The 57,671-nt window shown below is 45.0% G+C and carries 57 protein-coding genes (2 of these 57 running past the window's edge); 48 read left to right on the top strand and 9 right to left on the bottom strand.

All coding sequences use genetic code 11. The annotated features are described in order from the left end of the window. From ACSYSH_RS01955 to ACSYSH_RS01925, 7 genes are all read left to right on the top strand, one after another. Positions 1-248, top strand: partial view of a cation:proton antiporter gene (locus tag ACSYSH_RS01955; protein WP_491702502.1) — the end only. The gene continues 889 nt to the left of window position 1, outside the view; only the last 248 of its 1,137 coding nucleotides appear in the window; its start codon lies off the left edge, out of view; its stop codon occupies positions 246-248. A gap of 228 nt (positions 249-476) precedes the next feature. Next, positions 477-2,018: a UDP-N-acetylmuramyl-tripeptide synthetase gene (murE, locus tag ACSYSH_RS01950; protein WP_491702503.1), complete on the top strand. Its 1,542-nt coding sequence runs from the start codon at positions 477-479 to the stop codon at positions 2,016-2,018. 2 nt (positions 2,019-2,020) lie between these two features. Further along, complete coding sequence (gene coaBC, locus ACSYSH_RS01945; protein ID WP_489815744.1) at positions 2,021-3,250, top strand: bifunctional phosphopantothenoylcysteine decarboxylase/phosphopantothenate--cysteine ligase CoaBC; 1,230 nt, start codon at positions 2,021-2,023, stop codon at positions 3,248-3,250. Positions 3,251-3,299: 49 nt separating this feature from the next. Beyond that, a complete protein-coding gene (locus ACSYSH_RS01940) occupies positions 3,300-3,554 on the top strand; it encodes a hypothetical protein (protein ID WP_252773868.1) in 255 nt (84 codons plus the stop codon). A 241-nt stretch (positions 3,555-3,795) separates the two neighbouring features. Continuing rightward, on the top strand, positions 3,796-5,487 hold the full coding sequence (argS, locus tag ACSYSH_RS01935) for an arginine--tRNA ligase (protein WP_252773869.1): 1,692 nt from the start codon (positions 3,796-3,798) through the stop codon (positions 5,485-5,487). A 72-nt stretch (positions 5,488-5,559) separates the two neighbouring features. After that, a complete protein-coding gene (locus tag ACSYSH_RS01930; RefSeq protein WP_491702504.1) occupies positions 5,560-7,638 on the top strand; it encodes a PBP1A family penicillin-binding protein in 2,079 nt (692 codons plus the stop codon). A gap of 49 nt (positions 7,639-7,687) precedes the next feature. Beyond that, positions 7,688-8,044: a YlbF family regulator gene (locus tag ACSYSH_RS01925; protein ID WP_252773871.1), complete on the top strand. Its 357-nt coding sequence runs from the start codon at positions 7,688-7,690 to the stop codon at positions 8,042-8,044. A 183-nt stretch (positions 8,045-8,227) separates the two neighbouring features. Here ACSYSH_RS01925 and ACSYSH_RS01920 read toward each other — a convergent pair whose 3' ends face one another. From ACSYSH_RS01920 to ACSYSH_RS01910, 3 genes are read right to left on the bottom strand one after another with little or no spacing between them, the layout of a single operon-like run. Then, positions 8,228-9,577, bottom strand: a complete 1,350-nt coding sequence (locus ACSYSH_RS01920) for an aspartate kinase (protein ID WP_489815742.1) — start codon at positions 9,575-9,577, stop codon at positions 8,228-8,230. Positions 9,578-9,635: 58 nt separating this feature from the next. Then, the gene (gene thrB, locus ACSYSH_RS01915; RefSeq protein ID WP_491702505.1) at positions 9,636-10,517 is read right to left on the bottom strand and encodes a homoserine kinase; all 882 of its coding nucleotides are present in this window, start codon (positions 10,515-10,517) and stop codon (positions 9,636-9,638) included. Next, a complete protein-coding gene (locus tag ACSYSH_RS01910) occupies positions 10,511-11,761 on the bottom strand; it encodes a homoserine dehydrogenase (protein ID WP_491702506.1) in 1,251 nt (416 codons plus the stop codon). Before ACSYSH_RS01910 ends, thrB begins: the two co-directional genes overlap by 7 nt. 129 nt (positions 11,762-11,890) lie before the next feature. Between ACSYSH_RS01910 and thrC the strand changes: the two genes are divergently transcribed. Both thrC and ACSYSH_RS01900 read left to right on the top strand, forming a co-directional pair. Beyond that, positions 11,891-13,354, top strand: a complete 1,464-nt coding sequence (thrC, locus tag ACSYSH_RS01905) for a threonine synthase (RefSeq protein WP_491702507.1) — start codon at positions 11,891-11,893, stop codon at positions 13,352-13,354. Between the two features lie 51 nt (positions 13,355-13,405). Continuing rightward, complete coding sequence (locus tag ACSYSH_RS01900) at positions 13,406-14,497, top strand: aspartate-semialdehyde dehydrogenase (protein WP_489815738.1); 1,092 nt, start codon at positions 13,406-13,408, stop codon at positions 14,495-14,497. A gap of 111 nt (positions 14,498-14,608) precedes the next feature. Here the strand turns inward: ACSYSH_RS01900 and lexA are convergent, their stop codons facing one another. Then, the gene (gene lexA, locus ACSYSH_RS01895) at positions 14,609-15,244 is read right to left on the bottom strand and encodes a transcriptional repressor LexA (RefSeq protein ID WP_252773877.1); all 636 of its coding nucleotides are present in this window, start codon (positions 15,242-15,244) and stop codon (positions 14,609-14,611) included. Positions 15,245-15,498: 254 nt separating this feature from the next. Here lexA and ACSYSH_RS01890 point away from each other — a divergent pair, with 254 nt between their 5' ends. Beyond that, the gene (locus ACSYSH_RS01890; protein WP_252773878.1) at positions 15,499-15,720 is read left to right on the top strand and encodes a YneF family protein; all 222 of its coding nucleotides are present in this window, start codon (positions 15,499-15,501) and stop codon (positions 15,718-15,720) included. Positions 15,721-15,730: 10 nt separating this feature from the next. Here the strand turns inward: ACSYSH_RS01890 and ACSYSH_RS01885 are convergent, their stop codons facing one another. Then, positions 15,731-16,366, bottom strand: coding sequence for a lysophospholipid acyltransferase family protein (locus tag ACSYSH_RS01885; protein ID WP_252773879.1), 636 nt, complete (start codon positions 16,364-16,366; stop codon positions 15,731-15,733). Positions 16,367-16,435: 69 nt separating this feature from the next. On the opposite strand from ACSYSH_RS01885, the gene ACSYSH_RS01880 reads away from it, so the two are divergent. From ACSYSH_RS01880 to ACSYSH_RS01780, 21 genes are all read left to right on the top strand, one after another. After that, positions 16,436-17,200 carry a tRNA1(Val) (adenine(37)-N6)-methyltransferase gene (locus tag ACSYSH_RS01880; RefSeq protein ID WP_489815737.1) on the top strand — a complete coding sequence of 255 codons (765 nt, stop codon included), beginning with the start codon at positions 16,436-16,438 and terminating at the stop codon, positions 17,198-17,200. Positions 17,201-17,265: 65 nt separating this feature from the next. Then, on the top strand, positions 17,266-17,562 hold the full coding sequence (locus ACSYSH_RS01875) for a GIY-YIG nuclease family protein (protein ID WP_489815736.1): 297 nt from the start codon (positions 17,266-17,268) through the stop codon (positions 17,560-17,562). A 72-nt stretch (positions 17,563-17,634) separates the two neighbouring features. Continuing rightward, complete coding sequence (locus ACSYSH_RS01870) at positions 17,635-17,832, top strand: hypothetical protein (protein ID WP_252773882.1); 198 nt, start codon at positions 17,635-17,637, stop codon at positions 17,830-17,832. A gap of 56 nt (positions 17,833-17,888) precedes the next feature. Then, on the top strand, positions 17,889-18,716 hold the full coding sequence (locus ACSYSH_RS01865; protein WP_489816522.1) for an SPFH domain-containing protein: 828 nt from the start codon (positions 17,889-17,891) through the stop codon (positions 18,714-18,716). Positions 18,717-18,937: 221 nt separating this feature from the next. Further along, positions 18,938-19,711 (top strand): 30S ribosomal protein S2, encoded by a 774-nt coding sequence (rpsB, locus tag ACSYSH_RS01860; protein ID WP_047974475.1) that lies wholly within the window; start codon positions 18,938-18,940, stop codon positions 19,709-19,711. A 118-nt stretch (positions 19,712-19,829) separates the two neighbouring features. Next, positions 19,830-20,714 carry a translation elongation factor Ts gene (tsf, locus tag ACSYSH_RS01855; protein WP_489815734.1) on the top strand — a complete coding sequence of 295 codons (885 nt, stop codon included), beginning with the start codon at positions 19,830-19,832 and terminating at the stop codon, positions 20,712-20,714. A 97-nt stretch (positions 20,715-20,811) separates the two neighbouring features. Continuing rightward, positions 20,812-21,537, top strand: a complete 726-nt coding sequence (pyrH, locus tag ACSYSH_RS01850; RefSeq protein WP_489815733.1) for a UMP kinase — start codon at positions 20,812-20,814, stop codon at positions 21,535-21,537. After that, complete coding sequence (gene frr / locus ACSYSH_RS01845; RefSeq protein WP_338348985.1) at positions 21,537-22,082, top strand: ribosome recycling factor; 546 nt, start codon at positions 21,537-21,539, stop codon at positions 22,080-22,082. Before pyrH ends, frr begins: the two co-directional genes overlap by 1 nt. Before the next feature lie 296 nt (positions 22,083-22,378). Then, positions 22,379-23,740 carry a DUF2130 domain-containing protein gene (locus tag ACSYSH_RS01840; RefSeq protein ID WP_491702508.1) on the top strand — a complete coding sequence of 454 codons (1,362 nt, stop codon included), beginning with the start codon at positions 22,379-22,381 and terminating at the stop codon, positions 23,738-23,740. A 51-nt stretch (positions 23,741-23,791) separates the two neighbouring features. Next, complete coding sequence (glyQ, locus tag ACSYSH_RS01835; RefSeq protein WP_252773887.1) at positions 23,792-24,739, top strand: glycine--tRNA ligase subunit alpha; 948 nt, start codon at positions 23,792-23,794, stop codon at positions 24,737-24,739. After that, complete coding sequence (gene glyS / locus ACSYSH_RS01830) at positions 24,739-26,796, top strand: glycine--tRNA ligase subunit beta (RefSeq protein ID WP_491702509.1); 2,058 nt, start codon at positions 24,739-24,741, stop codon at positions 26,794-26,796. The genes glyQ and glyS overlap by 1 nt, the downstream gene beginning before the upstream one ends. A 249-nt stretch (positions 26,797-27,045) precedes the next feature. Further along, entirely contained in the window at positions 27,046-28,899 is a 1,854-nt protein-coding gene (lepA, locus tag ACSYSH_RS01825) for a translation elongation factor 4 (RefSeq protein WP_491702510.1), read from the top strand. Positions 28,900-28,989: 90 nt separating this feature from the next. Beyond that, entirely contained in the window at positions 28,990-30,138 is a 1,149-nt protein-coding gene (locus ACSYSH_RS01820; protein WP_491706152.1) for a zinc-binding alcohol dehydrogenase family protein, read from the top strand. A 74-nt stretch (positions 30,139-30,212) separates the two neighbouring features. Continuing rightward, positions 30,213-31,103 (top strand): 50S ribosomal protein L11 methyltransferase, encoded by an 891-nt coding sequence (gene prmA / locus ACSYSH_RS01815; RefSeq protein WP_491702512.1) that lies wholly within the window; start codon positions 30,213-30,215, stop codon positions 31,101-31,103. Between the two features lie 20 nt (positions 31,104-31,123). After that, positions 31,124-31,867, top strand: a complete 744-nt coding sequence (locus tag ACSYSH_RS01810) for an RsmE family RNA methyltransferase (protein ID WP_489815726.1) — start codon at positions 31,124-31,126, stop codon at positions 31,865-31,867. Positions 31,868-31,962: 95 nt separating this feature from the next. Next, on the top strand, positions 31,963-32,358 hold the full coding sequence (locus tag ACSYSH_RS01805) for a hypothetical protein (RefSeq protein WP_252773893.1): 396 nt from the start codon (positions 31,963-31,965) through the stop codon (positions 32,356-32,358). A gap of 95 nt (positions 32,359-32,453) precedes the next feature. After that, entirely contained in the window at positions 32,454-34,079 is a 1,626-nt protein-coding gene (locus tag ACSYSH_RS01800) for an ABC-F family ATP-binding cassette domain-containing protein (protein WP_047974465.1), read from the top strand. A gap of 74 nt (positions 34,080-34,153) precedes the next feature. After that, positions 34,154-35,317: a hydroxymethylglutaryl-CoA synthase gene (locus ACSYSH_RS01795; RefSeq protein WP_491702513.1), complete on the top strand. Its 1,164-nt coding sequence runs from the start codon at positions 34,154-34,156 to the stop codon at positions 35,315-35,317. Between the two features lie 134 nt (positions 35,318-35,451). Continuing rightward, on the top strand, positions 35,452-35,898 hold the full coding sequence (locus ACSYSH_RS01790) for a nucleoside 2-deoxyribosyltransferase (protein WP_252773896.1): 447 nt from the start codon (positions 35,452-35,454) through the stop codon (positions 35,896-35,898). A 63-nt stretch (positions 35,899-35,961) separates the two neighbouring features. Further along, positions 35,962-36,231 carry an ACT domain-containing protein gene (locus tag ACSYSH_RS01785; protein WP_252773897.1) on the top strand — a complete coding sequence of 90 codons (270 nt, stop codon included), beginning with the start codon at positions 35,962-35,964 and terminating at the stop codon, positions 36,229-36,231. Positions 36,232-36,275: 44 nt separating this feature from the next. Beyond that, positions 36,276-37,619 carry a PFL family protein gene (locus tag ACSYSH_RS01780; RefSeq protein WP_252773898.1) on the top strand — a complete coding sequence of 448 codons (1,344 nt, stop codon included), beginning with the start codon at positions 36,276-36,278 and terminating at the stop codon, positions 37,617-37,619. Positions 37,620-37,736: 117 nt separating this feature from the next. Here ACSYSH_RS01780 and ACSYSH_RS01775 read toward each other — a convergent pair whose 3' ends face one another. After that, on the bottom strand, positions 37,737-37,997 hold the full coding sequence (locus tag ACSYSH_RS01775; RefSeq protein WP_491702514.1) for a hypothetical protein: 261 nt from the start codon (positions 37,995-37,997) through the stop codon (positions 37,737-37,739). Positions 37,998-38,137: 140 nt separating this feature from the next. Between ACSYSH_RS01775 and xerC the strand changes: the two genes are divergently transcribed. The 3 genes from xerC (at position 38,138) to ACSYSH_RS01760 (ending at position 41,001) form a co-directional block, all read left to right on the top strand. Further along, positions 38,138-39,085 carry a tyrosine recombinase XerC gene (gene xerC, locus ACSYSH_RS01770; protein ID WP_489815723.1) on the top strand — a complete coding sequence of 316 codons (948 nt, stop codon included), beginning with the start codon at positions 38,138-38,140 and terminating at the stop codon, positions 39,083-39,085. Between the two features lie 73 nt (positions 39,086-39,158). Then, a complete protein-coding gene (locus tag ACSYSH_RS01765; protein ID WP_489815722.1) occupies positions 39,159-40,034 on the top strand; it encodes an aldose 1-epimerase family protein in 876 nt (291 codons plus the stop codon). A gap of 73 nt (positions 40,035-40,107) precedes the next feature. Further along, on the top strand, positions 40,108-41,001 hold the full coding sequence (locus tag ACSYSH_RS01760) for a type I 3-dehydroquinate dehydratase (RefSeq protein ID WP_491702515.1): 894 nt from the start codon (positions 40,108-40,110) through the stop codon (positions 40,999-41,001). Positions 41,002-41,254: 253 nt separating this feature from the next. Here ACSYSH_RS01760 and ACSYSH_RS01755 read toward each other — a convergent pair whose 3' ends face one another. After that, positions 41,255-42,133, bottom strand: coding sequence for an N-acetylmuramoyl-L-alanine amidase (locus ACSYSH_RS01755; protein ID WP_252773903.1), 879 nt, complete (start codon positions 42,131-42,133; stop codon positions 41,255-41,257). Positions 42,134-42,220: 87 nt separating this feature from the next. On the opposite strand from ACSYSH_RS01755, the gene ACSYSH_RS01750 reads away from it, so the two are divergent. The 4 genes from ACSYSH_RS01750 (at position 42,221) to ACSYSH_RS01735 (ending at position 48,325) form a co-directional block, all read left to right on the top strand. Continuing rightward, a complete protein-coding gene (locus ACSYSH_RS01750; protein WP_491702516.1) occupies positions 42,221-44,137 on the top strand; it encodes an ABC-F family ATP-binding cassette domain-containing protein in 1,917 nt (638 codons plus the stop codon). Between the two features lie 102 nt (positions 44,138-44,239). Further along, positions 44,240-45,118 carry a DNA-processing protein DprA gene (dprA, locus tag ACSYSH_RS01745; RefSeq protein ID WP_491702517.1) on the top strand — a complete coding sequence of 293 codons (879 nt, stop codon included), beginning with the start codon at positions 44,240-44,242 and terminating at the stop codon, positions 45,116-45,118. A 169-nt stretch (positions 45,119-45,287) separates the two neighbouring features. Further along, entirely contained in the window at positions 45,288-47,444 is a 2,157-nt protein-coding gene (gene topA, locus ACSYSH_RS01740) for a type I DNA topoisomerase (RefSeq protein WP_491702518.1), read from the top strand. A gap of 65 nt (positions 47,445-47,509) precedes the next feature. Continuing rightward, positions 47,510-48,325 (top strand): hydroxymethylpyrimidine/phosphomethylpyrimidine kinase, encoded by an 816-nt coding sequence (locus tag ACSYSH_RS01735; protein WP_489815717.1) that lies wholly within the window; start codon positions 47,510-47,512, stop codon positions 48,323-48,325. 92 nt (positions 48,326-48,417) lie between these two features. Here the strand turns inward: ACSYSH_RS01735 and ACSYSH_RS01730 are convergent, their stop codons facing one another. Together ACSYSH_RS01730 and ACSYSH_RS01725 are read right to left on the bottom strand one after the other, a co-directional pair. Then, entirely contained in the window at positions 48,418-49,203 is a 786-nt protein-coding gene (locus ACSYSH_RS01730) for a glucose-1-dehydrogenase (protein ID WP_489815716.1), read from the bottom strand. A 78-nt stretch (positions 49,204-49,281) separates the two neighbouring features. Then, positions 49,282-49,833: an Ada metal-binding domain-containing protein gene (locus tag ACSYSH_RS01725; RefSeq protein ID WP_491702519.1), complete on the bottom strand. Its 552-nt coding sequence runs from the start codon at positions 49,831-49,833 to the stop codon at positions 49,282-49,284. 195 nt (positions 49,834-50,028) lie between these two features. Here ACSYSH_RS01725 and ACSYSH_RS01720 point away from each other — a divergent pair, with 195 nt between their 5' ends. The 10 genes from ACSYSH_RS01720 to ACSYSH_RS01675 all read left to right on the top strand — a co-directional run. Then, entirely contained in the window at positions 50,029-51,294 is a 1,266-nt protein-coding gene (locus tag ACSYSH_RS01720; protein WP_491702520.1) for a tetratricopeptide repeat protein, read from the top strand. A gap of 90 nt (positions 51,295-51,384) precedes the next feature. Beyond that, positions 51,385-52,584, top strand: coding sequence for a CCA tRNA nucleotidyltransferase (locus tag ACSYSH_RS01715; protein ID WP_491702521.1), 1,200 nt, complete (start codon positions 51,385-51,387; stop codon positions 52,582-52,584). A gap of 4 nt (positions 52,585-52,588) precedes the next feature. Continuing rightward, positions 52,589-53,086, top strand: a complete 498-nt coding sequence (locus ACSYSH_RS01710; protein WP_489815713.1) for a dihydrofolate reductase — start codon at positions 52,589-52,591, stop codon at positions 53,084-53,086. 15 nt (positions 53,087-53,101) lie between these two features. After that, entirely contained in the window at positions 53,102-53,953 is an 852-nt protein-coding gene (locus ACSYSH_RS01705) for a DegV family protein (RefSeq protein ID WP_489815712.1), read from the top strand. 18 nt (positions 53,954-53,971) lie between these two features. Then, positions 53,972-54,544, top strand: coding sequence for a DUF2140 family protein (locus ACSYSH_RS01700; RefSeq protein WP_491702522.1), 573 nt, complete (start codon positions 53,972-53,974; stop codon positions 54,542-54,544). Then, complete coding sequence (locus tag ACSYSH_RS01695) at positions 54,534-54,761, top strand: YozE family protein (protein WP_256470328.1); 228 nt, start codon at positions 54,534-54,536, stop codon at positions 54,759-54,761. Before ACSYSH_RS01700 ends, ACSYSH_RS01695 begins: the two co-directional genes overlap by 11 nt. Positions 54,762-54,784: 23 nt before the next feature. After that, complete coding sequence (ylqF, locus tag ACSYSH_RS01690) at positions 54,785-55,633, top strand: ribosome biogenesis GTPase YlqF (protein WP_491702523.1); 849 nt, start codon at positions 54,785-54,787, stop codon at positions 55,631-55,633. After that, positions 55,626-56,390 carry a ribonuclease HII gene (gene rnhB / locus ACSYSH_RS01685; RefSeq protein ID WP_252773916.1) on the top strand — a complete coding sequence of 255 codons (765 nt, stop codon included), beginning with the start codon at positions 55,626-55,628 and terminating at the stop codon, positions 56,388-56,390. Before ylqF ends, rnhB begins: the two co-directional genes overlap by 8 nt. A gap of 95 nt (positions 56,391-56,485) precedes the next feature. Beyond that, positions 56,486-57,187 carry a tRNA (adenine(22)-N(1))-methyltransferase gene (locus ACSYSH_RS01680; RefSeq protein WP_491702524.1) on the top strand — a complete coding sequence of 234 codons (702 nt, stop codon included), beginning with the start codon at positions 56,486-56,488 and terminating at the stop codon, positions 57,185-57,187. Further along, positions 57,171-57,671: the 5' portion of a Nif3-like dinuclear metal center hexameric protein gene (locus tag ACSYSH_RS01675; RefSeq protein ID WP_491702525.1), read on the top strand. It continues 288 nt past the right edge of the window; the window shows 501 of its 789 coding nt (coding positions 1-501); it begins with the start codon at positions 57,171-57,173; its stop codon lies off the right edge, out of view. The genes ACSYSH_RS01680 and ACSYSH_RS01675 overlap by 17 nt, the downstream gene beginning before the upstream one ends.

Here is a 57,671-nt window from a genome sequence, read left to right as displayed (position 1 = left end):
CCATCTTTGCGATTTTGACGAAGTTTTTTGGGGCTTACTTTGGGGCTCGGCTGGTTAAGGTGCCAGTTTTCGATGCCCGGGTTGTTGGTGTTGGAATGGTGTCGCGTGGTGAGATGGCCATTGTGATTGCCGATTTGGCGCTGTCAGCTCATGTCTTGAGCTCGGGTCACTATGCCATGTTAACCCTGGTGATTCTGTTAACGACAATTTTTACACCAATTGCCTTAAAACCTTTATTAAGAAAATAAGTGGACTGATAACTTGGATAACCCTTGGTCTACGGAACAGAAAAGCAGCCAAAAAATGCCATCAGTCAACTGATCGGAGTTGATTTGTCTTTTTGCTGAGGGTAAATCATATTGCGGGAAATTCCTTGATAAAAGGCCGAGTATTCTTGGTCTTTTTTTGCTAAAAAAGGGCTTGGCTTCAGTCTTTTTACCGGTTCGCTTTTGGTGGGCCTATGCTATAATGAGCTTATGCGATTAACTAGACAAGATGTGACAAAAATTTTACAAAAACACGACTTAGTCGTCAGCGAACCCACTGATGATTTAGTCTTTGACCACCTCCACTATGACACTCGTCAGGTCCAGGATCAGACGCTCTTTGTTGTGAAAGGGGCCTTTAAGGCAAAATACCTTGATGGGGTTGCCGGCGTGACGGCCTTGGTAGCCGACCATGATTTGGGGATTGATTTACCCCAATGGTTGGTGACTGATAGCCAAAAGGCTTTATCAGTGTTGGCGATGGCTTACTTTGATTACCCACAAGACCATCTTTGGATTGGAGCCTTCACGGGAACCAAAGGGAAGACAACGGCTGCCTACTTTGCCTATACGATGCTCAAGGAGGCAACTAAGGGGAAGACGGCACTGTTTTCGACGGTCGATCGAATTGTTGGTCCAAAACCGGCGGATAAGAAAAAATCAGATTTGACCACGCCCGAATCCTTTGAACTCTTTAAAGATATGCGTCGAGCGGTGGATAATGGCATGACCCACTTGGTCATGGAAGTCTCCTCGCAGGCATACTTGCGCAACCGCGTTTATGGTTTACGTTTTAACGTGGGGGCCTTTTTAAATATTTCACCGGATCATATCGGACCAAATGAGCACCCAACCTTTGCCGACTATTTGGCCCATAAGGAAATGCTGTTGGATCACTCTGACCATGTGATTTTGAATGCTGAAATGGACCATTACCAGGAAATCTTTACTCGTGCTGCTAGTCGACATGACCGGGTCTTAACTTATGGCCGGACCAAAATGACCCCAGTAAATGATCAGCAACCATTAGTGACCTTTACGAGTCAAGAGTCTGCTCTGCATGAATCGCATTTCACAGTCGCAGCTGGTCCGATGGTTCCTGATTTACAAGTGATTAGTGGTGGTTACCGTTTAAACCTTCCCGGTGACTTTAATGAGGAAAACGCCGTGGCAGCGCTCATGATGGTTGGTCTAGCTGGAGCTGACCACGGCTCGATGGTAAAGGGATTGGATGAAGTCACGATTCCAGGGCGGATGCTTTCATTAAAGTTGCCTGGTCACGGTGTGGCCTTTGTCGATTACGCCCACAACTATGTTTCATTACTGTCGCTTTTGGCCTTTGCCAAGGCGCAGTCCCCAGACGGACAAGTCATTGTGGTTTTGGGTGCACCAGGAAATAAGGGCGTTTCCCGCCGAGCTGATTTTGCCAAAGTCTTGTCACAAAAGGCAGACCAGGTCTTTTTGACAGCTGATGATCCCCAATACGAGAACCCGCTGACAATTGCTAAGACGATTGCCGATGGCATTAAAAATGATCATGTCCGAGTTCATTTTGAGATGGACCGGATTACTGCCATTCATCGGGCGATTGATTTGTCCGGTGAAAATGACTTGGTTGTAGTGGCCGGTAAGGGTGAGGACCCTTACCAAAAGGTTGGCGGCGTTGACACACCATATATCGGTGATTATGCCGCTGTGAAGGAGTGTCAGCGGGCGCTTTTGTCAGGTCAAAAATTACTTGTGGAGGATTAGCCATGACATTCTACCAAGATAAAAACGTCCTCTTAGCTGTAACGGGTGGCGTAGCGGCCTATAAGGCGGCTGAATTAACGCGACTGTTGATCAAGGCCAAAGCGAATGTCAAGGTGGTGATGACGGATGCGGCTCAAGAGTTTATACCAGCCAAAACGTTGGCGGTACTGTCGACGCACCCCGTTTTGACCGATGCGAGTTGGCAGGGGGCTGGCAGTGAGGTTGACCATGTTCAATTAGCAAAGTGGGCTGATTTGATTGTGCTGGCGCCTTTGACAGCTAATACCTTGGCTAAATTGGCCTTGGGACTCGCCGACAACGTCTTAACGGCCACGATTATGGCCAGCGCAGCGCGCAAGATTGCTGTACCGGCAATGAACGATGTCATGTGGAGTAATCCTGCAGTGCAGCGGAATGTTGACCAGCTGAAGAAAGATGACTTTGACTTTATTGGACCGACTAGTGGTTTTTTGGCTGAAGGTTATGAAGCCAAAGGCAGGATGGTTGAACCAGCTGAAATTGTGACGGCGATTACTGATTTAGCCTGGGATGGCTTTCAGGATGCGGTTTTCGAGGAAAAGCCTTTAGTGGGTAAAAAGATTGTGGTTACTGCTGGTGGCACGCGTGAGCCAATCGATCCAGTGCGCTATTTGACGAATAAGTCTTCCGGTAAAATGGGTTATGCTTTAGCCGAAGCTGCCCGAGCAGCTGGTGCGACTGTCACGTTGGTGGCGGCAACCTCGCGACCGGTGAATCCAGCCATTCGAGTTAATTTAGTTGGTGACACGAGAGAGATGTTGGCAGCCGTTCAAAAAGAAATGGCGGTAGCTGATGTATACATTGGCGCGGCGGCGGTATCTGATTTTCGGGTGGCTGAAGTATCCGAACACAAGGTTAAAAAACGTGGCGATGAGCACATGATTTTAGATTTGGTGCAAAATCCCGACATCTTAAAGACCGTGGGTGAGGCGAAAAAGCCGGGACAGGTAGTGGTTGGCTTTGCGGCCGAAACCGAAAACCTGATCGAAAATGCCCAGGCTAAATTAGTCAAAAAACATGCCGATTTGATTGTGGCGAATAATGTTTTAGAGGCCGGCGCCGGTTTTAACAAGGATACGAACAAGGTGACCTTGGTCACCGCCGACCAAGACCCCATCCGGGTGGCGGCTAAATTGAAAACAGAAGTTGCTGAAGACATTATCGCCCTGGTGGCTGATTTACTAACATCTTGAAACTTTATGGTATAATAGTGACCTATATGAAAGTAAGCAGGAGGCTGTGATGAGCAAGGAAGACGAAAAGCAAGAATCCAAGTATCATGTGGGGGATGAGTTGCTCGCCCCAGCATACGGGAACCTTGAAAATCCCTTTACCGGTAAGGTTGAAAAGGTTTACGAAAATGCATTGTTGGTCGAAATCATTGAAAATGATCCAGCTGACCAACCAGCCGTCAATGAAATGAACCACCGCGCTGTTGTTCGAATGGCCGATGTGGAAGTCATCAAGGCAGCACCCCAGGATAAAAAGTCTGAATAAGGCCTTCTTGGTTGTAATTGAAAAAGATAGAAGGCAGGTGCCCAGCTTTGCAGTGACCTTAACGTTAGTGTGAGTTAAGGGCTGGCCCTGGCCCGCGCGGCTTTTTCTGCTCAGAATTTGATAACAAAGTGGCCATCATGGCTATTAGAGTGGTACCGCGGGCAGGGCTCGTCTCTTTGGTTAATAAGAGACGAGTCCTCTTTTGCAAGATAGTGAAGCAATTAATAAAAGGATAATAGCAATGGCAACAAATCAAGCAGTGACTTCCGCCTTACAGGCGGTCCTACCTGACATGACAGCTGAAGAAATCGCAAACAAGGTCGAAGCGCCTAAGGACACCAAGATGGGTGACTTGGCTTTTCCAACCTTTACTTTGGCAAAGGTTTTAAAGAAAGCCCCACAACAAATTGCGGCTGACCTCGTTGAACAAATCGACCAAAGTGGTTTTGAAAAGGTTGTCGCAACTGGCCCTTACATCAACTTTTTCTTGGACAAGCAGGCGATGACACAAGAAACATTGACCGCTGTTTTGACTGCTGGTGACCAGTATGGCAAAAACAACCGTGGTCAAGGACAAAATATTACTTTGGATATGTCCTCTCCAAACATTGCTAAGCCAATGTCAATGGGGCACCTGCGGTCGACAGTGATTGGAAATGCTTTGGCGAACTTAGCTGAAGAAAACGGCTATCAACCGGTTAAAATCAACCACCTTGGTGACTGGGGCACTCAGTTTGGTAAGCTGATTTATGCTTATAAGACTTGGGGATCTGAGGAGGAGGTCAAGGCCGATCCAATTGCCACTCTTCTGAAGTATTATGTGGAATTTCACGATAAAGCGAAGGAAGATCCATCATTGGACGATGAAGGCCGTGCTTGGTTTAAGAAGCTTGAAGATGGTGACCCAGAGGCTAAGCGCCTTTGGGCCTGGTTCCGTGAAGAATCATTGAAGGAATTTACAGAAATTTATGACCGTTTGGGCATTGAATTTGATTCCTTTAATGGGGAAGCTTTCTACAACGACAAGATGGATAAAGTCGTTGAAATGTTGGAAGAAAAGAACCTGCTGCAGGAATCACAGGGTGCACAAATTGTTGACTTGTCACCAATTAATGAAAATTTGACACCAGCGATGATTAAGCGAACTGATGGTGCCACTTTGTACATGACCCGTGATTTGGCAGCAGCCATTTATCGTAAGGAAACTTATGATTTTGCGAAGTCTTTGTACGTTGTTGGTGGCGAACAGCGTGAGCATTTTGTGCAATTAAAGGCTGTTTTGACTTTGCTTGGCTTACCATGGGCGGATGATGTTGAACACATTTCCTTTGGTTTGATTACCTTTAACGGTAAGAAGATGTCAACTCGTAAGGGTGATGTTGTCTTGTTGAAGGATGTTTTGGATGACGCTCACGAGCTTGCCCTTTCACAAATCAATGAAAAGAACCCTGATTTGGCCAACAAAGACCAGGTGGCCGAAGAAGTCGGCGCTGGAGCGGTGGTCTTCCACGATTTGATGAATGACCGGACCAATAACTTTGACTTTAACCTCGGTGAAGTTGTTCGATTTGAAGGGGATACCGGACCATACGTGCAATATACGAATGCACGGGCCCAATCAATTCTCCGGAAGGCAGGCGTTGCGGTTAACGAAGGACAAATCAGTCTGGATGATTCACAAACGTGGGACATTGTGACGACCTTGGCAAACTTTCCTGCTACTGTTGTGCGTGCCTTTGACCACCGTGAACCGTCAGTAATTGCTAAATATGCATTAACGTTGGCTCGTTCGTTCAATAAGTATTATGCTAATTCTAAGATTTTGGCAGAAGACGAAAACTTGAATGGTCGCCTCGCTTTGGTTAAGGCCGTCTCCACGACTTTGACAATTGCGCTCTCAATCCTTGGTGTGCAGGCACCAAAGGAAATGTAAAAAACTCTTTTTATCGGTGACCACCTGTGCGTTATGCGACAGGCATGAGCCCTGTTGGTTAAAGGAAAATGGATGAAAGCAAAATTTTCACTTAAAAATACAGCCTTTTGGAAACGAACGGCTCCCACTTGGAACCGGTATCAAATTGGTCGACTTCTGATTCTGATTTTTATGTCGCTGTTCTTAGTGACGTCAGTCTACTTAGTGACGATGGCCAAGACGACGCACGTACAAAAGCTGGAAGCATCACTATCACAAACGACGAATATCTACGATAGTTCGAATAACTATGCTGGGTCGTTGTACTCGCAAAAAGGTACCTATGTCAAATATGATCAGATTTCACAAAATATGCGCGATGCTGTTCTGTCAATTGAGGATCGTAATTTTTATAAAGAACATGGGTTCTCCGTTTCTGGCCTTGGTCGAGCAGCGTACTTGTTTGTTCGCAACCGCTTGACCGGTTCACATGTCATTTCTGGTGGTGGATCGACCATTACCCAGCAACTGGTAAAAAATGCTTATTTGACCCAAGAGCAAACCTTTACTCGAAAGGCCAAAGAGATTTTCTTATCGATGCAAGTTGAACAGGTTTATTCGAAAAATCAAATTTTGACGATGTACCTGAATAATGCATGGTTTGGTCATGGTGTTTGGGGGGTTGAAGATGCTTCTGAGAAATACTTTGGTGTTCACGCAAAGGACTTGACGACGGAACAAGCGGCTACTCTGGCCGGCATGCTAACGAATCCTTCTGGCTTTAATCCAATCGATAATCCAGACCGCTCAAAGGCTCGTAGAAACTTGGTTTTGCAAACAATGTATGAAAACAAGAAGTTGACCAAGGAGCAGGAAAAGGCTGCTCAGGCAACTGATATTGTGTTGCATGACAACTATACGGGTGATGAGTCGTACCATTATCCATGGTTCTTTGATGCCGTGATTAACGAAGTCGTCAATAAGTACGGTTTGGACGAAAAAGACATCATGAACCGCGGTTATAAAATCTATACAACTCTGAACCAAAAGGACCAGGAAAACATGCAAAATGATTTCCAGAAAAGTAGTCTTTTTGGCAATCAGTCACAGGCACAGGCGGCTTCGATTGTCTTAGATGCTAAGACAGGTGGGGTCCGAGCCGTTATCGGTGGCCGTGAAACCCAACATACTTTCCGCGGCTTCAACCGTGCCACTCAGTCACAGTTGCAACCCGGATCGATTATTAAACCTTTGGTTGTTTATGCGCCAGCATTGGAAGCTGGTTACAGTATTAATACCAAGTTACCTAATAAGAAGATGACCTTTGGTACGAATAATTATTCTCCAAATAATGCGCTGAATGTCGAAACGGCTGATGTGCCAATGTATGTGGCCTTAGAGCATTCATATAATATTCCAGCTGTTTATTTGTTGAATAAGTTAGGTGTCAATGTTGGCTTTGATTCTGGTAAGAAGTTTGGCTTGCCATTGGTTGATGCAGATAAAAATTATGCCTTGGCCCTTGGTGGTTTGACGACTGGTGTGTCACCATCTCAAATGGCGTCTGCCTATACGGCTTTTGCAAATGACGGAACAATGTCACAAGCACACTATATTACTAAAATTGTTGATTCTTCTGGTAAGGTCATCGTAGCGCAGCCAAAGGTAACTCAAAAGCAAGTGATTTCAAAATCAGTTGCGGATAATATGACCAAGATGATGCTTGGTACCTATACCAGTGGAACTGGAACGGGTGCAGCACCATCTGGTTATAAGATTGCTGGTAAAACTGGAACGACTGAAAATCCTAATGATTCAAACAATGCTAATTCATCAAAGGATTCATGGGCTGTGGCTTATACCAAGGATATTGTTCAAGTTTCTTGGGAAGGTTTGGAAGGTGACAATACCAGTTCGCTACCAATCGGCTTGATGGGCACAATTGGCTACTTTGTTAAAACTTCATTGGGTCAAATTTTACCAAATACGACCGGAGATAACTTTAGTGTTTCAGACGCTAGTCAAACGAGCACTAGCAATACTAATACTTCATCATCTTCGTCATCATCAAATTGGTTTACTGACGCAGCACATAATTTCAGCAATGGTGTTAATACTACTGTTGCCGGTGCGGCCAAAGTATGGGATACTATTACTGGAGTATTTAATTAAGAATGATTAGTAATTTTATTACTCCGATTTGCACTTGAAAGGGATAAGAATGACTGTTAACATTTACGATAACGCAAACTCAATGGCCAAAGTTTTGGTTGAAACTGACCAATACAAGTCATGGCTGACTGCCTTTGATGCAGTTCAGGCTGATGCTGCTGCCAAGGATTTGTTCAAGCAATTCCAAGCAATCCAAATGACTGTGCAACAAATGATGCAAGCACAGCAACAACCTACTCCTGAGCAAGAAAAGGAATGGGATGCTGTCGCTAAGCAAGTCCAAGAAAATGACAAGATTAAGGACTTGATGGCCGCAGAACAGATTTTGAACACATTGTTGGGTGAAATCAACGAAATCGTGACCAAGCCTGTGTCTGAGTCATATGCAAAAGTCCAACAAGCTTAATTTGTTAGAATAAATCAGAAAAAGGCTGGACGGGTTAAACCGTCCAGCCTTTTTTATTAGCGTTCACGCCTATCAAAGGTTCTGTTTTCTTTTTTGTGTTATTTGCACGCCGAAACCGTCTAATTGATTGAGGGCAAAAAAAGACCATCATGGTGCAATGGTCTTGTTTAAACTAATTTTACTTTAAAAGATGTTATGATAAATTGCTTTGACCGCGTTATCAACATCTTTGGATTCGACACCAAGCATAATTGAAATTTCAGAAGCACCTTGGTTAACCATCTGCAACGAGATACCGGCGTCCTTTAGTGGTGTAACGATTTCAGTGAAAGCACCAACACGATTGATCATTCCTTGTCCGACAACCATGATAATAGCAAAGTTATCATGCCAAGCCATTGTATCGGGTGACAATTCACGCTCGATATCTGTTTGGATTTGTTCGATTTGTTCCTTATTGAGGCTTTTCTTATTGAAGATAATCGTCAAATCATCAATTCCAGAGGGCATGTGTTCGTAGGGAACACCATGCCGGTCCAAAATTTTTAAAATGCGCATGGTAAAGCCGATTTCCTTGTTTAATAGGTAACGGTGAAGGTAAAGGGCACAAAAGTTGTCCGAAGCGGCAATTCCCGTTACACGGCGTTCCGGCTTATTTTGTTCAGCTGGGCCAATCCAAGTACCAGGAGCGGTTGGGTCATTGGTATTTTTGACGTTAATTGGCACCTGAGCCTGAATTGCTGGGATAATGGCTTCATCATGGAAGACCGCAAAACCGGCGTAGGATAATTCGCGCATCTCACTATAAGACATGTTTTTAATCGCTGCGGGGTGGCTGACTAACCGAGGATTAACAGCGTAAATAGCCGAAACATCTGTAAAGTTTTCATAAACTTCTGCCATCAAGCCACGAGCCAAAATAGCACCGGTAATATCTGAACCACCGCGAGAAAAGGTCACCATTTCGTCCCGGTCATTGTAGCCAAAGAAACCCGGGAAAATATAACGGGTGTCATCTTTGATTTCAAAGGCGCCGAGGTCTCGGTAAGTGGCTGTTTCATTTAGGGTTGCAGTTGTTGCATCGGTTTCCATATGAAGCTGTTTTGGATCAACGAAGACTGCTTTTTCGCCTTTAGATTGAAGAATCAAGGCTAGCAATTGTGCGTTTAAATACTCGCCATGGGCAGCAAAAGCAGCTCGCAAATAAGAGTAGGAGCGATAATGATGATCCGCCAATTGGTCAATTTGGTCAGGAATCGTTTGGAAAATTCCCTGATCGAGGTTAAAGTGGTCGGCAATCGTTTGGTAGCGTTCTTTTAACGCTAAGACTGTTTCAGTAGCGTCCTCATCGTTGATGGTTTCGTTGGCATAGCGAATTAAGAGGTCAGTGACCTTGATTGGAAATTCCTTTGCCTTACCAGGGGCGGAGGTCACGACGACTTGCCGGCTTTCATCCTGATTTAAAATATCGATGACACGTTCAAACTGGGCTCCAGTTGCTAAAGAGGAACCACCAAATTTTGTTACTTTCATAATATTGCCGGTCAGAAACCGACACTCCTTTCATTAAGTCAAAAGCAAATGGGTGACCTTAGTCCAATGAACCCTTGAAGGTTGTACCAGTTTGCTGTACAGCTAAAACCATGGCTGTGCCGTTAAGGTTGAGGCCATTAATGGCTTCAAGCAGTTGGTCAGCTTGTTTTTTTGTAACCAGTGAGACAACTGTCGGTCCAGCTCCCGATAGGTATGTTCCTGCAAGACCTAGGTGGTGTGCTAAGGTACGAATTTGTAAAAATTCAGGTGCCAAATCAGCCCGATAGGGTTCATGCATTTGGTCTTCTTCTACTAAAGCCATTAATCGCTTTTGATCACCTAAGTAGCAAGCTGCAACCAAATTGGCGAGGTGTTGGCTTTGGTGAACGGCTGTTTTGAGTGCTAAGGTTGTAGGTAAGGCTGCTCGGGCTGCCGCTGTTTTTAATGAATAATCTGGGATAAAGGTTACCGCGACTAAGTCTTTTGGAAAAGGAAGGGGGGTGGCTTGTACGCCAATTTTGTTTTCGTCTGTTAATTGTAGGCCACCTAAAATAGTTGGTGCAACGTTGTCTGGGTGACCCTCAAGGGCTGCTGCCTCTTGTAAAATTTGATGACGATTAATCGTTTGCCCCACCAAATAGTGTCCTAAGAAAAGGCCAGCAACTAATGCTGATGACGAAGATCCCAGGCCGCGAGCCAGTGGAATGTCACTTTTAACGACTAGTTGGTGGGGGGTAATATCTGGATCAACAAATCGAGCAGTTTGAACAATGAGATTGCTTTCATCGTTTGGAATATCTGCGCCAAATGGGTGATCAACTTGCCAAGTATTAGTTTTTGGGCCAATGGTTACGGTTAAATTAAGGTCTAGTGCCAATCCAAGGCAATCAAAGCCGAGACCAAGATTGGCTGAACTGGCGGGTACAGTAATGGTTAGCATGGATAAATCACAAACTCCTTCGCTAATGTCCGATTGGTTGTTAAAGCAGCAAGAAGAGCATCGTGCTGATCTTTGGACATTTCTTTGGTATAAAGGACAAGCTGAGAGCCAAGTCGGCTATTTTCATGGCTGGCTTGACGGACGATCAATGATCGGAGTTCATCCTTGGTGTCTTGGCTGACGCTAGTTGTTCCAGTTGTATTCAAAATCCAGCAATAGGCCTGGCCTCGTTGACTAGCTAATGTCATCTGTTTTTCTGGCAACGGTTGCTGAGCGTCCTTTGGTGTAGTTGCGGCAGCCAAAATATCGGCCAAGACAGCTTGGGCAGTTGGGCGTGCACCAGCCCCAGGTCCATAGAAAAGCGTTTGACCAAGGTTATCACTGTTCACAACAATGGCATTATTTTCATTGTGGACCTGTGACAGAGGTGATTGTGGTAAGACGACCTGAGGAGCCACGATCACCGCGACTGAATTGGCACTGATTTGATCAATGCGAAAAAGGAGCTTGAGCTGGCCACCCAAAGCTTTCACGGCGGCAATGTCCTCGTCAGTAATCTTTTGAATACCGGTAATTTGAATGTCTTGTAAGCCGACTTCTAATCCAAAGACCAGGCGAGCCAAAATAATGGCCTTGTAGGCGGCATCGTAGCCGGCGACATCATTTGTGGGATCTGCTTCGGCAAAGCCTAAGTCTTGCGCTTGCTTTAAAGCAGCTCCGTAAGACAGGTCATTATCGGCCATTTGAGTCAACATGTAGTTGGTTGTACCGTTAACAATACCAGCTAGCGAACGAATTGTATCGGTCCGGAAATATTCGCGCAGGGTTTTGATAATTGGGATACCACCGGCAACAGCCGCTTCGTATAGGAGGGGGACCTGAGCCTTGTTTGCTAAGTCGAGCAGTTCTTCTCCAGCGGTGGCAATCAGGTCCTTATTAGCCGTAATGACCGGCTTTTTACTTGCCAAAGCGGACTTGATCCAATTTTTAGCAGGACCAGTACCACCGGCAACTTCAACAACCAAATCAATTTCTGGATCATCTAAGATGTCTTTTGGGTCTTTGGTCAGTTGGATGGTGGAGCTTAAACCAGGACGGTCCTTGGTTAAAGAAGTGACCATTGCGGTTTTTACGGTCAGTTCTAAACCAGTATTTTCACTGATTTTTTCTTTTTGTTCCTCTAAGATGGTTAACAAGCCCATCCCAACTGTTCCTAAGCCAAAAAGGCCAATCTTAACTTCCATGATGACTCCTTCTATCGTTTTTTACTGTCAAGTAAGGATAATTTCTATTAACTTTACCATTTTCCTGCCTAAAAAGGAATGTTTTTGTTATAATACCATTAGAAATCAATGAGATTGAAGGAGTGCGTCATGGAATATGTCTCGACCCGGGGAGAAGCCCCTGCTGTTTCTGCCGCCCAGGCCATCCTCCGGGGATTAGCACCAGATGGTGGTCTTTACGTGCCAAATCAGTGGCCAACTTTGCATCTGGATTTAAAGACCATCGGTCAACAATCTTATCAGGACCTGGCGGTTGAAATTTTTGCTGCTTTTTTGCCTGATTTTACTAAAGCAGAAATTCAAGCCGTTGTGCAGGCAGCCTATGGTAGCCAATGGGATACCGATAAAATTGTGCCAATTAAAGATGCAGGGAACAACTTGTACTATTTGGAGCTCTTTCATGGTCCAACATTGGCCTTCAAAGATATTGCCCTTCAGGCCTTACCCCATTTAGTGATGACAGCAGCTAAAAAAGAGGGGCTCAACAAAGAAATTGCTATTTTAACAGCAACGTCTGGGGATACCGGAACGGCGGCGATGGCTGGTTTTGCTGATGTACCTGGCACAAAAATTGCAGTTTTGTACCCACAAGTTGGCGTTTCGGATATTCAACGCCAACAAATGGTCTCCGAACCGGGGAAAAATACTTATGTTTATGGCATAGAGGGAAATTTTGATGATGCTCAGCAGGCTGTTAAAGGTCTTTTAGGTGATTCAAATTTTGCAACCTTCTTAAAGGAAGAAGATATTCAAATCTCATCGGCGAATTCGATTAATATTGGTCGCTTGGTCCCACAGATTGTCTATTATTTCTACGGTTATGGTCAGTTAGTTGAAAGCGGCCAAATTAAGCCTGGTGAAGAAATTGATGTACTCGTGCCAACAGGTAATTTCGGGAATATGCTAGCAGCTTATTATGCCAGTCAAATTGGCTTGCCGGTGGCTGATTTTACGGTTGCTTCGAACGAAAATCATGTTTTAACAGAATTATTCCAAACAGGGGTATACAATAAGAATCGTGACTTCAAGGTGACGAATGCACCGGCTATGGATATTTTGGTCTCGTCAAACTTGGAACGCCTGCTGTATTTTGCTGGTGGCCAGGATGCTGACTTGATCAAAAAGGATATGGCAGACCTACAAAGTCAGGGCAGCTATCACTTGGCAGAAAAAACAAGAGCTGGTTTAATGAAGTTTTCTGCTGGTTGGACAGATCAAGACCAAGTTGAAGAAACGATCCGAAAGACTTTTGTTGCTTCTGGTTACTTGATTGATCCGCACACGGCGGTGGCCGTTCATCAGTACCAAGATGATGGCCACCCAACCCTTTTGGCTGCAACTGCTAGCCCTTATAAGTTCCCACAAACGGTTCTTGCAGCACTGGGTGAAGAAGTTATTGGAGGAGAAGGGGGCTTAACTGCTTTGGCAGCAGCAACCAAAACGACCATTCCTGACCAAGTGAAGAATTTATTCCAGCGACCTATTCGTCATCAGACCTTTATTCAGGCAGCTGATATTCAAAGGCAAATTGAAAGCGCCTTGAAGACAGAATGATTTTCTTATGTTGATGATTATGTCATTTAAAAAAGAAAGAGAGAATTTTTTATGGTAGCAAAGACAGCCTATAATGTGGCGGTACTCGGTGCAACGGGTGCTGTTGGACGTCGAATTTTGGACCAATTGGCTCAATCAACGATTCCGGTTGGTGAGGTCAAGGCTTTGGCTTCTGCTCGTTCAGCCGGTCAAAAAATCAGCTTTAAGAATCAGGAGTTAACCGTTGCAGAAGCAACGGAAGATTCCTTTACTGATGTTGATCTTGTGCTGGCCTCTGCTGGTGGATCAACTTCAAAGACTTTGGCTCCGGCAGCTGTTAAAGCTGGTGCGGTTGTTGTTGACAATTCTTCTTACTGGCGGATGAATGATCAGGTGCCATTGGTCGTCCCAGAAGTTAATGCCGCTGCGTTAAAGGAGCATCAAGGAATTATTGCTAACCCTAATTGCTCAACGACGCAATTGGTGATGGCGCTTGACCCAGTTTACCGACAATTTGGCTTGAACCAGGTGATTATTTCGACTTATCAGGCGGCCTCAGGTGCTGGAAAAGCAGCGATGGACGAAGTTTTGGCTGAAGCACAGGCTCGTTTGTTGGGAGATAACATGGCGGAGTTAGCCCATGTTTTACCTGTGAAGGGTGATAAAAAGCATTTCCCCTTGGCCTTTAACTTGCTGCCACAAATTGATGTCTTCGAAGAGGAAGGTTACACACACGAAGAATACAAGATGATCCATGAAACGAAAAAGATTATCTTGGGCGACAAGAATGCTAAGGACATTAAGGTGACGGGTACGGCTGTTCGCGTGCCAGTTATGATTGGTCATGGTGAAAGTGTCTATATTGATACTGGTGACGAAAACGTGACGCCTGACCAAATTCGTCAGGCAATTGGTGCCGTTGATAACGTGATTATTGAAGATGACCCAGCCACACAAACCTACCCTCAACCTCTTTTGGCTGAAGGTAAGCGGGAAACGTTTGTTGGTCGCATTCGCCCTGATTTGGAAAATCCGGGTGCTTTCCACTTGTGGGTTGTTTCTGACAATTTGCTGAAGGGCGCTGCCTGGAATACGGTTGAAATTGCCCAAACATTGGTTGAAATGGACCTGGTCCGTGTCCCCGCGGAATCAAGCTTTGCATAAATAATTTTGATAGAGCCACCGACTGAAAAATTGGTGGCTTTTTTAGTGCTGCTATTTTGGGGTTAAAAAAACTCTACTACATTTTGTAGTAGAGCCTTGAGCAAGTTGTTTTTAGTAAATAGCATCACGGTAAAGGGAGACGACTTTTCCCAAAATGGACACAGATTCCAAAATAATAGGCGCCATTGTATCGTTTTCTGGTTGCAGGCGGTAGTGACCGCCTTCTTGGAAGAAGCGCTTGACCGTGGCCTCGTTGTCTTCGTTCATGGCAACAACAATATCACCGTTGTCGGCATTTTGTTGCCGACGAACAATCACCTTGTCGCCATCTAAAATACCGATATTAATCATTGATTCACCGCGAACGTTGAGCATAAAGAGATCACCATCGTAGGGAATTAGATTTTCTGGAATGGGGAAGAATTCGGTTGCTTCTTGTTCGACTGCTAGAATTGGTTGACCAGCTGTCACTAATCCTAAGAGTGGAATCTTGCCCGAAGTGGCTGAAATACCAAGAATTTCAAAACCGGCTGGTGTTACTTCAATCGCCCGAGCCTTGGTTCCTTCGCCTTTCTTCTCAAGGTAGCCGTTTTTAATCAAACGGGCAATGTGACCGTGGATGGTCGAAGAAGAAGATAGGCCGACTGCTTCACCAATTTCACGAATAGTGGGTGGGAAACCGTTTTTACTTTGATAGTCGTGAATAAATCTCAAGACTTGAATTTGTTTTGAATCAGAACTTGCCATATGTACTTTCCTACCTGTATTTACTATGTTTATCTTAGCGAATTTTAACTCGAAAAGCAAACAAATGTTCGCAAAAAAAGCTTAAGAAATATTAAATTTTATTACAAAAAGGGGATTAAATTTAAAATAGTGGATAAAGGGATGTTTTATGCAAGTTATCGACTCGTTTTCCACTGTTTTTGTAAAAAGATACTGTCAAGCCAACCTTTATGCTATAATATTTTATAGATTTTCGTAGTTAAAGGAGACCAATAATGGTTATATTAGTTGGAATTTTGGCTTTGGTCGTTGGTTTGGTTGGGGGATTCTTCTTGGCCCGCTTTACGATGAAGTCATACTTGGCGAAGAACCCACCGATTTCAGAAGAAATGATGAAATCAATGATGATGTCAATGGGCCAGAAGCCATCACAAAAGAAGTTGAATCAGATGATGGCTCAAATGAAGGCGCAAAATGCCAAAGCACAAAAAAAATAAGCCCAGCGGCTTATTTTTTTTGTGCTTTTGGATCAACGTAAACCCAGTTTGGATCAATTTCTTTGTCCAAAGCATCAAAGGATTCTTGAATCTTTTGATTGTATTCGGCAATTTTTTCGTCCGTCAAGCGGGCTTTGGGGTCAATTGCGATTGGTTCACCAAAATTAATTGTGGTATTATTGCGTTTAAATAGGTGTGAAAACTTCACAGGCCCTTGGTATACTGCTGGGACAATCGGCTTCTTTGAAAGCTTGGCAATCAGGATTGATCCTGATTTTAACTTTTGAGAATGCCGTGATCCGGTTGGGAACATGATGAGCGAGCGCTGGCCATCCTTTAACTCGTTGACGGGATGTTTGATGGTATCGGCCCCAACATTGCGCCGGTCAACTGGGAAGGCGCCCAAGGTAGTAATTAAGGCACGCAAAGCGGGATTTTTGAAAAGTTCCTTCTTAGCCATAAAAATGAAACGTTTTGGGTAGGCCGCCATGGCATACCAAACGGGATCCCACCAAGAACGGTGTGGTCCAACCAAAACATAATTTTCGTTTTTTGGTAGGCGCTCCTTGTGGAGGTAGGTAACGCGACCATTAATAATGGCCACAAAGGTCACAGTAAAGACCCGGATAAAGCGATAGAATAACATCTGCTTGTCCCTTTCTAATTGACTTAACAGAATAATTTTACTTAGTTTATGGAGATATTGCAACAAACCATGGTAGCAGAAAAATTACGAGCAGGAGAACGCCTAGACGGCCTGCCATCACAACAGATTCAAATTATTCAAAATCCAGATATGTTTTCATACTCGTTAGACGCTGTTCTCTTGGCTTATTTTGCTAAACCTAAGCAAAAGGGGCGGGGGCTTTCGGTTGATTTGGGAGCAGGTACGGGCGCAATTGGCCTCTTTTATGCTGCCAAGGTCACTGGCCAGGTAAAATTAGTGGAACTGCAACAAGACTTAGCGGAGATGGCACAGCGTTCAGTTGTGTTAAATCACTTGGAAAAGCGCGTGAGCGTGATTCAGTCTGATATGCAGGAAATTTTTACTGAGATTAAGCCGGGCTCGGTGGATACGGTTTTGTCGAACCCACCTTATTTTTCCTTGAATGAAAAAACCAAGCAAAACTTGGATGAACATTATCAGCTAGCCCGGCATGAAATTGCTATTGATTTACCACGCTTAGCTCAAGTTGCTAATAAGTTGTTGAAGAACAACGGTAAATTTTATCTGGTGCACCGTCCAGACAGATTGGAAGATATTATGTCCTCCTTAGCTGCCCGAAAATTAGCGGTCAAGCGCATTCAGTTTGTTTACGGCAAGGCTGACCGTGAAGCCAACATGGTTTTAGTAGAAGCGATCAAGTCGGGCAAGCCGGGTGGTGTTCGAATTTTGCCACCAATTATTGCCTATACAGCTGCTAACGAGTACACGCCTCAGGTACAAGAAATTTTGTATGGGCAACCTTGGCAACTGTAAACTTGATCAAGATGGTTGCGCGAGGAGGGAATTTTGCTAACCTTCAAGGAGGGGAGACTTCAATCATGGCAGATGAGCATGACAAGACTTATGATTTTTATGTGCTTTATACGGCTGATGGCTATTTCTATGGTGGCTTTTCCGATAACGCTCACCGACGGTTTTTAGTCCATCAGGCGGGGAAGGGCGCCAAATTTACCAGAGTAAAGGCCAGGCACCCACTGCAACTGATTTACCAAGAAACGTTTGCGAATAAGCATGATGCCCTTTCGGCTGAAGCTAAATTTAAGCACCTGAGTCGACCGCAAAAAGAAGCCTTCCTAATGGAACGGGCAGTCGATTCGACAATTTGGCAGAAATAGGTTGAGGGATTTTATGAGACTCTTGATCCATGGTAAAATGGAATAAATCATTTGAATTGAAGGTGGCAAATAATGATTACTACTTTTGAATTAAACAATATTATTGGGCGTCAAGTGTCTTTTAGAGACTGCGACCCGAGAGAGAAGTTAGTGAAGGTTATTGGCAATTTTTATCACTATGATTTAGCTTTTGGGACTAATGTGGTTCCAGAAGAGACCTATGTGATTGAGCGTGCCGAGGGGAACGTCTTAATCCTCCAGAAAAAGTAAGGACGGTATTTATGTCGATTTTGCTGATTATCATCATTGTTGTAATCGTTTTGGCCCTGGTTTCCTTTAAGATTGTGCCTCAAAATAGTGTTGGCCTTTTGGAAACGTTGGGGAAGTATTCGTCAACGCGGCAGACGGGGTTGAATTTCCGCTTGCCTTTGGTACAAAAAATCAGGACAGTTTCCTTGGCCCTGCAACCACTGAAGTTGGCAGGTTATTCAGTTATCACCAAGGATAACGCTGATATTGGAGCGACAGTGACTTTGAACTTCCATATCACGGATCCTGTGAAGTATTCGTATGAAAACACGAATTCGATTGAATCAATGCAACAATTGGTTCGCGGTCACTTGCGCGACATTATTGGGCGGATGGAATTGAACGAGGCCTTAGGCTCAACCAGTCAAATTAATAAGGACTTGGCTGAAGCGATTGGTGATTTAACGAATACTTATGGTATTAATGTTGATCGGATTAACATTGACGAATTGAAGCCAAGTGCAGCTATCCAGTCTTCAATGGACACACAGTTGAAGGCTGACCGGGAACGGGTGGCAGCTATTTCGCAAGCTGAAGGGGAGGCCAAGTCAATTGAACTCCGGGCCAAAGCGAACAATGAGGCCTTAATTGCTACGGCCAAGGCCAACGCCGAGGCAACGCGAACAAAAGCAGATGCCGAAAGTTATCGGATTGATAAGGTTCAGGCTGCTTTGAAGAACGCCGACCAAAACTATTTCAATAACCAATCGATTAATGCTTTCGAAGCTTTGGCTAAGTCAGATGCTAATTTGATTGTTACGAATGGTGCCGATTTGGACCAAACTGGACAAAATGCTGTTTTGGCCAAAACTTTGGGTCAGGAATTAGGCAACGAACAAGATTAGAAACATTGGCCAGCCGATTATGGCTGGTTTTTTCTTTGAAGTAATATGTTCTAGTTAAAATCAGAAAAATCCTTGCTTTTCGCTCAAAACCTTAGTAAACTAGTATCTGTTGTGGATACAACAAAAATACACACGGTAAACGAGAACGTGCAGGTGCAAGTGATTGATCATTTGTCAGCACGGACCAAGAATTTACCGGAGGTTAAACCTAGGAGGCCACTATGGCAGTTATTACAATGAAGGAACTCCTCGAAGCAGGGGTTCACTTTGGACACCAAACTCGTCGTTGGAACCCAAAGATGGCACCATACATCTTTACGGAACGTAACGGCATTCACATCATCGACTTGCAAAAGACTGTTAAGTTGATTGACGAAGCTTACAACTTTATCCGTAATGCTTCAGCTGATGGGGCTAACATCTTGTTTGTTGGTACTAAGAAGCAAGCATCTGATGCAATCGCTGAAGAAGCAACACGTGCTGGTCAATTCTATATCAACCACCGTTGGTTGGGTGGAACTTTGACTAACTGGAACACAATCAAGACGCGTGTTCAACGTTTGAAGGACTTGAAGGCAATGGCCGAAGATGGTACTTTCGAACAACTGCCTAAGAAGGAAGTTGTCTTGTTGAACAAGCAACGTGAGAAGTTGGAAAAGTTCTTGGGTGGAATCGAAGACATGCAAGACTTGCCAGATGTTTTGTTTGTTGTTGACCCTAAGAAGGAAGAAATCGCCGTTAAGGAAGCCAACATGCTCAACATCCCTGTTGTTGCTATGATTGACACAAACGCTGATCCTGACGATGTTGATGTTAAGATTCCTGCAAACGATGACGCTATCCGTGCCATTCGTTTGATTACTGCTAAGATGGCTGATGCCGTTATCGAAGGCCGTCAAGGTCAAGACAACGCTGCTGAAGATGCTTTCATCGAAGGTGACGAAAACACGGAATCAATCGAAGAAATCACAACAATCGTTGAAAAAGACAACTAAGTTGAAATTCGTTTATTGATTTGCCGTTCCGGTGGACCTGCTTGGGACGCTGAACGGCTTTTTCTATGCTATACTAGAGACTGTTAAAAGATAATAAAGAAGCTAAAGGAGCATTTGCATGGCTGTTACTGCAAAGTTAGTGAAGGAATTACGTGATAAGACATCTGTTGGAATGATGGATGCCAAAAAGGCTTTGGTTGAAGCTGAAGGCGACATCGAAAAGGCAATTGACTTGTTGCGTGAAAAAGGAATGGCAAAGGCCGCTAAGAAGGGTGACCGTGTTGCTGCCGAAGGTATGACTTACGTGATGACTGAAGGCAACAAGGCTGCCATCATCGAATTGAACTCAGAAACTGATTTCGTTGCCGGTAACAAGGAATTTAATGACTTGTTAGTTGCTGTTACTAAGACAATCTTGGAAAAGCAACCTGCAGACGTTGAAGCTGCTTTAGCTTTACCAGTTGCTGGTGAAGAAGACCGAACTGTTAACGATAAGATCATCAACGTTTCTCAGATTACTGGTGAAAAGATTACTTTGCGCCGTTTCGCTACTGCTGAAAAGACTGACGGTGAAGTCTTCGGTGCTTACTCACACATGGGTGGCTCAATTTCTGCTTTGGCCGTTTTGACTGGTTCAAATGAAGAAGCAGCCCGTGACGTGGCTATGCACATCGCCGCTATTGCGCCACAGTATGTTTCTGATGATCAAGTTCCTGCAGATGTTATTGCTAAGGAAAAGGAAGTTCAATTGGCTTCTGAAGACTTGAATGGCAAGCCTGACAATATCAAGGAAAAGATGGTTGAAGGCCGGATCAAGAAGTTCTTGGCGGATATCACTTTGCTGGACCAAGATTTTGTTAAGAATGGTGACCAAAAGGTTGCTGATTTCGTTAAGCAAAACGGTATGACTGTGAAGTCATTCGTTCGCTACCAAGTTGGCGAAGGTATCGAAAAGCAAACCACAAACTTGGCTGAAGAAGTTGCTAAGCAAATCAACAACTAAGTTCATTTAAAAAGTATCCAAAAATTTGGATGCTTTTTTTTTGGAATTGGCGACTATATTTTTGCTATAATAGATAGCGATAAGAAAGAGGAAAACCATGACGGATACAAAGTATAAAAGAGTTTTAATGAAGCTGTCAGGCGAAGCCTTGGCTGGTGCTAAGGGTCAGGGAATTGACCTGGAGACAGTCGCCCAAATTGCCAAGGAAATCAAGGCAGTCCATGATATGGGCACTCAAATTGCCATCGTTGTTGGTGGTGGTAACCTATGGCGTGGTGAACCCGCTGCCCGTGTTGGGATGGAGCGGTCACGCGCTGATTATACCGGAATGCTTGGAACGACTATGAACGCTTTGGTCCTTCAAGATGCTTTAGAGCGAGCTGGTGTTGATACACGCGTGCAAACGGCGATTACGATGCAACAGATTGCAGAGCCTTACATTCGTGGTCGGGCCATTCGCCACCTTGAAAAGGGGAGGATTGTCATCTTTGCTGCGGGAACTGGTTCGCCATACTTCTCAACTGATACAACCGCTGCTTTGCGGGCCAACGAAATTAATGCTGACGCGATTTTGATGGCCAAGAACGGTGTTGATGGTGTCTATGATTCAGATCCAAATACGAACCCAAATGCTCAGAAATTTACCACTTTGACGCACTTAGACATCATTCAAAAAGGCTTGAAGGTAATGGATTCAACCGCTTCATCCCTCTCAATGGAAAACAACATGCCACTTGTTGTCTTTAACTTGAACCAACCAGGTAATATCGAACGGGTCATTAAGGGCGAGACAATTGGAACCACAGTCACTGGAGAAAAATAATGGCTTTTGATTTTACAAGTACCAAAGAACGGATGCAGGGCGCCCAAGAAGCTTTGCGTCGTGAGCTAGCAGAAATTCGGACTGGTCGGGCCAACCCCCGCATTTTGGACCGAGTAGAAGTAGAATATTACGGTGCGATGGTGCCGTTGAACCAAGTTGCTTCGATTTCAGTACCTGAAGCACGTTTGCTTTTGATTACACCATTTGACAAGAACGCCTTAGAAGCAATCGTGACGGCGATTAACGTTTCTGATTTGGGTTTGAACCCAGCTTCTGACGGTAACATCGTGCGTTTGGCTATTCCACAAATGACGGAAGAACGTCGTAAGGAATTGGCGAAGGATGTTAAGGCTGAAGCCGAAAAGGCTAAGGTTGCTGTTCGTAACGTTCGTCGTGATGCCATGGATGCAATCAAAAAGGACAAGGAAATGACCGAAGACCAAGTCCATGACGCTGAGGATCAGGCTCAAAAGTTGACGGATGACAACACAAAGGCAATTGATGAAATTGCAGCAGAAAAAGAAAAAGAATTGTTGAAAATCTAAGAGTATTAGGTCGATGATGATTACTGAAAAGGCTTGCTAATCACTTGGTTAGTGGGCTTTTTCTGTCTTAAACAAGTTTTTTTCTTGACCTTTTTAAGAAAAATCGGCATAATATGAATAGATTAGTTTAAGGCTTTGACCCGGTCTGGCACCCGGTGAGCTGAGAACCGTGAAAGTGTCAACGACTGAGCAATTGGTTGTTGGAAATCAGGTGGAACCGCGCGTTAGCGTCCTGATGTCAAATTTTGACATTGGGGCTGTGAACCGCGGTTTTTTTGTCAGATAAGGAGGGGTTTATGGCCAAACTGAAGTATCATTTGGAGTCGGACACGGTTTTGGTTTTAAACGAGGACGGCCATGTTGGCGATACCTTGGATTTGAAAGACGAACTTCAAGTTGATACGAATCAACTTGGCGTGGCTGTGCAAACGGCCATTGATGAAAAATTAGCTCAGGAAAAGGTCGATTGGGAAAAGAGTCAACAACGCTTATTAAAGGCACAAATTGACCAGGAAAAGCAAAAGGCTGATTTGGCGCTGGAGAAGGCTAAGCAGGCTGAAAAGGAAGCAGCGCAGCAAGATAAGGCAAAACTGCAAGAGCAACTGACTCAGCTACGTTCACAGTTGGCTGCGTTCAAGGATCAGGAGGCTGCCACAAAGGAGTTGGCGCTGGCTAAACAAAAGGAACATCTGCAGAGCGCCTACCAGGCTGAAAAGGACCAGGCTGGGCAGAATCGACAGGAACTAGAAAAGCAACTAGCCGATTTGAAAAATCAAGTTGAAAACCAAGGTCGCGATCAAGAGTTGGCCTTGGCAAAGGTGAAGTCGGACTATGATGCCCAACTGCAGGCCGCCCAAGAGCAAGTCGAGTTCTATAAGGACTTTAAGGCTCGGCAGTCAACTAAAGAGATTGGTGAAAGCCTAGAAGTTTACGCTCACCAGGAGTTCAACAAAATCCGCCCATACGCCTTTCCTAATGCCTACTTTGAGAAGGACAACGAGGTTTCAAAGCAATCCGGATCGAAGGGTGATTTTATTTTCCGAGATTATCAGGATGGTGTGGAATTTATTTCGATCATGTTTGATATGAAAAATGAGGCGGACGCAACTGAACAGAAGCATAAAAATGCTGACTTTTTTAAGGAACTGGATAAGGACCGCAGGGAAAAGAACACCGAATATGCTGTCTTAGTCTCGATGCTGGAAGCCGATGATGAGTACTATAATACCGGAATTGTTCAGGTACCGGACTACGAGAAGATGTACGTCATCCGCCCGCAATTTTTTGTTCATTTTATCGGCCTTTTACGCAACGCGGCTTTGGACTCGCTTCAATACCGGCGGGCGCTGATTGAGGAGCAAAATCAAAACATTGATATTACCAATTTTGAGGATAGTATCACCGCCTTTAAGGACCGCTTTGCTAAAAATTATAATTCCTACTCGAGTAACTTCCAAAAAGCAATCGAACAGATTGACCGGGCGATTAGTCAGATGGAAAACGTGAAAAAGAGCTTGACGACTTCTGAAAATCAGATTCGTCTTGCTAACAATAAGTTGGAGGATTTGACCGTCAAAAAGTTGACGAGGAATAATCCAACCATGACGAAGAAGTTCGCTGATTTAAAAGCGGACCAGGAAGGTGATCGAAAGCCGTAAATTCGTCACATTGTTTTAAAATTTTAATGATGAAAAATAAAGGAAAGACTTATGTCCAGTGAAAAATTATCAGTACAAGACATTATTTTGACCCTGCAAGAGTTTTGGGCCGCAAAGGGCGCTAACTTGATGCAGGCTTACGATAACGAAGTTGGAGCGGGAACTCAAAGCCCTTATACCTTCTTGCGCGCTAACGGTCCAGAACCCTGGCGAGCAGCCTATGTTCAGCCTTCGCGGCGACCAGCCGACGGTCGTTATGGTGACAATCCAAACCGTTTGTTCCAACACCACCAATTTCAGGTAGTGATGAAGCCTTCACCTGACAATATTCAGGAATTGTACCTTGCTTCTTTGGAAGCCTTGGGTATTAAGCCCTTGGAACATGACATTCGTTTTGTTGAAGATAACTGGGAAAATCCTTCAATGGGTGCGGCCGGAATCGGTTGGGAAGTTTGGTTAGACGGGATGGAAGTGACGCAGTTCACTTATTTCCAACAAGTTGGTGGAATTGAAGTTGATTCCGTTACGGCTGAAATCACCTATGGTTTGGAACGGCTAGCCTCTTACATCCAGGATGTGCCAACGGTTTATGATTTGGAATGGGGTCATGGCGTTCTGTATGGTGATATTTTCAAAGAACCGGAATATGAACACTCAAAGTATGCCTTTGAGGAGTCAAATCAGGAAATGTTACTCCAACATTTTGATGATTATGAAAAGGAAGCTCAGCATAATTTGGCATTAGGCTTGGTTCATCCGGCCTATGACTATATTTTGAAGTCATCTCATACCTTTAACCTTTTGGATGCCCGAGGAACGGTTTCTGTAACAGAACGAGCTGGTTATTTGCACCGAATTCGAACAATGGCTCGGCAGGTTTCAAAGGTCTTTATTGAAGAACGAGCTAAGCTTGGCTTCCCATTGTTAAAGGACGAGGCATTACGTGAAAAGTACTTGGGTGCTAAGGGAAAGTACGCCAAGAAGGAGGAGCAGGACTAATGGCAGATTTTATTTTAGAAATTGGTTTGGAAGAAATGCCAGCCCACTTGGTGACGAGTTCTGAAAAGCAGCTTGTCGACCGAATTTCTGATTTCTTAGACGAACACCGACTCGATTATGAAGCGATGAAGCCATTCTCAACGCCACGACGCTTGGCTGTCGAATTGACTGGCTTGGCGACCGGCTCAAAAGCCGTTGAAGAAGAAAAGCGGGGACCAGCCATTGACCGCGCTAAGGATGACAACGGTGATTGGTCGAAGGCTGCTCAGGGATTTGCTCGTGGACAGAAGACGACGCCAGAAGCCTTGATCGAGAAGGATGGCTACTTGTGGGCCAAGACTGAAATTGCCGGTGTTTCAGCTGCGGAAATTTTAGCAAAGTTGGGCAAGGAAGTTGTTGAAAAAATGACCTTCTCAACTTACATGAAGTGGGGCAATCACAGTTTCGCTTATATCCGTCCAATCCGCTGGTTAGTGGCCCTTTTGGACCAGGATGTGGTTGATTTTTCTGTTTTGAACGTTCAAACAGGTCGGACAACTCGTGGTCACCGTTTCTTATCAACGGAAAATGTGACGATTGCGGGTGCTGCTGAATATGAGCAGACATTGCAAGATGCTTTTGTGATGGCTGATGCAGCCAAACGCAAGGCAACCATTCAAGCGCAGTTGGAAAAGATTGCTCAGAGCCAAAACTGGCACTTGAATTTGATCACTGATCAAGCACAAGACCTTTTGGAAGAGGTTAATAATATCGTCGAATGGCCAACGGCCTTCGCCGGTAACTTTGACCAAAAGTACCTGGATTTGCCAAAGGAAGTCTTGATAACTTCGATGCGTGACCATCAACGCTTCTTCTTTGTGACGGATGACCAGGGTGACCTATTGCCACACTTCCTTTCTGTCCGCAATGGAAATGAAGAAAACTTGGCCAACGTGGTTGCCGGAAATGAAAAGGTCTTGGTTGCTCGTTTGGAAGACGCTATCTTCTTCTACCAAGAAGACCAACAAAAGTCGATTGATGACTACATGGACCGGGTGAAAAAACTGGTCTTCCATGAAAAAATTGGTACCGTCTACGAACACATGGTTCGTGTCCGGGCTTTGGCTGGTCAATTGGGACAAGTACTTGGTCTTTCATACGAAGAGTTGTCTGATTTGAACAGGGCCACTGAAATTTATAAGTTTGACCTGATGACTGGCATGGTCGGTGAATTTGACGAATTGCAGGGTGTGATGGGGGAACACTACGCCAAGCTCTTTGGTGAAAATGACGTCGTTGCTCATGCGATCTTGGAACACTATTTGCCAACTTCAGCAACCGGCGCAGTAGCTGCTTCAAAAATTGGAGCGGTGTTGGCTGTCGCCGATAAGCTCGATTCCATCGTGACCTTCTTTGCGGCTGACCTGATTCCTTCAGGTGCCAACGACCCTTATGGTTTACGTCGGGCAGCAACTGGAGTCGTTAAGACGCTGGAAGCGCATGACTGGCGTCTTGACTTGGAAACCGTTTTGGCTAACTTCAAGGACCAAAACAAGAATGTAGCGGATGCTGATTTGGCCCAGGTCATGGCCTTTTTGACAGACCGTGTCAAGAAGCAAGCAGCCGATGCTGGCGTTCGTTCTGACATCGTTTCTGCTGGAACGGCCAACGTAGTAACTGGTGATTTGGTTTACGTGGCCGACCGAACAGCGGTCTTAGCAAAGCATTCAAAGGATGCAAACTTCCGCGATGTGATTGAGTCTTTGTCTCGAGTAAGTCGCTTAGCTAGTAAAGAACGCAGTGATGTCCCTGTTAAGCCGGACTTGTTTGAAAATGATCAGGAAAAGGCTTTGTACGCAGCAAGCAAGAACTTGAACTTGGTTGACTTGGAGAAACAGGGCGCAGAATCACTGTATCAAGCATTGGCTGCCTTGCAAGAACCAATTGCTGCTTACTTTGAAAATACGTTGGTTAATGACAAGAAGAAGGCGATTAAGAATAACCGCTATGCACAGTTGCAGGCCTTAGACAAGTTGATAGTTGGCCTTGGGGATATTGAACAAATCGTTGTCAAATAAGTAAACTTATAAGTTTACTTGACTAAAGAAACAGGTGAGAATAGCATCTCCCTGTTTTTTTGTGCATGAAAGTGATCTGGGAGACCACTAAAATTAGCCAATATGTTGTTAATTTTTGCTTGGTTGACCTTGAGTGAATGCCTTTTGAAGATTTCAAGTATTAAGGCAAAGCAAGAATAACGCTTTGTTTCACCAGGGTTTTCCTGTAAAATGAAGAGTAAGTACAGACTCTAAAAAAGCAGGATATTCATGGCAGATTTTACTTTAGAAGAATTAAAAAAACGGCAAAAGCGCATTCGAAACTTTTCAATCGTGGCTCATATTGACCACGGAAAGTCGACGATTGCCGACCGGATTTTGGAACAGACCCAAACGGTGGCCGAGCGTGATATGCAAAACCAGCTGCTGGATACCATGGATTTGGAACGGGAGCGCGGCATTACCATCAAATTGAATGCGGTTGAGGTTCATTATAAAGCTAATGATGGCGAAACTTACATCTTTCATTTGATTGATACACCGGGTCACGTGGACTTCTCTTACGAGGTTTCACGGTCTTTGGCAGCGGCGGAAGGGGCCATCTTAGTGGTCGATGCCGCCCAGGGAGTGGAGGCGCAAACCTTAGCCAATGTTTATTTGGCAATTGATAATGACCTTGAAATCTTACCGGTCATTAATAAAATTGATTTGCCTGCTGCTGATCCAGAGATGGTCAAGGGCGAAATTGAGGATGTGATTGGTCTTGACGCTTCTGATGCCGTCCTAGTCTCGGCTAAGCAGGGAATCGGTATTCCTGAACTCTTAGAACGGATTGTTTCTGATTTTCCAGCACCGGATGGTGATCTGGAAGCGCCATTACGGGCTTTGATTTTTGACTCACAGTATGATGCCTATCGTGGCGTAGTAGTGAACTTGCGAGTGCGTGAGGGTGTTGTTAAACCTGGTGACCGGGTGAAGATGATGAACACCGGGGCAGAATACGAGGTGACGGAAGTCGGCGTGATGTCACCGGATGCACAAAAGCGTGATTACCTGATGGCTGGTGACGTTGGTTATTTGACGGCGTCAATCAAGGACATTCAAACCACACATTCAGGTGATACGGTGACACTGGTCGACAATCCAGCCGATGAACCGCTCCCTGGTTACCAACCAATGACACCAATGGTTTATTCGGGATTGTATCCTTCAGATAATGCCAAGTATGGTGACTTACGAGAGGCTTTGGAAAAGTTACAGTTAAACGATGCTGCGCTGACTTTTGAACCCGAAACTTCACAGGCTTTGGGCTTTGGTTACCGAGTTGGTTTCCTCGGGCTCTTGCACATGGATGTGATTCAAGAACGTTTGGAACGTGAGTTCGATTTGGACTTGGTCACAACGGCACCTTCTGTTACTTACCGAGTAACGACGGTTGACGGTGAGGTTTTGATGATTGAAAACCCGTCTGAATTGCCAGAAAGTCAACAAATCAAAATGATTGAAGAACCGTTTATTCACGGAAACATTATGGTGCCAAATGAGTATGTTGGGGCAGTGATGGAGCTAGCTCAGCGCAAGCGTGGCGAATTCGATACAATGGAGTACTTGGATGAAAACCGGGTGAACGTCAAGTATTATTTGCCGTTGTCCGAAATTATTTTTAATTTCTTTGACAAGTTGAAATCATCAACGCGTGGCTATGCTTCTTTGGATTATGAAATCGATGGCTATCGCCCAGCTGATTTGGTCAAAATTGATATTCTTCTCAATTCAGAAAAGGTCGATGCCTTGTCCTTTATCGTGCACCGTGATTTTGCGGCAGAACGGGGTCGCGTGATTACTTCTAAACTGAAGAAAATCATTCCAAGGCAAAACTTTGAAATTCCGGTTCAAGCAGCAATTGGCAACAAAATTTTGGCTCGAACAAACATTAAGGCTTACCGAAAGGATGTGACTTCAAAGATTCACACGGGTGATCCTGATCGGCGGGCGAAGCTTTTGGACAAGCAGAAGCGTGGTAAAGCGCGGATGAAAGCCGTGGGAACGGTTACCGTTCCTCAAGAAGCCTTTATGGCGGTTTTGCAGACGGATGATGACGAAAAGTATGCTCGCGGTAATTAAGTTTGTTACCACCTGAGTGGTCTTGTTTGAAAAAATAAAGAATCCAGTTTAAAATAACGGTACAAACGATTCGAAGGAGAGCATAGTTGAATGTCTTTAAAAACTGTATTTCAAAAAATAACCAACTATTTTCGACCCAAAATGATTGCAATTGGTATCACTCATAATGGGCCTTTAGAAGCAACAGACGCTTTTGTGGAACGACAAGTACGCCAACCAAAGCCAAACGGCGATGAGGTTTTGGTTCGAATATTGGCAACAGCTGTTAACCCTGTTGATACGAAGATGCGGGCTGGTTATCGTCAGGATGGCGTCTTTCGCGTTTTTGGTCTTGATGTTGTTGGTGTGATTGAAGAGGTTGGTAAGGACGTGACGGACTTTTCTGTCGGCGACCGCGTCTTTTACGCTGGTAAGCAACACGCCTTCGGTGCCGATGCCGAGTTTCAAGTGATTGAGGCGGACTTAATTGCGCTGGCACCAAAGAATTTAGACAATGTGGATGCCGCAGCCATGCCTTTGACTGCCATTACGGCTCATGATGTTTTGCACCATGGTTTTCATTTACCGATCATTCAGAATAGCGCCCAAGAAAAATCAGTGCTCATTATCAATGGTGCTGGTGGTGTTGGTTCAGTCTTGGTTCAAATGGCCAAGTATCTCGGACTAACAGTGATTGCAACGGCGGGAACAACTGAGTCAAAGAACTGGGTGAGAGAATTGGGTGCTGATTTTGTCCTTGATTATCATGAAGACTTGCAAAAACAGTTGGTAGCCATTAACTTTGCTCAAGTTGACTACATTGCCAACTTGCAGGATACGACGGCCTATTGGGACTTGATGGCGGCGGTCATTAAGCCCTATGGTGAAATCGCGGCCATTGTTGAAACTACTTTACCAGTTGACTTAGGTGACTTAAAGAGTAAGGCCGTTTCCTTTTCTTGGACCTTTATGTTAGCGCGTGGCAATGAGAACTTTAACCTTGCTGAGCAGGGACAAATTTTGCGTGATGTCGCTAACCTTTTGGACCAAGGGGTAATTCGGCCAACCGTTACAAAGGTTTATCAGGGATTATCGGCTGAAAATGTACGTCGTGCCAATCAGGATGTCACTAGTCACCACACGATGGGGAAAGTGGTCATCGATTGCATGGCCGAAGAAGAGGCCAATAATAAGGTTGAGCAGACAATTGCCAATAATGTCGCACCAGTGAAGGTTACGATGGCAGATGCTAATAATTAACACGATTTGGGACGGGGACCAAGCGGTCCTCGTTTTTATTTGTGTTGTTGTAGGAATAGTAAACGAGGAAAAAGATGATTACGTATCAAAAGGTTGTTTGGCAGGTGCCGGCTGAAAATCAGGATGTGGTGATTGCAACTTTGGTAGCACTTGGAGCAGAGGGCGCCGAGCAGGGGACAGAGACGGTTACCATTTACCAAGATATTCAGCAAGAGGGCTTTGAAAAGCAGATTGCAACTTATATTGCCGGGTTAACAACCCTTGCTGAACGGGGGCTAGCCATTAATAGTCAACCAATTTCACAGGAGAAATTGGACTCAACTGTCTTTGAAAACGAATGGAAAAATTACTACCATGCTAGTCGGGTGACCAACCAGTTTACGGTTGTGCCCGCTTGGGAAGACTACCAAAAAGATCAGGACCAAGAAAAATTAATTGTGATGGATCCCGACCAAGCCTTTGGGACCGGTACGCATCCAACCACTTCTTTGATGCTTCAAGCCTTGGAAACAGTGGTGCGTGGCGGTGAAAAAACGATTGACGTTGGGACTGGGTCGGGTGTTTTAGCGGTAGCTGCTAAACACCTGGGGGTTGGTTTAATATTGGCAACTGATATTGACCAAGAGGCGGTTTCGACGGCCCAAGCTAATTTAGCGTTAAACCCTGTGGCGCATGATGTGACCGTTATTGCGTCGGATTTGATGCAGGATGTACCAAAAGAATGGAATCAATCTGATTTGATTATGGCGAATATTTTAGCTGATGTGATTACGCCACTGATTCCCCAAGTAGTGCCAATGCTCACGGCAGGTGGTTACTTCTTAGTTTCGGGAATTTATGACGATGCGGAACCAGCCATTGAGCGGGCTTTAAAAAGCCACGGACTGACGATTGTTCAGCACTTGAACCAAGGAACTTGGCATGCCTTTATTACAAAAAAGGCGGATGACTTAATCAGCGACTGATTTTTTAGGAAGAGAAAACGATGCAACGTTATTTTTTAGAAGAACCGATTCAAAAGACCATCATCTTGACAGCAGATATGCCGGCCTTTAAGCACTTGGTTAAGGTTTTACGAGCCAAAGTGGGTACAAAAGCGGAATTTTTTGATGGCCAATCGCGCTTGGTGCTTGGGCAGGTCGAAGAAATCGGCCAGAGTCAGGCGGTGATTAAGGTGCTAACCGACATTGATCAGCAGGTTGAATTACCTGTTGAAGTCACGTTGGTGGTTTCTCCAATTAAAAAAGATCGCAACGAGTGGCTGGCGGAGAAGGCAACCGAACTGGGTGCCAGTCGCTTACTTTTCGTGCCGATGGAGCGGTCGGTCGTTGCTTGGAATGAAAAACAGAAAGCTAAACAGTTAGAGCGGTTGCGGGCCAAGGCAGTCGGTGCTGCCGAACAATCACACCGGCTGAAAGTGCCAGAAATTCGTTTTGCTGATTTTGCTGAGGTTTTGGCACTGGAAAAAGATCAGGGGTTGGTTGCTTGGGAAGAATCTGCTAAGCAGGGAGAAAAAGCGGCTTTGGTGGATTTGGCACAGATTAGTCAACCCGGTCAGCATTTTGTTGCCGTCTTTGGACCAGAAGGTGGTTTGACTGAAAAGGAGATTAATACCTTGCAAGAGGCCGGTTATCGTCCCGGTGGTTTGGGGCCCCGAATCTTGCGGGCGGAAACGGCACCACTGTACACGTTAGCCGCTTTATCAACATTATTAGAATTAGAAAAATAACAGAAAAATGAGTCTAGGTTGTGAAAAACCTTGCCCTCATAGGTTAAACAGCCTATAATTTGTTATAACAATTTCACTGTGAATGAGGTTTTTACATGCGTAATTTTTTAAATAAATTACACCACTCTGCTTGGTTTTATAACTTATTGGTCATGCTTTTCGTGGCAGTCTTCTTGCCATTTATGGCCGACAAATTTGATTGGTCAGATATTAATCTGGTCTTTTGGCTTTGCTTTGTCTTAAATGGGGGCTTTGCCTTGTACTTTGGCGCTTACATTCGCAAGCAAGGTCTGCGTTTTTACTGGATTTTTGCGCAGCCACTGCTTTTTGCCTTGGTGACGACCTGGTATTTTGACTGGGTTGATACTGAATACGGTTATTATTTAGCCGGTTTGTACTTGGTTTTGACGATTTTTACTTTTTGGTCTGATACCCGGTCTGATCCTGATGAAGACCTATTGCCAATCGATGGCGGTTATGAAGATCTTTAAATAATCAAAGAAAGCGTCCCCCAAAAGGGGGCGCTTTTCTGTTAAAATACTAAGAGAATAATTTTTTACTTTTTACCCCTTTGGAGGAAGCATTCGTGATTACTGTTGCAGACATGTCATTTTCATTTTCTGGTAAGAAACTTTACCAGGACGTTAACTTAAAGTTGGTCCCGGGCCATACATACGGCATTATCGGAGCCAATGGTGCTGGTAAGTCAACCTTTTTGAAATTGCTTCAAGGAGAATTGGAACCGACTGAGGGTGTCATCAGCATTAGTGATAACGACCGGATGTCATCTTTGCAGCAGGATCACTTCGCCTTTGACGACTTTACGGTGATGGATACGGTCATCCAGGGACATGAACGCCTCTACCAGGTTAAGACTGAAATGGATGCTATCTATGCTAAGCCTGATTTTTCAGATGAAGATGGGGTGCGAGTAGGCGATTTGTCTGCTGAATTTGAAGAGCTGGACGGTTGGAACGCTGAAACTGAAGCAGCCCAACTATTGACGAAGTTGGGCATCGATGAATCAATGCAACAGAGCATGATGGGCGACTTGACTGAAAACGATAAGGTGAAGGTCTTGTTGGCTCAGGCCTTGTTTGGTAATCCAGATATCTTGGTTTTGGATGAGCCCACCAACGGGTTGGACGTGCAAACGATTGCTTGGTTGGAAGACTTCTTGGCCGACTTTGAGAACCTCGTGATTGTTGTTTCGCACGACCGTCACTTCTTGAATGTTGTTTCAACGAATATCTTAGATGTCGACTACGGTAAGATTACGCCGTTCGTTGGAAACTACGATTTCTGGCGTGAATCAGCTGAATTGGCACAACGCTTGGCTTCACAGCAAAATGCTAAGAAGGAAGAGCAAATTAAGCAGCTGCAGGAATTCGTCGCGCGCTTCTCAGCCAATGCCTCAAAGTCAAAGCAGGCAACAGCTCGTAAGAAGCAGTTGGATAAGATTACTTTGGATGATATCAAGCCTTCATCTCGTAAGTACCCTTACATTTCCTTCCCGTTGAACCGTGAATTAGGAAATGACTTAGTTCGCGTTGAAGGGGTTTCCAAGACGATTGATGGTGAAAAGGTTTTGGATAATATTACCTTTACTGGTCGTCCTGGCGACAAAATTGCTATCTTGTCCCGGTCTGATTTGGCAACGACAACGTTGATGCAAATTTTGGCAGGTACGATGGAACCTGATACAGGTTCTGTCACTTGGGGTGTCACGACAACCCAGTCATATTTGGCTAAGGACCTGAATGATAATTTCGACGACCAGGAAAAGGTCATTTTGGACTGGTTGCGTGATTTTGCCGAAGAAGAGCAGAAGGACAACACGTCATTGCGTGGTATGCTTGGCCAAATGCTCTTTAAGGGTGATGACGCCTTGAAGCAAATTAAGGTTTTGTCTGGTGGTGAAAAGGTTCGAATCGTTTTGGCTAAGTTGATGCTATTAAAGGCCAACGTTTTGTTGCTTGATGATCCAACAAACCACTTGGATTTGGAATCAATCCAGTCATTGAACGATGCGGTTGCGGACTTTAAGGGTTCTGTCATCATGACATCTCATGACCACGAATTTTTGGAGACGACGGCAAACCATATCGTTGAAGTTTCTGCCAAGGGTGTCGTTGACCGTTTGGATACCACTTATGATGACTTTATTAACACCGACAGTATTCAAGCTAAGGTGAAGGCCTTGTACGATTAATGATGAGCTGATGGTGAAGGCCGTTAAGGAGCGCTTTCGAGCGCTTTTTTGCTTAAGTAAAAAGGAGATTTTTAATGACTGTAGGTATTGATAAATTAGCTTTCTACACACCGGGACTAGCGCTTGATATGGTCGAATTGGCCAAAGCGAGAGGCGATGAGCCTGATAAATATACGATTGGAATTGGCCAGTCGGTTCAGTCTGTCGTGCCAAATTACGAAGACGTGGTGACAATGGGCGTCAATGCCGCTAAAAAAATCTTGACTGCTGCAGATATTGAGGCGATTGAGATGCTGATTTTTGCCACTGAATCTGGGGTGGATAATTCCAAATCAGCGGCCGTCTTTGCGCAGAAGTTATTGAATTTATCGCCATACATTCGCACCATTGAAATGAAGCAGGCTTGCTATGCTGGCACTTACGGTCTGATGCAAGCCAAGGACTACGTGCGCCTGCATCCTGATAAGAAAGTTTTGGTTATTGCGGCCGATATCGCCCGCTATGGATTGAAGACAGCCGGAGAAGTCACACAGGGGGCCGGTGCAATTGCCATGGTGGTCAGCGCTGACCCAGCTATTGCTGCTATCGAAGATGACTCTGTTTATATGAGTCAGGACGTTCCTGATTTTTGGCGACCAGTGGCCTCAACAACGGCCTTGGTTGACGGTCATCTGTCAACGGATATTTACAAGGAAATGTTTTTGACGCTTTGGAGCCGATATACAGCCAAGACAAAGTTAGCGTTGGCTGACTTTGCAGGTTTTGCCTTCCATTTACCATACACGAAGATGGGGAAGAAGGCCTTGGACCAGATTCTGGACCAAGCAACGCCTGAGCAGCAAAAATTTTTGCAAGAGCAACTGGCGGCCTCACAGGTTTATAACCGTCAGGTTGGTAACCTCTACACAGGGTCAGTCTATCTCGCGCTGCTTTCGTTATTGCAACAGGGACAAATCAGTGCAGGTCAACGGTTGGCCGTCTTTTCTTATGGTTCTGGAGCAGAGGCCGAACTCTTTTCATTAAAAATCCAAGAAAACTTCCAATCTGCTATTGTCGGCCAGGACGTCGTTACGATGTTGGCCGACCGTCGTTTGCTTTCAGTTAGTGAGTATGAGGATGTCTTCAACTCACAGCTATTTGATTATCAGGTTGATGCGACGACGGCGGGTCCCCAAAACACGGATCGCTGCCAATTTGTTGGCTGGCAAAATGGCCACCGTCGCTATCAGATGAGCTAAAGACAAACATTGGTGACAAAGTGTGGCCAATGTTCTATTTTTGTTCTATTTTTCATTTAGAATGTTATCCCGTTGCAACCTGCTTTTGGTAAACTAATAGAATAGATAAGCAGGTAAGAAAAGGAGAATTATCCATGGCAAAGCGGATTTATTTGGCTGGACCATTTTTTTCAGAAACACAGATTAAGAAGGCTGAGCGTCTTGAAAAGGTCTTGGAAGAACACGACCAAGTGGGCCACGTTTTTTCACCTCGGAAGCATCAGCATGCTGAATATGAACTTTTTTCGGAGCCATGGCGTCATGCTGCCTATGGGTCTGACGTTGAAGCCATTGATAATTGTGATGTGATGGTAGCGTTGGCTGATTTTGACCGGGCCGATACTGATTCAGGCACTGCTTGGGAAATCGGTTATGCAAAAGCTAAGGGAATCCCGGTTGTGGTCATCAAAGAGGAAGCAGATATTACGTTGAACTTGATGATTGCCATGTCATTAACGGCATACTTTGACAAGATTGAAGATGTCGCTGCGTATGATTTAGAAGCTTTGCCAGCAAAGCCATACGATGGCGAAGTTATCTAAAAATCAGAAAAAGGCAGGCCTGACAAAAATCAGGTTTAAAACGATCAATTAGAGGAGAAAATCATGATTAAAGCAGTTGTCACCGTTGTTGGCCAGGATCAAGCAGGAATTGTAGCTGGCATCGCAACCACCTTGTCAAAACATGGAGTCAACATTTTGGATATGTCGCAGACGATTATGTCGCAGACCTTTACAATGTCAATGTTAGTAGCCATCGACGCTGCTGCTGATTTTGATGAAGTCTATGCCTCTGTCAAAGAAGAAGGCGCTCGCTTAGGTGTCACGGTGCATGTACAACGAGAAGAAATTTTTGATACGATGTCCCACATCTAATTTAAAAAATTAGTGCGAACAAAGACAAAGAAAAGAAGCAAATAATGGATACAACACAAATTCGAGAAACAATTCAGATGGTCAAAGAAGATAATTTTGACATCCGAACAATTACGATGGGGATTTCTTTGCTGGACACGGTTGGTGGCTCAGTTGATGAAACGGCGAAGAACGTTTATAAGAAGGTCACAACCTATGCCAAGAACTTGGTAGCAGTTGGTCAACAGATTGAACGCGAATATGGTGTACCCATTACGAATAAGCGTATTTCAGTGACGCCCGTTTCCCTAATTGCTGGCAATGCTGATGAAAAGGAAATCCTTGTTTTGGCGCATGCCTTAGACGATGCTGCCAAGGAAGTTGGTGTTGACTTTATCGGTGGTTACTCCGCCTTGGTGCAAAAAGGTTTTTCACACGGTGATTTAGCCTTGATTAAGTCATTGCCAAATGCTTTGACGCAAACGGATGTGGTGATGTCATCCATTAACGTTGGTTCATCTAAGGCCGGGGTCAACCTTGATGCCGTGAAATTGATGGGTGAAACGATTAAGGCCATTACGGACAAGTCCGATACAGCAAATTCAAAGATGGTTGTCTTTGCCAATGCCGTTGAAGATAACCCCTTTATGGCTGGAGCTTTCCATGGTGTTTCAGAACCAGATGTGGTGATTAATGTCGGTGTTTCGGGTCCTGGTGTCGTTAAGCGTGCTTTAGAACAGGTGAAGGGTGAATCGATCACAGTGGTTGCTGAAACCATTAAAAAGACGGCCTTCAAGATTACCCGTGTTGGTCAGTTAGTGGGGACAATTGCAGCGGAACGCCTCGGGGTACCATTTGGAATTGTTGATTTGTCTTTGGCACCAACTCCAGCTCGCGGTGATTCTGTGGCTGAAGTCTTGGAAGAAATCGGCTTGGAACAAGTTGGAACGCACGGAACAACTGCTGCTTTGATGCTCTTGAATGATGCCGTTAAAAAGGGTGGTGTTATGGCTTCACAAGGTGTTGGTGGCTTGTCAGGAGCCTTTATCCCTGTTTCAGAAGATGCCGGAATGATTGATGCCGTACAGGCTGGCACGTTGTCATTGGCAAAGTTAGAGGCGATGACATCTGTTTGTTCTGTTGGGTTGGATATGATTGCCATTCCGGGTGATACACCAGCAACAACGATTTCAGCAATGATTGCTGATGAAGCGGCAATCGGTGTGCAAAACAATAAGACCACGGCTGTGCGCATTTTGCCAACGAATGGTACCAAAGTTGGCGATATGGTTGACTATGGTGGTTTGTTGGGAACTGCTCCAGTTATGCCAGTAGTGGCTAAGTCTTCTGCCGACTTTATTAATCGTGGTGGCCACGTGCCAGCGCCAATTCATTCCTTTAAAAATTAAAAAATAAAAATGAGCCCAAACCAGGACCTGGTTTTGGGCTCATTTTTTGCTGGTGCTACTGATTTTGTTGATAAATGCCGAAAAGCCCACTGCAAAACAGTGGGCTTTTCAGGTGGATTAGTTAAAATCATTGTGTTGACGGTGAGCGCGTCGACCATAAGAATAACGGTCGTTTTCAGCAATGACCCGCTTATTGAGCAAGTCTTTGGCCTCATGGTGGGTCGGTGTAAAGGTCGTCCCGTTTTTCCATGCTTCTCGTTGGTCACGGTGGTTTAGTATGTTATCACGGATGCTCAAGAAGAAGGCATTGACTTTGACCCGCTTTAACCCCAAAATGTGGCGCAGGTAACTGCTCGTTGAATTAACTGGTAGGTTCATGACGAAATCCTCCGTATCGTTTTTGTAATTAGTATTACTATACAATGCAAGTCCTTTAATTACTGCTACATCGATCAAGGTTAGAGGAATCCTAACTATCTTAAGGAGTTCTTAACCTTTATCCATTGTATAATGGCAATATGGAAATCAATGCTGTCCAACAATACCAACAATACCTGCAGGCAGAACGTGGCTATTCACTTCAAACAGTGAAAGCGTATCGAACCGATATTGACGAATTTGTTAGTTATTTGACCGATAATGGTGGTTTCACAGGCTTTGCTAGTATTAAAAGCTTAGATGTTCGAGTTTATTTGGCTGGTCTATATGATCAAATGCTCGCCCGCACGACGATTGCCCGCAAGGTTTCAAGTCTGAAAAATTTCTATGCTTATTTGGTAAGTGAAAATTTAGCCACCGACAATCCCTTTGACGGGGTAGCACTGCGGAAACACCAAGCGCATTTGCCAGAATTTTTTTATGACAATGAGCTGTTGGAACTCTTCCAAGTCGCTTATGATCAAAATGACCACCCGCTCTGGCGCCGGGATGCCGCTTTGCTGGAATTTTTATTTGCCACGGGAACGCGAGTATCTGAGTTTGCGGGGTTGACATTGGATCAAATTGATTTAAATCAACGGTTAGCGCTCATTCACGGGAAAGGAAATAAGGACCGTTTTGTACCTTTTGGTTCATATGCTCAGCAGGCCTTGGTGGATTATCTGGAAAATTGTCGGCCGGGCTTATTAGCTAAAAACCACCGATTAGACCAGGAAGAGGTTGTGTTTTTAAATGCTAATGGCGGTCCGATTACCTCGGCTGGTGTGACTTACATTTTGAACCAATTAATGAAAAAAACGAGTTTGACAGGCAAAATTCATCCCCATATGTTGCGCCACAGTTTTGCGACCGCTTTATTAAATCGGGGAGCTGATATGCGAACTGTGCAAGAATTACTGGGGCACGAAAACCTTTCAACGACCCAAATCTATACCCATGTTTCAAAAGCCATGCTTCAGGATTCCTATCAAAATTTCTTTCCACGGGCAAAAAAGGTGAGTGAAAGACACACAAAAAGAGAAGGATGATTTTTATCCAAAAGTTTTTTCAGTACGGGCCAATTAAATTGTCATTCTAGGGAATAGATAGTAGAATAAAGTTATGATAATTCTGGAGAATGACAAATTAAAGGTACAGATCAGTGAGCATGGTGCGGAGCTGATTTCAGCATGGAATAAGGAAGCAGAACTGGAGTATATCTGGTATGGGGATCCCATGTATTGGGGTCGGCATGCACCTAACCTGTTCCCAATTGTAGGCCGCCTGCAGGGGGACCAGTATGAATTGGCTGGTCAAACCTATTATATGAACCAACACGGTTTTGCTCGGAATATGGATTTTTTAATTGTCAGCGAACAAGATGACGCGGTTCGTTTGCGTTTGGAGGATTCCGAATCAACACGGCGAATTTATCCTTTTGCCTTTATCTTTGATGTCATCTTCACCTTGAATGGCTCTTCACTAAAGGTGGAATATGAGGTCAAAAACCCAGCGAGTCATGATTCATTATTCTTCTCTGTTGGTGGCCACCCAGCTTTTAATCTCCCCCTTGATGGTGGCAAATTCTCAGATTACTATTTATCTGTGACGCCAGAAAAGGTTTATGATCGGATTCGCCTGGTTGGACCATATTCGAATCCAAACGTGCCCACGCCATTTTCTTCAAATATTCCATTGCGCTTGCGACAGGAAGACTATCATGACGATGCCATTATTCTCAAACTTGATCGTCAGAAAACAACCTTCTTGCTGGCTCGGCTAGCAAATCAGCATGGGATGGAAATGACAATTGATAACGCTCAGTTTGTTGGCATTTGGACACCAGCTGGTAAAGATGCGCCCTTTATTGCTGTCGAGCCATGGTGGGGGATTGCTGATACAGTTGATGCAACCGGAAACTTCAAGGAAAAATTTGGCGTTAACGTTCTTGCTGCGGGTGATACTTTTAATGGTTCTTACTCGATGAACTTCTTTTAAGCGAAATATTTTAAATCAATCAATGAAAGAAAAAGCCAGCTGTTGATTCAGCTGGCTTTCGGATTATTAGACTATGAAAATTACAGAATTATTTGAACAAAAAAAGCCAATTGCCCAATCAGCATTGGCTGTCCCAATGGCGTTAGGGCCAACCGATAAATTTACCCCTTTCAAGCAGGCATTAGACCAAAAGAATCCAGATGTTGTTATCTGGCAGGCCGATGCGATTGCTGATGAGTTTTCTAAAGAAGTGGTTTGGGATCAGGTGAAGGCCGGTGGTGCACAGGCGGTTGAAGAACGTGACGCCTCTGCAATGAAAAAAGCTGCAATGAAGGCAGAATTAGACCAGGCATACCAAGAATTTCTGTCTAATTGGCCAGCCATGCACCAGCAAATTGTTCAGGAACTGGTGGATAATGCTCTGCAGACAGCAGGGGATCACTTGGTTTTGCTGGCTTATACTGCCAAAGCTGCTGGTGGAAAAGGTGAGTTAGCCCCAGCTGATCAAGCTTACTTTTTAGCAACGGCACTGCAGGCTGGAACTAGTCGCTTTGCCGGCGTCTACTTACCAGAGGAACTGGATGAAAATCTGCAGGAAAAAATCATTGCTGTGGCGGAGAAGGTGGCTGTGCCGGTTATTCGAACAGGCACACTTCATGATCTGACACCAGAAACGATTCGAGCGGTTTTCTCGTCTTTGTTAATCAAGAAGCCGGATGTTGTCAACTTACAGGTTGCATCTGATCGGTTAGCTGAAATTGACTTAGCCGATTTTGAATTAATTTTAGCTGGTTTGGCTGATCAAGCTGGTGAAACAGCCCTCGTGTTAACGGTTACGGGTATCCTCTCCAAGGATCAAATTGAATCTTGGCTTGTTTTCCAATCGGCCTTAGTGACTCTGGCCTTAGGGGAAAATTGGCAGACACCTTTGATTAAAAGTACTGTTGCTGAACTAGGGTGGGCTTGATATCGGCTACCACTTCAAGTAAGCAGATCTAGATTGATCATTTCGCTCTTTTCTTGATTGCCAATGCATGGTATAATGAAAACAACCAACTGAGGTAGTTTATCTATCTACCTACCCAGCACCCGCAAGGGTGCTGTTTTTTTATGCTTAAATTGCCGTATTTACTAGTTAGCCGCTTAAAAACACTAATAGTAGGCAGAAAGAAAAAACTCCGTTTCCTTTATCGGTCGATAGGGAAAGCGGAGTCTTTGTTTTACTGTTCATTATAGTTGGGGTAAAGAGTTTTTAGATAGGTAGTCAAGCCTGATTTAATATCCTTGGCAATCTTTTGTTGGTAGGAACTTTGGCGAATGTAAGAAAAGTCATGGTCTGAATTAATGAACCCATTTTCGAGTAAGACGGCCGGTCTGGTGACGTCTTTAATCACAAGGTAAGGCATTGTTTCATAACCACGATTTTCCAGTGGCAGGTTATTCAGTGAGCCGTTTAAAGCTTGAGCGAGTGCTTGTGAGTTGTCATTATAATAATACTGGGAAACGCCCGAAGCGCTGTTATTCGATTCTGAGGAGTCAAAATGTAAGGAAATTTGGGCATCAGCATTATACTTTTCAGCTTTGCGGGGGATGTAAAGGAGGGGAACAACGACATCTTTAGTGCGGACCATGATGACCCGTACACCAGCCTCAGTCAGAACTTTTTCAGTTGCCAATGCTGTTTTTAAAGTGTACGTCTTTTCGTAGTGCTTGCCATCTGTTGAAAGCGCACCAGTATCGGAACCACCGTGACCTGGGTCTATGACGATGGTCGCTTCGGAAAGTTGCGTGGCTGTCTTTAACTTGGTGTTGTTAGCAACCCAGGAAGCGACCCAACCAACTTTTTGGTTGTTATCGCGTTTGACCTGCCACCAGCCATTGTTTTTGGCAACGACTGTTAGCTTGGTACCGGCCTTCAGCTTGGTAATTTGTTTGTAGTTGATCCCCGGACCAGTTCGCAATGGAACCTGGTCCGGTCGGGTCGTCAGTTGGTTTTGTTGTGCCAGCGAGATGATTAGAATCATGGTCGCGAAGGTGAAGACACCAACGATGATGGCTCCGATTTTATTTTGTTTAATCCAATTTATTAATTGAAACATTAATCCGGCCTATTCTTCATATACTTCTGTTTATTTTATCACGAATATTCCAGAAAAAGGGTTCTTGATTCGAGTATAATAGATGACATGAAACAATTTAGAGTACAAAATTTAACGTCTGTCTACGGTGAAAAGGTCCTCTTTGATGACCTTTCCTTTTTGATTACCCAAGGGGACCGCGTTGGTTTGGTTGGGGTTAACGGATCTGGGAAAACAACCCTTTTAAATGCCCTTTCCGGCAAACAACCAGCTGATCATGGGGCCATTTCGACCCAAAATGATTATCGCATTGGTTACTTGGAACAAGATCCTGATTTGGCTGGACACATGCAGGTCTTAGATGCCATTTATGCCGGCGATCAACCGGTTTTTCAAACCATTCGTGCTTACCAGGAATCCTTAGATTTTCTGGCGCAAGATCCCGAAAATGCGAAGGCAGCAAGCCGCTTTGAAAAGGCGCAGGCTGCTATGGATCGTGATGATGCCTGGACCATTGAGGCCCAGATTAAGACTATTTTAACGCAGTTACATTTAACGAATTTAAATCAGGAAGTGGCCAGCCTATCTGGTGGGCAAAAAAAGCGGGTTGGCTTAGCGCAAGTTTTGATTCAAGAGCCTGACCTGTTGATTTTAGATGAGCCGACCAATCACTTGGATTTTGATTCGATTGCTTGGCTGGAACAGTATTTGGCCAAGTATAAGGGGGCATTGTTAACGGTCACACACGATCGCTATTTCTTGGATCGGGTGACGAATCGAATTTTTGAGCTTTCTTTTGGCAAGCTGTACGAATACCAGGGAAATTACCAAGATTACGTTGAAGGCAAGGTCATCCGCCAGGAAAATGAGGCGGCTGCTGAGCACAAGCGTGAAAAACTGTACGAAAAAGAACTGGTGTGGATGAAAAAATCAGCTCGAGCACGGACAACCAAGCAGAAGGGCCGGGAAAGGGCCTTTGCAGAGTTGGAGGAATCGCTAGGGAATGTCCGTACGGATCAGGATGTTGAAGTGTCATTGGGACAACAGCGCTTAGGAAAGAAAGTCATTGCCTTAGACCATGCCTCCTTGGCTTTTTCCGACCAAGTGATTTTTAAGAACTTATCATTGCGTTTTGGTCAGCGCGACCGAATTGGCATTACTGGACCCAATGGGGTTGGCAAATCTTCTCTTTTGAATGTTTTAGCTGGGCGGTTGCCCTTGACTGATGGAGTGTTGGAAATCGGTGAAACGGTGCGAATCGGTTACTACACTCAGGTAACGGAGGAGATTCCGGCTGATAAGCGCATGATTGAGTATTTGACGGATGTTGCTTCGAGTGTGAAAGACCGTGATGGCAACGTTATTTCGGCTAAAGATCTCTTGGAACAGTTCCTTTTTCCAAGTTTTATGCATGGAACTTTGGTTCGCAAGTTATCTGGTGGTGAGAAGCGCCGGTTGTACTTATTGAAAATACTTTTGCAAGAACCAAATGTTTTGTTGCTCGATGAGCCAACCAACGATTTGGACATCGGAACTTTGACCGTTTTGGAGAACTTTCTTTCTCGCTTTGCAGGAACCGTTGTGACGGTTTCCCACGATCGTTACTTTTTGGATAAGGTGGCCGACTATGGCTATTATTTGTCTGGTAATGGTCAAGTTGATCGCTATAATGGGGAATTCTCATTTTACTTGGATGAGGTTGTCTTACCAAGTGAAAAGGATGCCGGCAGCAGTCGTCTGGATAAAAAAGACAAAGCAACAACTGCAAAATCAGTAACGCCAGCTCAAAAGCCGAAAGAGCGTAAGTTAACCTACATGGAAAAACGCGAATGGGAAACGATTGAGGATGAAATTGCTGATTTGGAGGGACAAGTTGAGGCCTTTAATGACCAAATGGCCGCCAACGGTGCTGATTACCAAAAGGTTGCTGCAATTCAGGTCCAATTACAAGAAGTTTCGGATGCTCTTGATGCGAAAATGGATCGTTGGGCTGAATTGAGTGAAATTGTTGAAGGACAGGGCTAAGGCTCTGTTTTTTTATTCAGGTTGCCATGGCTATTTTTAGCTTTGAATGGCCGTTGGTCCTCCTTGCTTTCGTCTAATGGTGTTGAAAGAAGGGAGAAACTGATGAATTTGAATCAATTTTTGTTAGCGCTTCACCTGACACCTGGATTGGGTCAAGCGAAGGAGGCGAAGGTGATTGGCGCCTTAAGTCAACAAGGTCATCCAGAGCAGGGACCCTATCCTTGGCCTTTTTTAACGTTAGCTCTTGTTCTTGGTTTGGAGCCCGGATCACAACCATATCGGCAGATTCAGGCGAGCTATGAATGGTCATTAGATAAAGCCCTAGCATACCAAGGGGATTGGTTGACCTACTTTGATAATAATTACCCTAAACAATTGAAAGAAGTTTATCAGCCACCGTTAGTCCTTTTTTACCAGGGGGACTTACGGGCGCTGACGCTGCCCTTACTAGCAGTGGTTGGGGCTAGAGCAGCCAGTCCTTATGGATTGGCAGCACTCCGGCAATTGTTGCCAGCGGTCCTTAAGACGGGGATTGGTGTTGTTTCTGGATTAGCAAAGGGAATTGACGTGATGGCCCACCAGATGACCTTTCATTATGGTGGTGTTCCAGTGGCAGTCATTGGCACGGGTCTGGACCGGGCATACCCAGCAAATCACCGTGTATTGCAAGACCAGGTTGGTCTGCAAGGGTTATTAGTCTCCGAGTACCCAGTCGGGTCTTTGCCATTGAAAAATCACTTCCCAGACCGTAATCGAATTATTGCGGGTCTTTCGAGCGCTACGTTAGTGGTCGAAGCCAAGCACCACTCCGGGTCTCTGATTACTGCTAATTTAGCGTTACAAGAAAATCGACAAGTTCTAGCGGTTCCTGGTCCGATTAATGCCCCCTTGTCGGTTGGCCCCAACGAATTGATTCAGGCTGGCGCGTTGCCAGTCTTAACCAGCAGTGATATCATTAGAGCGGTTTCATGTTTGACTTAAAAATTGCCATTATATAGTAGGAAAATGATTTTACCTATCTTGCCAAAGCCTAGCTTTGGCTGGTATGATGGGAGGGTTAAACCAAAAGGAAAGTTTGCTTTTAGTTGGTGACCGTGATTATCGATTCCAAAATAATCGCTTTTGTCGTCTATCAAGCAGCTTTAGAAAAATGGGGAATCACACGTTGGTAGAAGCAAAGACCAAGAAAACAATTACTCCAAAGAAAAAGAGTAAAAAGAAAACAAGTAAAAAATTAGTAATTGTCGAGAGTCCGTCAAAGGCTAAGACAATTGAAAAATATCTTGGCTCGACGTATCAAGTTGTTGCCTCGATTGGCCATGTTCGCGACTTACCTAAGTCAACATTGGGTGTAGATGTTGACCAGAATTACGAACCAAAGTACATCAATATTCGTGGTAAGGGACCATTGATTAAGGACCTGAAAAAGGCTGCCAAGTCCGCTAAGCAAGTTTACCTCGCATCCGATCCGGATCGTGAAGGAGAGGCGATTGCCTGGCATTTACAGCATATTTTGGCTCTTGATCCAGAGCAAAAGAACCGTGTAGTCTTTAACGAAATTACCAAGGATACGATTAAAAACGCCTTCAAGGAACCACGGACGATCAACCAAGATTTGGTTGATGCTCAGCAAGCTCGGCGGATTATCGACCGGTTGGTGGGTTACTCGATTTCACCAGTGTTGTGGAAGACAGTTAAACGCGGCTTGTCAGCCGGTCGGGTACAATCAGTTGCCCTTGGTTTGATTATTGCCAGAGAGCGTCAGATTCAGGCTTTCCAACCAGAAGAATACTGGACACTGGATTCGGAATTCAAGAAGGGCAAGGCGAAGTTTAAGGCGAACTTCTATGGCTTTTCTGGCAAGAAGCAACCGTTACCTGATAACGCTGCCGTCCAAGCAGTCATGGCGGATTTGGATGTGAACAAGCCCTTCCAGGTGTCAGAAGTTAAGGCGAAGGAAAGAAAGCGGCAGCCACAGCCACCATTTACAACATCGACCATGCAACAGGCGGCCAACACGCAGTTAAAGTTCCGAACGCGGAAGACGATGATGACGGCTCAGCAGCTCTATGAAGGAATCAATTTAGGACGTGGCCTTGGTCAAGTTGGATTGATTACCTATATGCGTACGGATTCGACAAGACTTTCAGCTGTGGCGAAGAATGCCGCTGCCCAGTATATTCATGACGAGTGGGGCGAAGAATACTCAAGCCATAAACCTGTTGCTGGAACACCGCAAGAAGGCGCCCAAGACGCCCACGAAGCAATCCGTCCAACCGATGTCACGAAGACACCGGCATCGATTAAGGATAAGCTGACTCCTGACCAATTCAAGTTGTATTCCTTGATTTGGTCGCGCTTTGTTGCGTCTTTGATGACACCAGAAGTTTTGGATACCCTAGCCGTGACGGTTGAGCAAAACGGCGTCTTGTTCCATGCCAATGGATCAAAGACGAAGTTTGCTGGATTTACGAAGGCCTATCCGGCTGCCAAGGAAAAAGATAACCTGTTGCCTGATTTGGCAGAGGGGGACGAAGTCGATTTGGCAAAGACAAATCCTGAACAGCATTTCACGATGCCACCAGCTCGTTATACTGAAGCGGCCTTAATTAAAGCCTTGGAAGAAAACGGTGTTGGTCGTCCTTCAACTTATGCACCAACGTTGGATACCATTCAGCGGCGAAACTATGTGCGGGTGGATGCACGGAAATTCGTGCCGACTGAATTAGGTGAAATTGTCCAGACTATTGTTGAGGATAAGTTCCCAGATATTACCGATACCAAATTTACGGCCCAAGTTGAAAATTCATTGGATGAAATTGAAATTGGTGATAAGAAGTGGGTGCCGGTCGTCGACGAATTTTACAAGCCATTCTCAAAGGAAGTTCAGTCCGCCGAGGAGACCTTGGAAAAAATTACGATGCACGATGAGTTGGCCGGCATGGACTGTGAAGTTTGTGGTGCGCCAATGGTGATTAAGATGGGCCGATATGGCAAATTTTATGCTTGCTCGCGTTTCCCGGATTGTCGCAATACGAAGGCAATTGTGCAAGAAATTGGTATCACTTGTCCAAAGTGTGGCAAGGGGCAGGTAGTTGAGCGTAAAACCAAGCGTGGTCGGAAGTTTTATGGTTGTTCTCGCTATCCCGACTGTGACTTTGTTTCATGGGATAAGCCAAAGGATCCAAACCAAGGAGACGATCAGCAGGCTTTTGCAACTGGTGAAGACCAGCAGGCAAGTGCTACAGTCGCTACGACAACTAAGAAAAAGGTCCCCGCGAAGAAAAAAACGAGTGAAGCGAAGTAAGAGAATTTTGAAAAGCCGCCGCTAAGGACGGCTTTTTTTGAGAAATGAGTATGAAAGGTCGCTGTATGGCTACAAATAACAAAGTTTTAACCATCGCGGGATCAGACTCGCTAGCCGGTGGAGGTCTCCAAGCTGATTTGGCTACCTTTGCGGCAGCTGGCCTAGCTGGTTTTTCGGCGATTACGAGTATCGTCAGTATTCAGCCAAGCAATGTGGCTGTCTTTCCCGTGCCAGATGAGGTTTTTGACCAGCAACTAAAGTCTCTGGCCCAGGTCACAGACTTTGCCGCCATTAAGGTGGGGATGCTAACGTCGGTCAAGCAATTGGACCGGGTGGTTGCCTTCTTACAAGATTATACTGGCCCGATTGTCGTCGACCCCGTGTTAGTCTTGAAGGAAGGCCACTTAGCTGAAAACAAAGTGCTAGTTCAAGGATACTTGGACCGCCTATTGCCGTTGGCAACGGTTACGACACCAAATTTAAATGAGGGACTGGCATTGGCAGATCAAAATGGTGCTTTGGTGAGTACGTCGACTAATTTGGCAGAATTAGCAAAAGAAATTAGTCAACGCGGTCAGACTGCCGTGTTTTTAAAGGGTGGTCAGGGATTTGTTGACCATCAGGCCCTTGATGTTTTGACAGTAGGAGGACAAATCAGTTATTTGTCACAACCTGCCTTGGGTAAGAGTGCCTTTGTTAATGGAGCCGGCTGCACTTTAGCGGCCGCGATTACAGCCAAATTAGCCTTGGGCGAGAAACTGCCAGAAGCGGTTGAGCAGAGTCAGTGTTTTGTTCATCAGAGCATTCAACAGGGTTATCGCTTGAATGCCAGTCGAACGGATGGCAACGTTTTTCAGATTGGTGCCAAATGGTCGAAATAAGGCGGGGTAGTTAACCCGACACTTACTGATTTTTTTGACAGAAAAAAAGAGTTCTTCTACTAGAAGAACTCTTTTTCGTATGCGTTTAAAAATTAGCCCTTGCCATCCTGGAAGGCGGCATAAAGGGTCATCCCTCCATCAACGAAGAGGGTGGTACCGGTAACGTACTTGGCCTGATTGGAAGCTAACCAAACGGCAGCATCGGCCACGTCTTCGGGATCGCCAATCTTTTGCATTGGAATCATCGACTGTGTTTCTGCATATTGAGCCTTGTCAGCAAACTTTTTGGCATTAATTGGTGTGTTAATAGCGCCGGGTGCGATATTGTTGACGCGAATGCCCTTTGGCGCATATTCCATGGCAATTGTTTCGGTAAAGAGCTTAACCCCACCCTTAGCAGTTGCATAAGAAGCAAAGGTCGGCCAAGGGATTTGCTGGTGGACGGAAGACATGTTGATGATGTTGCCAGTTCGGTCATTATCCAACCAGTAGTTCAGGGCTTCTTTTGCCCCAAGGAAGACACCGGTCATATTAATGCCAATGACTTTATTCCACTCCTCAAGTGTAATCTGGTGAGTTGGTGTTTGAATTTCCATTCCGGCATTATTGACCCAAACATCTAAACCACCAAAGTTATCAATCGCGGCCTGTAAAAGGGCTTTGACGCCGGTTTCGGTTGAAACGTCGGCCTTGATAGCAACAGCATCGCCACCATTTTTTCGAATCTCGTCGACGGCTGCTTGAGCCCCGGCTTCGTCGGAATGGTAATTAATGACAACGTTCATCTTTTCTTGAGCAAAGCGCAACGCAATTGCGTTACCAATACCCTTAGAGCCACCGGTAATAACGGCAACTTTTTTGTTCAAATCGTTAAACATCTAGTTCCTCCTTGTACAAAAAACAGCGAAAGTTGGTTTCGCTGTCTACTGTAACTTAATGAACGTGGATTGGCAAGTTTATTTGTTTTGCTTGCGGTATTGAACGGCCGTTACGCCAACTTCCTGCTTGAAGACGGTATTGAAGTATGAGAGGTTAGGGATGCCAACCTTAAGGCCGACAAGGGCCACTGAGTCTTTGCCATCCTTGAGTAGTTGCTTGGCATGAAACATCCGCACTCGTAATAGATAACTTTGTGGGCTTTCTTTAGCGACAGTCATAAAGGCCCGGTGAAGAATGCCGGATGAGACAGAAAAGTCTTCACTCAAGGATTCGAGTGTGATTCGATTTTTATAATTGGCTGAAAGAACACTTTTCACCCGGAAGACTAAATCAGCCTTATCGGATAGTTCACCAAAGGGCTGACAATCAGAGCAAGGTTGGAAGCCTTCGAACAGGGCCTCGTCATTTGTTTTAAAAATCTGAATATCTTCAGGGTGAGTGTCACTACCGTGAATACATGAGGGACAACAAACCCGCTTATCGGTTGTGACACCGTAGATAAAACTACCGTTATATTCCGCATCTCGATTGTGAATTGCTTGCCAACGCTTTTTTGTTAATGAGTACATCCTGAAGACCTCCTTTTAGAATTTATCTAGTTCCCAGAAATTGCTTATGAAAAAGCTCCAAACAATAATAACACAAATTGGTCTATTTGAGTATTGCTATTACTTTACAAAGAAGGTTTTTTGTGTTTCAAAGGCTGATTTAGTAAAATAGAAAAGAGCAATCACGCAAAAAGCGTTTGGAAAGGCGATTAAAAATTGACAAATTATGCAGAAGAAATGATGGCTGCTATTCGCTTGGGACAAATGGACCAAGCCCAGAAAGCCTTTCAAAAATCACTAGCCGAAGATGATGATGACCTGGTCTATTCATTAGCTGAAGACCTTTATGCCATTGGCTTTGTCGAGGAGTCCAAGCAAGCCTACTTACACTTACTAGCCAAGTACCCAGATGAGGGCGACTTGAAGACGGCTTTGGCGGAATTAGCGATTGAAGAAAACGACTTGGATTTGGCTCAGGACTACCTAGCTCAAATCCCAAAAGATTCACCAGCCTATTTGCAGGCCTTGTTGGTTAAGGCAGACTTGTACCAATCTGAGGGCCTCAGTGAATCAGCCGAACATGCCTTGGAGCAGGCGTCACAGTTGGCACCAGACGAACCGGTCGTGACCTTTGCCTTGGCTGAATTTTACTTTACGACTGGCCAGTACCATCAGGCCATTCGTGGTTACCGTCAACTCTTGTTAGCCGGTCAACGACGGATTGCCAAGGTTGACATGGCTGCGCGAATTGGGACGGCCTACGCAGCCATTGGAAATGTTGATAACGCGATTGCTTATCTTGAACAGATTAAACCCATTGACATGACGATTGATACTAAGTTTCAACTGGCCTTTTTGTATGTCGAGAAAAAAGCGGATGAGGACGCCTTACCACTCTTTGAAGATATTTTGGCGGCAGACCCTCAGTACACTTCCGTTTACCCACTGCTTGGGCAATTGTATGAACGGATTAACGATCTTGACCAGGCGGAAAAGACTTATCGCTTGGGGCTGTCCTATGATCAAACGAACCCGGTCTTGTATCGCCAAGCTGGACTCTTGGCCTTTAAATTGGGTCAGTATGACCAAGCCCAAGCCGATTTCAATCAGGCACTTGGCCTTGATGACCAAGACTTAGCAACTTATAGTGCTTTAGCTGACCTCTATCTAGCCCGTCACAACTATGATGCCGTCATCGAAACAATTGGTGCAGCTCAAGAGTTGGATTTGGTTGACCCCCACTTTAGTTGGGACTTAGCACGCGCTTACCATGCCAAGGAAGAAGAAGAAAAGGCAGAAGAACAATGGCAGGCCGCACAGGTTGATTACCCGGCGGATCCTGATTTTTGGCACGACCTTGCTGACTGGTATCACGAGGTTGGTCGACGAAAAGAAGAATTAACTGCCTTAGAAAAGGCTGTTGATTTAAATCCCGACAACTTTGAATTAGCCGACCGCTTGGCTGATTTATCGCTTGATTAAAAAAATGAATGGAAATCCCTTGGTTTCGTGCATTCAAGGTGAAATCTTGCTAAGATTAGATGAATAGTAAATGATTAAAAGGAGGTGGCGATGAAGCTTGAACTGTTACCAAGTGAATTGACGGCTGCCAAGCCGATTCTAAAACAGATTAACCAAGCCGGCTTTCAAGCTTATTTTGTTGGCGGTTGTGTTCGTGACATTATCTTAGGAAAACCAATTCACGACGTTGATATTGCTTCTTCTGCCTACCCAGAAGAAATTAAAAAAATATTTAAAAAAACGGTTGATACTGGTGTCCAACATGGCACTGTTATGGTCTTGGACCACGGTGAGGGATATGAAATTACGACTTTTCGGACGGAGTCTACTTATACGGACTTTCGTCGACCTGACCAAGTAACGTTTGTACGGTCATTGAGTGAGGACTTGAAACGCCGAGACTTTACCATTAATGCCTTTGCCCTCGATGAAGATGGTCAAGTCATTGATTATTTTGACGGCCTGAATGATTTGTCTAACCGACAAATCAGGGCAGTTGGTTTAGCAAAAGAACGCTTTACAGAGGACGCTTTGCGAATGATGCGTGCCCTGCGTTTTGCTGCGCAATTAGATTTTCAAATTGAAGGCCAGACTTTAGCCGCCCTGGTGGAGCTAGGACCTAATTTAGCTAAAATCGCCGTTGAGCGTATTCGAGTCGAATTTGAAAAGATGTTGCAAGGGCAGGCTGCTGGGGTAGCTTTGCAAGTCTTAGTTGAAGCTGGACTTTTGCCTTACCTACCAGGAAAAACTGGGTTGATGACGGAAGCCAACGTTTTCAAGGTGGCTACGCAACTGGAAAGAAAACAACCGCAAAGTCAACAAGTTGTCTGGGCTTTGTACCTGGGGCAACAGGGCTTTGATGGGCCCACCCTGCAAGCGCAGTTACGGCAGTGGAAGCTATCGAAAGAAGTGATGCAGGCCGTGATGGCGGTTGGGCCACTGTTAGCTGATGTCAACCAGATTGACCGGTGGGCGATTTATGAGCACAATGCCCACGTGGAAACGTTACTGGAAACGCTGACAATCATGGGAATTGACGAAGGCGTGACGGACAACATTCAAAAAACCTATGATAGCCTGGCGATTTATTCAATGAAGGACCTGGCCTTAAGTGGTGGAGACTTGATTGCTGCTGGTTTGGCAAAACCGGGTCCTGATTTAGGCGCGGCGTTAAAGAAAATGGAACGGGCTGTGGTCTTAGGGCAGGTGAACAATACCAAAGAGGCCTTAACCACCCTGGTGAAGGAGTAGACAGATGGCAACAGTTAAAATGGTTTGGGCGGAGGATGACCGCCACGCAATTGGTAAGGATGGGGATTTACCTTGGTCCATCCCATCAGACTTACAACACTTTAAAAAAGAAACGGTCGGGTCGACCATGGTGATGGGCCGTGCAACTTGGGCAGCCATTGGCCGTCCTTTGCCACAACGTCAAACGGTTGTTTTAACTCGAAAAAGTGATTTTGACCCCGGCTTTAAGGAGGTCGTTGTTGTTCATTCCCTTGTTGATTTGCAAGCTTTGATTGATGATGAAACCAGCCAAGGGCACGTCGTGACGGTTGCTGGTGGTGCTCAAGTCTTTGCAGCGCTGATGCCAATGGCGACTGATTTGATTGTCACGAAGGTCAAGGGAGACTTCGGAGGGGACACTTTTGTCGATCCAGTTGATTTGAATCAATTCAGGTTAACAAAGCAACAAGAGGCCGTCGATGGCGACTATCAATTAACCTTTTTAACATATAAACGGAAGTAAGTAGGAGACGATTCTATGGCTAAAGTACAGATTGTAACGGATTCAGCTGCTAAGTTAACTCAGGCAGAAATTGACCAGTATCACATCAAGGTTGTCCCATTGACTGTTCAGATTGATGGCACCATTTATCAAGACGGGGTGACCATTTCAGCTGAAGAATTCTTGGAAAAAATGCAAGAAAGCAATCAGTTGCCACAGACTTCACAGCCATCGATTGGGGCCTTTAAAGAAGTTTACGATCAGTGCTATCAAGAAGATCCGGAAGCAACGGTCTTATCTTTGCACCTGTCATCTGGTTTATCTGGTACAGTAAATGCGGCCGCTCAGGCAAATGCCTTAACAAAAGCTGATGTCCATGCATTCGATACGTTGAGCGCTGACCGGTCTGAGGCGTTTGTAATCCTGGCAGCAGCGAAAGCAGCGCAAGCTGGTCAAAGCTTAGAAGAAGTTTTACAGGTTGCAGAAACTGCCAGGGACCAAACTTACATTTTTTTGTCATTCCGCTCACTCGATAACATGGTTGCTGGTGGTCGCTTATCAAAGACACAGGGCTTGATTGGTAATCTGCTGAATATTAAGGTTGGTGCCAAGGTCGATGCGGAAGGCAAAGTGGATGTTGTTGTGAAAGGGCGCGGCTTAAAGACCATTAAAGCCTTCAATGAAAGCGTGATTGAGCAAATGAAGGGCTACCAGCAGATGAAGGCGATTGGAGTAACCTATACCGGCATCAAGGATGAGGCCGAAGAAATGGTTCAACGCTTAAATGCCATTTGGCCAGACATTGACATTCTCTTGTCAGTGGCAACACCAATTATCTCGACACATACGGGGATGGGCGCTTTGGCCATTCTCTTTGAAGCAGAATAAAGAAAGAGTTGATATTAAGTGAAAAAGGGTAAGGTCGTCATTTTAACAATTGCTGGAATTGTGGTCGTTTTAGGTGCGGGGGCGGGTCTTGCCTATATGAACCTGGCCAACCAAGCAGGTCCAACGGTTAGCACCAAGAAAGCAGATAGTGACCAAGCGACTGGTACCAAGAAGGTATTGGCAACTAAGTCATTCACTAAAGACGAAGTCAATGAGATGATTCAGTCCCAATTGCAAAATAGTCATTATCAGGTTAACCTTGATGGAAAGAACATTGTAGCAACCAGCACGAGTTCGAGTTTGAAGGGCCAATTAACGATGACACCCAAGGTTACCAGTGCTGGCAACGTTGTTTTAACTGTTAACAAGGCGAAGGTTAATTCACTGGATGTTCCTGCCAAGGCTGCCCTTGGCTACCTACTTAAGCAAAATATGGCACCAGCCGGTGTGGCGATTCAGCCAAGTCAGGGGCAAATCACGTTGGATTTGTCGCAGTTAACACAGGATGGTCAAACAGCTTACCAAGCTAAGCAAATTGATGTCCAGAATGGAATTTTTAAATTTTCAGAGGTAGATACTAGTGCCCAGTAAGTCACGAACTTTTTATGGTTGGTTGATGACCAACCGCAATTCGGTTGCAGCAACCGAAATTCAACAATTTGCCAACAATGCCTTTTTGGACCAAAGCTTTCCAAAACAGTCGACCGATTTTGATGAACTTTCGAATTACTTGGAGGGTTCAGCGAGTTATTTAATGTCGATGACTATTTTTGATGAGGCTTGGTCAGAGTACCAAGCATCGCGGTAAGAAAAAGACAGGAAGGAAAGTCCATGGGACAATTAATACAATGGTATCCTGGTCATATGGCCAAGGCCTTTCGCCTGATGCGCGAAAACTTAAACTTGGTAGACATTGTTTTTGAACTGGTTGATGCCCGCTTACCAGCGTCATCACGTAATCCAGAAGTGGATAAATTGATTGGTGATAAGCCAAGACTACTGGTTTTAACCAAGGCTGATTTAGCCGACCCCAAGCAGACCAAAGCTTGGAAAGAACGCTTTGAAAAAGAAGGGCTAAGTGTAGTCGTCTTGGATACGAGAAGTCCAAAGACACCTCAGACGATGACAAAGGCGGCCAAAGCTGTTTTGGCCGATAAAATCAAGGCCCAGGAGAAGCGTGGAATTGAGAATCGCCCCATTCGAGCAATGCTCGCTGGGATTCCCAACGTTGGTAAGTCAACCCTGCTCAATCACCTTGTCCAAAAGAACGTGGCACCGACAGCCAACAAGCCTGGGGTGACGAAGAAGATTGCTTGGCTAAAGACGCCAGCAGGGTTGGAAATTTTGGATTCACCAGGTGTCTTGTGGCCTAAATTTGAAGACCAGCAAATCGGTCTTCGCTTGGCCTTGAGCGGAGCGGTAAAGGATACACTCTTTGCCAAGGATGATGCGGTATTGTCTCTGATTGCTTTTTTCCGGGATTATCGTCCGCAAGCTATTATTGAGCGTTATCACCTGGCGGATGACGCCTTTACGATGTTGTCTGATGTGGATATTCTCTTAGCCATTACGGCTAAGCTGGGTTTTAAGGACGATTATGATAAGGCGGCTGTACGCGTTTTAAATGATCTTCGTCAAGGAAAGTTGGGTACGTATACCCTGGATTTAATTCATGGCTGAAACGATTGTAAGCATTAAAACGGCTTTAAAAACAGCTGCCTCGGATGACTGGCGCTTAGCTGCCTGGCGGCTAGATGACCGTCAAGGCGTCAAGGCTGCTTTAGCAGCTTTTGATCGACGGCAGGAAAAATTAGCCGAGCAAAAGGCGGCCTTTTTGTCGCGCTTTTCTTTGGAAGAACCACTTTGGACAGCTGGTTATCAAAACATTGCCGGTGTTGATGAGGTTGGTCGGGGACCCTTGGCGGGACCTGTAGTTGCTGCGGCAGTAATCTTGCCACAGAATTTTGATCAATACGGCGTCATTGACTCAAAGCAGGTGAGTGAAAAACACCGTTTGGAATATGTTCAGGCGATTAAGGACGAGGCCGTTGCTTATGGGATTGGCGTGGTTAGTGCGCAAGTGATTGATGAGGTGAATATCTATCAAGCCAGCCGGCTAGCGATGAAGGAAGCAGTGGAACAGTTGCAGCCCATGGCTGACTATTTATTAGTTGATGCCATGACGATTGATACAGATTTGCCACAGCAATCGCTGATTAAGGGGGATGCTCGTTCTAACTCGATCGGTGCAGCCAGTATTTTGGCCAAGGTCACACGTGACCAAATGATGGCTGACTATGACCGAGAATATCCCGGTTATGATTTTGCTCATAATGCCGGTTACGGCACAGCTAAGCACCTCTCAGGTTTAGTGGCTTTAGGCCCATCACCGATTCACCGGTGCACTTTTGAACCGGTGAAAAAGCTTTTATCATGATTTTTTATGGGGCGCAAAAATTTTGTGGCTCCTTTTTGCTCGTTAGCTTGGCACTGGCACAAGCAGTAATTTTTTAATTGAGAAAGGAATTGCTTATGACAGCAATTAAACTGAGCCCGCGGTTAGCCGCAGTGAAAGATTTGGTGAATGACCAGGCACGTGTTGCCGATATTGGGTCAGACCATGCCTATTTAGCGGCAGCCCTGTTACTGGAAAAGAAGAGCGAATTTGCCTTGGTGGGTGAGGTTGCGCAGGGTCCTCTCGAGAATGCTATTCATACGGTGGCCCATTATGGTTTGTCTGACCAAGTAACTTGTCGGTTAGCGGACGGACTAGCAGCGATTGAACCCGCTGATCGAATCGAAACCGTTGTAATTGCCGGAATGGGTGGTTTGCTGATTGAGAAGATTTTGACTGCTGGCCAAGATAAGGGGCCGTTTAACCAATTAATTTTACAGCCGAATACTGATCAGGCGGCGGTTCGTTTGTGGCTAAGTAAAAACGGTTATCGAATTGATCAAGAAGAAATTGTGCAAGAGGGACACCACCGTTATGAAATCATTGTGGCCGTTCCCGGTCAACAGGAGCTGACCCGTGCCGACTGGACCTTTGGTCCAAAGCTCCTGCAGGCAAAAAGTCCAGTTTTCTTGGCCAAGTGGAAGCAAGAACGCAGTCGAGCGGCTGAGGTTTTGTCACGATTAGAAAACGCACAACAGACAGGCAGTGAAAAGTATGTAAACTTACAAAAAAAGCTCAATTTTATCAACCAGGAGGTTTTTAATGGTCAAAGCAAGTGAATTAATTGAACAAATTGAGGCCTTTGCACCAAAGTCGTGGGCTGAACCGGGCGATCCAACTGGGTTACAGATTGGCCAGCCGGACCAACCAATTCACCGTGTCTTGACGACCCTGGATGTACGGTCGGAAGTTGTCCAGGAGGCCATTGATTTAGGGGCTGATTTTATCTGGGCTCATCACGAAGCCATGTTTCGGCCTGCTAAAAACCTCGATTTGTCGGACCCACAAAATGCCATGTATGCACTCGCAATTAAAAATAACATTGTGATTTATGCCTCTCATACTAACTTGGATGCTGCCATTGGTGGTTTGAATGATTGGTTATGCCAGGCATTTGGGATTGAAAATCAGGTGCCACTTCTGCCAAGTGATGAGGGCAAGCCCGGGATGGGGCGGATTGGTGAGTTGAAGACTGCCTTGACCATGGCTGACTTTGCGGAACAGGTGAAGACTGTTTGCCAGGTCGCTGCTGTGCGTCTGATT

The organism is Fructobacillus sp. ESL1117 (assembly GCF_058508565.1).
This window is presented reverse-complemented; position numbering and strand designations above follow the sequence as displayed.

Coding starts and splice junctions, on each gene's coding strand:
- coaBC (WP_489815744.1), top strand. CDS start 2,021: ATGACATTCTACCAAGATAAAAACGTCCTCTTAGCTGTAACGGGTGGC.
- glyS (WP_491702509.1), top strand. CDS start 24,739: ATGGCAGATTTTATTTTAGAAATTGGTTTGGAAGAAATGCCAGCCCAC.
- ACSYSH_RS01890 (WP_252773878.1), top strand. CDS start 15,499: ATGGTTATATTAGTTGGAATTTTGGCTTTGGTCGTTGGTTTGGTTGGG.
- ACSYSH_RS01925 (WP_252773871.1), top strand. CDS start 7,688: ATGACTGTTAACATTTACGATAACGCAAACTCAATGGCCAAAGTTTTG.
- ACSYSH_RS01910 (WP_491702506.1), bottom strand. CDS start 11,761: ATGGAAGTTAAGATTGGCCTTTTTGGCTTAGGAACAGTTGGGATGGGC.
- ACSYSH_RS01940 (WP_252773868.1), top strand. CDS start 3,300: ATGAGCAAGGAAGACGAAAAGCAAGAATCCAAGTATCATGTGGGGGAT.
- xerC (WP_489815723.1), top strand. CDS start 38,138: ATGGAAATCAATGCTGTCCAACAATACCAACAATACCTGCAGGCAGAA.
- ACSYSH_RS01765 (WP_489815722.1), top strand. CDS start 39,159: ATGATAATTCTGGAGAATGACAAATTAAAGGTACAGATCAGTGAGCAT.
- dprA (WP_491702517.1), top strand. CDS start 44,240: ATGAATTTGAATCAATTTTTGTTAGCGCTTCACCTGACACCTGGATTG.
- ACSYSH_RS01790 (WP_252773896.1), top strand. CDS start 35,452: ATGGCAAAGCGGATTTATTTGGCTGGACCATTTTTTTCAGAAACACAG.
- murE (WP_491702503.1), top strand. CDS start 477: ATGCGATTAACTAGACAAGATGTGACAAAAATTTTACAAAAACACGAC.
- ACSYSH_RS01820 (WP_491706152.1), top strand. CDS start 28,990: ATGTCTTTAAAAACTGTATTTCAAAAAATAACCAACTATTTTCGACCC.
- ACSYSH_RS01760 (WP_491702515.1), top strand. CDS start 40,108: ATGAAAATTACAGAATTATTTGAACAAAAAAAGCCAATTGCCCAATCA.
- argS (WP_252773869.1), top strand. CDS start 3,796: ATGGCAACAAATCAAGCAGTGACTTCCGCCTTACAGGCGGTCCTACCT.
- ACSYSH_RS01710 (WP_489815713.1), top strand. CDS start 52,589: ATGGCAACAGTTAAAATGGTTTGGGCGGAGGATGACCGCCACGCAATT.
- lepA (WP_491702510.1), top strand. CDS start 27,046: ATGGCAGATTTTACTTTAGAAGAATTAAAAAAACGGCAAAAGCGCATT.
- thrC (WP_491702507.1), top strand. CDS start 11,891: ATGGAATATGTCTCGACCCGGGGAGAAGCCCCTGCTGTTTCTGCCGCC.
- thrB (WP_491702505.1), bottom strand. CDS start 10,517: ATGCTAACCATTACTGTACCCGCCAGTTCAGCCAATCTTGGTCTCGGC.
- ACSYSH_RS01730 (WP_489815716.1), bottom strand. CDS start 49,203: ATGTTTAACGATTTGAACAAAAAAGTTGCCGTTATTACCGGTGGCTCT.
- ACSYSH_RS01755 (WP_252773903.1), bottom strand. CDS start 42,133: ATGTTTCAATTAATAAATTGGATTAAACAAAATAAAATCGGAGCCATC.
- ACSYSH_RS01870 (WP_252773882.1), top strand. CDS start 17,635: ATGATTACTACTTTTGAATTAAACAATATTATTGGGCGTCAAGTGTCT.
- ACSYSH_RS01885 (WP_252773879.1), bottom strand. CDS start 16,366: ATGTTATTCTATCGCTTTATCCGGGTCTTTACTGTGACCTTTGTGGCC.
- ACSYSH_RS01875 (WP_489815736.1), top strand. CDS start 17,266: ATGGCAGATGAGCATGACAAGACTTATGATTTTTATGTGCTTTATACG.
- ACSYSH_RS01780 (WP_252773898.1), top strand. CDS start 36,276: ATGGATACAACACAAATTCGAGAAACAATTCAGATGGTCAAAGAAGAT.
- rnhB (WP_252773916.1), top strand. CDS start 55,626: ATGGCTGAAACGATTGTAAGCATTAAAACGGCTTTAAAAACAGCTGCC.
- rpsB (WP_047974475.1), top strand. CDS start 18,938: ATGGCAGTTATTACAATGAAGGAACTCCTCGAAGCAGGGGTTCACTTT.
- ylqF (WP_491702523.1), top strand. CDS start 54,785: ATGGGACAATTAATACAATGGTATCCTGGTCATATGGCCAAGGCCTTT.
- ACSYSH_RS01725 (WP_491702519.1), bottom strand. CDS start 49,833: ATGTACTCATTAACAAAAAAGCGTTGGCAAGCAATTCACAATCGAGAT.
- ACSYSH_RS01735 (WP_489815717.1), top strand. CDS start 47,510: ATGGCTACAAATAACAAAGTTTTAACCATCGCGGGATCAGACTCGCTA.
- ACSYSH_RS01900 (WP_489815738.1), top strand. CDS start 13,406: ATGGTAGCAAAGACAGCCTATAATGTGGCGGTACTCGGTGCAACGGGT.
- lexA (WP_252773877.1), bottom strand. CDS start 15,244: ATGGCAAGTTCTGATTCAAAACAAATTCAAGTCTTGAGATTTATTCAC.
- ACSYSH_RS01680 (WP_491702524.1), top strand. CDS start 56,486: ATGACAGCAATTAAACTGAGCCCGCGGTTAGCCGCAGTGAAAGATTTG.
- ACSYSH_RS01810 (WP_489815726.1), top strand. CDS start 31,124: ATGCAACGTTATTTTTTAGAAGAACCGATTCAAAAGACCATCATCTTG.
- prmA (WP_491702512.1), top strand. CDS start 30,213: ATGATTACGTATCAAAAGGTTGTTTGGCAGGTGCCGGCTGAAAATCAG.
- ACSYSH_RS01715 (WP_491702521.1), top strand. CDS start 51,385: ATGAAGCTTGAACTGTTACCAAGTGAATTGACGGCTGCCAAGCCGATT.
- ACSYSH_RS01705 (WP_489815712.1), top strand. CDS start 53,102: ATGGCTAAAGTACAGATTGTAACGGATTCAGCTGCTAAGTTAACTCAG.
- tsf (WP_489815734.1), top strand. CDS start 19,830: ATGGCTGTTACTGCAAAGTTAGTGAAGGAATTACGTGATAAGACATCT.
- glyQ (WP_252773887.1), top strand. CDS start 23,792: ATGTCCAGTGAAAAATTATCAGTACAAGACATTATTTTGACCCTGCAA.
- ACSYSH_RS01750 (WP_491702516.1), top strand. CDS start 42,221: ATGAAACAATTTAGAGTACAAAATTTAACGTCTGTCTACGGTGAAAAG.
- frr (WP_338348985.1), top strand. CDS start 21,537: ATGGCTTTTGATTTTACAAGTACCAAAGAACGGATGCAGGGCGCCCAA.
- topA (WP_491702518.1), top strand. CDS start 45,288: ATGGGGAATCACACGTTGGTAGAAGCAAAGACCAAGAAAACAATTACT.
- ACSYSH_RS01880 (WP_489815737.1), top strand. CDS start 16,436: ATGGTAGCAGAAAAATTACGAGCAGGAGAACGCCTAGACGGCCTGCCA.
- ACSYSH_RS01840 (WP_491702508.1), top strand. CDS start 22,379: ATGGCCAAACTGAAGTATCATTTGGAGTCGGACACGGTTTTGGTTTTA.
- pyrH (WP_489815733.1), top strand. CDS start 20,812: ATGACGGATACAAAGTATAAAAGAGTTTTAATGAAGCTGTCAGGCGAA.
- ACSYSH_RS01805 (WP_252773893.1), top strand. CDS start 31,963: ATGCGTAATTTTTTAAATAAATTACACCACTCTGCTTGGTTTTATAAC.
- ACSYSH_RS01785 (WP_252773897.1), top strand. CDS start 35,962: ATGATTAAAGCAGTTGTCACCGTTGTTGGCCAGGATCAAGCAGGAATT.
- ACSYSH_RS01920 (WP_489815742.1), bottom strand. CDS start 9,577: ATGAAAGTAACAAAATTTGGTGGTTCCTCTTTAGCAACTGGAGCCCAG.
- ACSYSH_RS01795 (WP_491702513.1), top strand. CDS start 34,154: ATGACTGTAGGTATTGATAAATTAGCTTTCTACACACCGGGACTAGCG.
- ACSYSH_RS01930 (WP_491702504.1), top strand. CDS start 5,560: ATGAAAGCAAAATTTTCACTTAAAAATACAGCCTTTTGGAAACGAACG.
- ACSYSH_RS01775 (WP_491702514.1), bottom strand. CDS start 37,997: ATGAACCTACCAGTTAATTCAACGAGCAGTTACCTGCGCCACATTTTG.